49 protein-coding genes (1 of these 49 cut by a window edge) are annotated in these 56,800 nt (G+C 61.4%); 19 read left to right on the plus strand and 30 right to left on the minus strand.

The window, feature by feature from the left end:
• Together VFU66_RS01620 and VFU66_RS01625 are read left to right on the plus strand one after the other, a co-directional pair.
• Positions 1–1,345 (plus strand): lipo-invert putative C-terminal anchoring domain-containing protein (locus tag VFU66_RS01620; RefSeq protein ID WP_326444482.1); only part of this gene is annotated, 1,345 nt, incomplete at its 5' end.
• Between the two features lie 191 nt (positions 1,346–1,536).
• Positions 1,537–5,790 carry an Ig-like domain repeat protein gene (locus VFU66_RS01625; protein ID WP_326444483.1) on the plus strand — a complete coding sequence of 1,418 codons (4,254 nt, stop codon included), beginning with the start codon at positions 1,537–1,539 and terminating at the stop codon, positions 5,788–5,790.
• 21 nt (positions 5,791–5,811) lie between these two features.
• On the opposite strand, the gene ppk1 is transcribed toward VFU66_RS01625, so the two are convergent.
• Positions 5,812–7,962, minus strand: a complete 2,151-nt coding sequence (gene ppk1 / locus VFU66_RS01630) for a polyphosphate kinase 1 (RefSeq protein ID WP_326444484.1) — start codon at positions 7,960–7,962, stop codon at positions 5,812–5,814.
• A gap of 149 nt (positions 7,963–8,111) precedes the next feature.
• Between ppk1 and VFU66_RS01635 the strand changes: the two genes are divergently transcribed.
• From VFU66_RS01635 to VFU66_RS01645, 3 genes are read left to right on the plus strand one after another with little or no spacing between them, the layout of a single operon-like run.
• The gene (locus VFU66_RS01635) at positions 8,112–8,678 is read left to right on the plus strand and encodes an RNA polymerase sigma factor (RefSeq protein WP_326444485.1); all 567 of its coding nucleotides are present in this window, start codon (positions 8,112–8,114) and stop codon (positions 8,676–8,678) included.
• A gap of 10 nt (positions 8,679–8,688) precedes the next feature.
• Positions 8,689–9,024, plus strand: a complete 336-nt coding sequence (locus VFU66_RS01640; RefSeq protein WP_326444486.1) for a hypothetical protein — start codon at positions 8,689–8,691, stop codon at positions 9,022–9,024.
• The gene (locus VFU66_RS01645; RefSeq protein ID WP_326444487.1) at positions 9,021–9,209 is read left to right on the plus strand and encodes a hypothetical protein; all 189 of its coding nucleotides are present in this window, start codon (positions 9,021–9,023) and stop codon (positions 9,207–9,209) included. Before VFU66_RS01640 ends, VFU66_RS01645 begins: the two co-directional genes overlap by 4 nt.
• Positions 9,210–9,217: 8 nt before the next feature.
• Here the strand turns inward: VFU66_RS01645 and VFU66_RS01650 are convergent, their stop codons facing one another.
• From VFU66_RS01650 to VFU66_RS01660, 3 genes are all read right to left on the minus strand, one after another.
• A complete protein-coding gene (locus VFU66_RS01650; protein WP_326444488.1) occupies positions 9,218–10,636 on the minus strand; it encodes an L-fucose/L-arabinose isomerase family protein in 1,419 nt (472 codons plus the stop codon).
• Positions 10,637–10,720: 84 nt separating this feature from the next.
• Entirely contained in the window at positions 10,721–10,966 is a 246-nt protein-coding gene (locus tag VFU66_RS01655; RefSeq protein ID WP_326444489.1) for a hypothetical protein, read from the minus strand.
• A gap of 13 nt (positions 10,967–10,979) precedes the next feature.
• Entirely contained in the window at positions 10,980–12,707 is a 1,728-nt protein-coding gene (locus VFU66_RS01660; RefSeq protein WP_326444490.1) for a sodium:solute symporter family protein, read from the minus strand.
• A gap of 362 nt (positions 12,708–13,069) precedes the next feature.
• Between VFU66_RS01660 and VFU66_RS01665 the strand changes: the two genes are divergently transcribed.
• Positions 13,070–13,402 carry a hypothetical protein gene (locus VFU66_RS01665; RefSeq protein ID WP_326444491.1) on the plus strand — a complete coding sequence of 111 codons (333 nt, stop codon included), beginning with the start codon at positions 13,070–13,072 and terminating at the stop codon, positions 13,400–13,402.
• A 57-nt stretch (positions 13,403–13,459) separates the two neighbouring features.
• Here the strand turns inward: VFU66_RS01665 and VFU66_RS01670 are convergent, their stop codons facing one another.
• From VFU66_RS01670 to VFU66_RS01690, 5 genes are all read right to left on the minus strand, one after another.
• Positions 13,460–14,410, minus strand: coding sequence for a COX15/CtaA family protein (locus VFU66_RS01670; RefSeq protein WP_326444492.1), 951 nt, complete (start codon positions 14,408–14,410; stop codon positions 13,460–13,462).
• Positions 14,411–14,451: 41 nt separating this feature from the next.
• On the minus strand, positions 14,452–15,255 hold the full coding sequence (gene proC, locus VFU66_RS01675; protein WP_326444493.1) for a pyrroline-5-carboxylate reductase: 804 nt from the start codon (positions 15,253–15,255) through the stop codon (positions 14,452–14,454).
• Between the two features lie 190 nt (positions 15,256–15,445).
• The gene (locus VFU66_RS01680) at positions 15,446–17,251 is read right to left on the minus strand and encodes a DUF885 domain-containing protein (RefSeq protein WP_326444494.1); all 1,806 of its coding nucleotides are present in this window, start codon (positions 17,249–17,251) and stop codon (positions 15,446–15,448) included.
• A gap of 51 nt (positions 17,252–17,302) precedes the next feature.
• Entirely contained in the window at positions 17,303–18,310 is a 1,008-nt protein-coding gene (locus VFU66_RS01685) for a sigma 54-interacting transcriptional regulator (protein WP_326444495.1), read from the minus strand.
• A 47-nt stretch (positions 18,311–18,357) separates the two neighbouring features.
• Positions 18,358–18,783 carry a BrxA/BrxB family bacilliredoxin gene (locus VFU66_RS01690; RefSeq protein WP_326444496.1) on the minus strand — a complete coding sequence of 142 codons (426 nt, stop codon included), beginning with the start codon at positions 18,781–18,783 and terminating at the stop codon, positions 18,358–18,360.
• A 465-nt stretch (positions 18,784–19,248) separates the two neighbouring features.
• Between VFU66_RS01690 and VFU66_RS01695 the strand changes: the two genes are divergently transcribed.
• Positions 19,249–20,262, plus strand: coding sequence for a UDP-N-acetylmuramate dehydrogenase (locus VFU66_RS01695; RefSeq protein ID WP_326444497.1), 1,014 nt, complete (start codon positions 19,249–19,251; stop codon positions 20,260–20,262).
• Positions 20,263–20,613: 351 nt separating this feature from the next.
• Here the strand turns inward: VFU66_RS01695 and VFU66_RS01700 are convergent, their stop codons facing one another.
• The 3 genes from VFU66_RS01700 to modA are packed head-to-tail and all read right to left on the minus strand — an operon-like array spanning position 20,614 to position 22,847.
• On the minus strand, positions 20,614–21,378 hold the full coding sequence (locus VFU66_RS01700; RefSeq protein ID WP_326444498.1) for an ATP-binding cassette domain-containing protein: 765 nt from the start codon (positions 21,376–21,378) through the stop codon (positions 20,614–20,616).
• Positions 21,368–22,054 carry a molybdate ABC transporter permease subunit gene (modB, locus tag VFU66_RS01705; protein ID WP_326444499.1) on the minus strand — a complete coding sequence of 229 codons (687 nt, stop codon included), beginning with the start codon at positions 22,052–22,054 and terminating at the stop codon, positions 21,368–21,370. The genes VFU66_RS01700 and modB overlap by 11 nt, the downstream gene beginning before the upstream one ends.
• 28 nt (positions 22,055–22,082) lie before the next feature.
• Positions 22,083–22,847, minus strand: a complete 765-nt coding sequence (modA, locus tag VFU66_RS01710; RefSeq protein ID WP_326444500.1) for a molybdate ABC transporter substrate-binding protein — start codon at positions 22,845–22,847, stop codon at positions 22,083–22,085.
• Positions 22,848–22,889: 42 nt separating this feature from the next.
• Between modA and thrC the strand changes: the two genes are divergently transcribed.
• From thrC to trxA, 3 genes are all read left to right on the plus strand, one after another.
• Complete coding sequence (gene thrC / locus VFU66_RS01715) at positions 22,890–24,287, plus strand: threonine synthase (protein ID WP_326444501.1); 1,398 nt, start codon at positions 22,890–22,892, stop codon at positions 24,285–24,287.
• On the plus strand, positions 24,284–25,195 hold the full coding sequence (thrB, locus tag VFU66_RS01720) for a homoserine kinase (RefSeq protein ID WP_326444502.1): 912 nt from the start codon (positions 24,284–24,286) through the stop codon (positions 25,193–25,195). The genes thrC and thrB overlap by 4 nt, the downstream gene beginning before the upstream one ends.
• 298 nt (positions 25,196–25,493) lie before the next feature.
• Positions 25,494–25,826 (plus strand): thioredoxin, encoded by a 333-nt coding sequence (trxA, locus tag VFU66_RS01725; RefSeq protein ID WP_326444503.1) that lies wholly within the window; start codon positions 25,494–25,496, stop codon positions 25,824–25,826.
• A 218-nt stretch (positions 25,827–26,044) separates the two neighbouring features.
• Here trxA and VFU66_RS01730 read toward each other — a convergent pair whose 3' ends face one another.
• The gene (locus VFU66_RS01730; protein ID WP_326444504.1) at positions 26,045–26,581 is read right to left on the minus strand and encodes a hypothetical protein; all 537 of its coding nucleotides are present in this window, start codon (positions 26,579–26,581) and stop codon (positions 26,045–26,047) included.
• Between the two features lie 252 nt (positions 26,582–26,833).
• On the opposite strand from VFU66_RS01730, the gene VFU66_RS01735 reads away from it, so the two are divergent.
• The 3 genes from VFU66_RS01735 to VFU66_RS01745 all read left to right on the plus strand — a co-directional run bounded on the left by VFU66_RS01735 (position 26,834) and on the right by VFU66_RS01745 (position 30,739).
• Positions 26,834–27,169 (plus strand): YegP family protein, encoded by a 336-nt coding sequence (locus VFU66_RS01735; protein WP_326444505.1) that lies wholly within the window; start codon positions 26,834–26,836, stop codon positions 27,167–27,169.
• A 107-nt stretch (positions 27,170–27,276) separates the two neighbouring features.
• A complete protein-coding gene (locus VFU66_RS01740; protein ID WP_326444506.1) occupies positions 27,277–28,245 on the plus strand; it encodes a quinone oxidoreductase family protein in 969 nt (322 codons plus the stop codon).
• 40 nt (positions 28,246–28,285) lie between these two features.
• Positions 28,286–30,739, plus strand: coding sequence for a TonB-dependent receptor (locus VFU66_RS01745; RefSeq protein WP_326444507.1), 2,454 nt, complete (start codon positions 28,286–28,288; stop codon positions 30,737–30,739).
• A 3-nt stretch (positions 30,740–30,742) separates the two neighbouring features.
• On the opposite strand, the gene VFU66_RS01750 is transcribed toward VFU66_RS01745, so the two are convergent.
• The 6 genes from VFU66_RS01750 to VFU66_RS01775 form a co-directional block, all read right to left on the minus strand.
• Positions 30,743–31,540, minus strand: a complete 798-nt coding sequence (locus VFU66_RS01750; RefSeq protein ID WP_326444508.1) for an energy transducer TonB — start codon at positions 31,538–31,540, stop codon at positions 30,743–30,745.
• A gap of 64 nt (positions 31,541–31,604) precedes the next feature.
• Positions 31,605–32,714: a Gfo/Idh/MocA family protein gene (locus VFU66_RS01755; RefSeq protein ID WP_326444509.1), complete on the minus strand. Its 1,110-nt coding sequence runs from the start codon at positions 32,712–32,714 to the stop codon at positions 31,605–31,607.
• Positions 32,715–32,797: 83 nt separating this feature from the next.
• On the minus strand, positions 32,798–34,567 hold the full coding sequence (locus VFU66_RS01760; protein ID WP_326444510.1) for a chloride channel protein: 1,770 nt from the start codon (positions 34,565–34,567) through the stop codon (positions 32,798–32,800).
• A gap of 19 nt (positions 34,568–34,586) precedes the next feature.
• Entirely contained in the window at positions 34,587–35,804 is a 1,218-nt protein-coding gene (locus VFU66_RS01765; RefSeq protein ID WP_326444511.1) for a tetratricopeptide repeat protein, read from the minus strand.
• Positions 35,805–35,939: 135 nt separating this feature from the next.
• Positions 35,940–37,610 carry a chaperonin GroEL gene (gene groL / locus VFU66_RS01770; RefSeq protein WP_326444512.1) on the minus strand — a complete coding sequence of 557 codons (1,671 nt, stop codon included), beginning with the start codon at positions 37,608–37,610 and terminating at the stop codon, positions 35,940–35,942.
• A 100-nt stretch (positions 37,611–37,710) separates the two neighbouring features.
• Positions 37,711–38,010: a co-chaperone GroES gene (locus VFU66_RS01775; protein ID WP_188758352.1), complete on the minus strand. Its 300-nt coding sequence runs from the start codon at positions 38,008–38,010 to the stop codon at positions 37,711–37,713.
• Between the two features lie 421 nt (positions 38,011–38,431).
• On the opposite strand from VFU66_RS01775, the gene VFU66_RS01780 reads away from it, so the two are divergent.
• Positions 38,432–39,004 (plus strand): hypothetical protein, encoded by a 573-nt coding sequence (locus tag VFU66_RS01780; protein WP_326444513.1) that lies wholly within the window; start codon positions 38,432–38,434, stop codon positions 39,002–39,004.
• Positions 39,005–39,161: 157 nt separating this feature from the next.
• Positions 39,162–39,890, plus strand: coding sequence for an SDR family NAD(P)-dependent oxidoreductase (locus tag VFU66_RS01785; protein ID WP_326444514.1), 729 nt, complete (start codon positions 39,162–39,164; stop codon positions 39,888–39,890).
• Between the two features lie 33 nt (positions 39,891–39,923).
• On the opposite strand, the gene VFU66_RS01790 is transcribed toward VFU66_RS01785, so the two are convergent.
• From VFU66_RS01790 to VFU66_RS01800, 3 genes are read right to left on the minus strand one after another with little or no spacing between them, the layout of a single operon-like run.
• Positions 39,924–40,715 carry a tyrosine-protein phosphatase gene (locus tag VFU66_RS01790; protein WP_326444515.1) on the minus strand — a complete coding sequence of 264 codons (792 nt, stop codon included), beginning with the start codon at positions 40,713–40,715 and terminating at the stop codon, positions 39,924–39,926.
• A gap of 20 nt (positions 40,716–40,735) precedes the next feature.
• Positions 40,736–41,434 carry a phosphoribosylformylglycinamidine synthase subunit PurQ gene (gene purQ / locus VFU66_RS01795; protein WP_326444516.1) on the minus strand — a complete coding sequence of 233 codons (699 nt, stop codon included), beginning with the start codon at positions 41,432–41,434 and terminating at the stop codon, positions 40,736–40,738.
• A gap of 29 nt (positions 41,435–41,463) precedes the next feature.
• Entirely contained in the window at positions 41,464–42,804 is a 1,341-nt protein-coding gene (locus tag VFU66_RS01800; RefSeq protein WP_326444517.1) for an alpha-amylase domain-containing protein, read from the minus strand.
• 98 nt (positions 42,805–42,902) lie between these two features.
• On the opposite strand from VFU66_RS01800, the gene VFU66_RS01805 reads away from it, so the two are divergent.
• Positions 42,903–43,409 (plus strand): AI-2E family transporter, encoded by a 507-nt coding sequence (locus VFU66_RS01805; RefSeq protein WP_326444518.1) that lies wholly within the window; start codon positions 42,903–42,905, stop codon positions 43,407–43,409.
• On the opposite strand, the gene VFU66_RS01810 is transcribed toward VFU66_RS01805, so the two are convergent.
• Together VFU66_RS01810 and VFU66_RS01815 are read right to left on the minus strand one after the other, a co-directional pair.
• Positions 43,391–45,181 (minus strand): ABC transporter permease, encoded by a 1,791-nt coding sequence (locus VFU66_RS01810; protein WP_326444519.1) that lies wholly within the window; start codon positions 45,179–45,181, stop codon positions 43,391–43,393. The two genes, VFU66_RS01805 and VFU66_RS01810, sit on opposite strands and share 19 nt — an antisense overlap.
• Positions 45,178–46,527, minus strand: a complete 1,350-nt coding sequence (locus VFU66_RS01815) for an ABC transporter ATP-binding protein (protein ID WP_326444520.1) — start codon at positions 46,525–46,527, stop codon at positions 45,178–45,180. Before VFU66_RS01815 ends, VFU66_RS01810 begins: the two co-directional genes overlap by 4 nt.
• A 164-nt stretch (positions 46,528–46,691) precedes the next feature.
• Between VFU66_RS01815 and VFU66_RS01820 the strand changes: the two genes are divergently transcribed.
• Positions 46,692–47,075, plus strand: coding sequence for a response regulator (locus tag VFU66_RS01820; RefSeq protein WP_326444521.1), 384 nt, complete (start codon positions 46,692–46,694; stop codon positions 47,073–47,075).
• Here the strand turns inward: VFU66_RS01820 and VFU66_RS01825 are convergent.
• Genes VFU66_RS01825 through VFU66_RS01845 form a run of 5 tightly spaced genes read right to left on the minus strand, consistent with a single transcriptional unit; the run spans position 47,072 to position 53,504 of the window.
• Entirely contained in the window at positions 47,072–47,677 is a 606-nt protein-coding gene (locus tag VFU66_RS01825) for an LbetaH domain-containing protein (RefSeq protein ID WP_326444522.1), read from the minus strand. The two genes, VFU66_RS01820 and VFU66_RS01825, sit on opposite strands and share 4 nt — an antisense overlap.
• A gap of 15 nt (positions 47,678–47,692) precedes the next feature.
• A complete protein-coding gene (locus VFU66_RS01830) occupies positions 47,693–48,940 on the minus strand; it encodes a glycosyltransferase (protein WP_326444523.1) in 1,248 nt (415 codons plus the stop codon).
• Positions 48,937–50,208: a glycosyltransferase family 4 protein gene (locus tag VFU66_RS01835; RefSeq protein ID WP_326444524.1), complete on the minus strand. Its 1,272-nt coding sequence runs from the start codon at positions 50,206–50,208 to the stop codon at positions 48,937–48,939. Before VFU66_RS01835 ends, VFU66_RS01830 begins: the two co-directional genes overlap by 4 nt.
• A 23-nt stretch (positions 50,209–50,231) precedes the next feature.
• Complete coding sequence (locus VFU66_RS01840) at positions 50,232–51,248, minus strand: polysaccharide biosynthesis/export family protein (protein ID WP_326444525.1); 1,017 nt, start codon at positions 51,246–51,248, stop codon at positions 50,232–50,234.
• Positions 51,249–51,251: 3 nt separating this feature from the next.
• Positions 51,252–53,504 (minus strand): GumC family protein, encoded by a 2,253-nt coding sequence (locus VFU66_RS01845; RefSeq protein ID WP_326444526.1) that lies wholly within the window; start codon positions 53,502–53,504, stop codon positions 51,252–51,254.
• Positions 53,505–53,641: 137 nt separating this feature from the next.
• Between VFU66_RS01845 and VFU66_RS01850 the strand changes: the two genes are divergently transcribed.
• A complete protein-coding gene (locus VFU66_RS01850) occupies positions 53,642–55,054 on the plus strand; it encodes a UDP-glucose dehydrogenase family protein (protein WP_326444527.1) in 1,413 nt (470 codons plus the stop codon).
• Positions 55,055–55,168: 114 nt separating this feature from the next.
• Positions 55,169–56,113 (plus strand): UDP-glucuronic acid decarboxylase family protein, encoded by a 945-nt coding sequence (locus VFU66_RS01855; RefSeq protein ID WP_326444528.1) that lies wholly within the window; start codon positions 55,169–55,171, stop codon positions 56,111–56,113.
• 165 nt (positions 56,114–56,278) lie between these two features.
• On the opposite strand, the gene VFU66_RS01860 is transcribed toward VFU66_RS01855, so the two are convergent.
• A protein-coding gene (locus VFU66_RS01860; RefSeq protein ID WP_326444529.1) for a capsule assembly Wzi family protein crosses the window boundary here: on the minus strand, positions 56,279–56,800 show its final stretch. Its footprint extends 1,341 nt past the window's final position; only the last 522 of its 1,863 coding nucleotides appear in the window; its start codon lies off the right edge, out of view; it ends in the stop codon at positions 56,279–56,281.

Consider the following 56,800-nt stretch of genomic DNA (forward strand, 5'->3'; position numbering starts at 1 on the left):
GCGCGACGTTCCGGATTTTGCGCTCAACTCTGGCGCGCTGCATGACGGCTACATTGTTTGCAGCCAGTCCGACTGCACGAGTGGATTTACGGCTGGAGGCGTGATTGATGTGTTCGGAGGTACCTCTGCCGCTGCGCCTACATTTGCCGGAATGCTGGCGTTGACGGAACAGAAACAAGGTGGAGTACGGCTGGGAAATATCGGGCCAAAACTCTATGGTTTGGCGAATGTAGCGAATGTCTTCCACGACATTGCTTCAGGCAACAACAAGGTCTATTGCATTCAAGGCACGTCGAACTGTTCGAACGGCGGGCCGATCGGCTTCAGTGCGGGCGCTGGGTACGACCAGGCGACCGGGCTGGGCAGCGTAGATGCGGCCAATATGGTGAACAACTGGTCCTCTGCGGTGCCGACGGGAACGGGAAGCACGATTGGCACGACGCTCTCCTCGACGACCCTGACTGCATCGGGCGCGCTGTGCGGCATCGCGTCGGGCAGTCTGGCGCTAAGCGTCAAGGTGGCCAACTCTGGCAGCTCAAGCGCGACGCCCACGGGCACGGTACAGTTCTACGTGGACGGCAGCCCGGTTAGTGCGCCTGTGCTACTGTCGGGCGGTCAGACAAGCTATACGCTGAGCACGACGGGCCTCGCCTCGGGCCAGCATAACGTCACGGCGGTGTATTCGGGCGATTCGACCTTTGCGGGATCGAAGGGATCGCTGCTGGCGAATGCGAGCAACACCGGTATCGTTTCACCGATTGACGTGGTTTCGACGACCTCGCCGGACTTTTCGATTACGCCGTGCACCGCTTCAACAAACGTGACGAGCGGGGCTACGGCCTCGGCGGTTGTGCTGACCATTACGCCGGCCGCTGGCTTTACCGGTTCGGTGAACCTCTCGGCCAACTCCGACAGCGGAGACCTGTTCGGCTATGCGTTCTCGGTGAAGCCTGTGGTCATCAACTCATCGAGCGCGGGCACCAGTTCGTTTGTGCTGACCGCGAAGGTCACGACGACCAATGGCGCGTTGAAGAAGCCTGCGGCCCCGTTTGGCTCCGGCAGGACGCCGTGGTATGCGGCTGGCTCCGGCGCAACGCTGGCCTGCCTGATCTTCTTCCTGGTGCCGCGCAAACGACGCTGGGGCGCGCTTCTCGCTTTGATGCTTTCAGTCGCGGCGATTGGCGCGAGCGGCTGCGGGAACAACACGGTGACGGCGCCGGGTGGCGGGGGCGGCGGCGGCGGTACGACGACGTCTAATGCACAGCCGGGGACGTATAACATCACCGTGACGGCTACCTCGGGCAATCTTGTTCACAGCGTTGTCTTGACGTACAACGTTCAATAAATGCAGCAGTAGTCGATGGGCCGCGCTCTCAGGTGAGGACGCGGCCTTTCCCTTTTCAGAACACCCGATACGGTAATTTCGAGGGCGCTGGCATCTTTCGTTGACGCCCCGGAGCGATTGCGTGCAGAATCATGGTGCATAGAACAAACTCTTTGTAGTGTTGTCTTCTTCTGCTTGTTGGAATTGCCCTGATGCCCTGGTTCCGGACTCTTTTCCGTCTTTGCTGGATTGCCGCCTTTCTGCTTTTTGCGGAAGCCGGGCCCATGATGGCGCAGTTGCCTGTACCACGCTCCCGGGTTGTCCATGCGGTGGATGAAGCGCGGCTCAAGGTGCTTGCCGGGAATACTCACCCGTTGGCGCGGCCTGAGTTTGATCGCGGTGCACTGGACGAGGCGACGCCGATGCATCGCATTGTCCTGGTACTTCAGCGTGGACCTGAGCAGGAGAAGGCGCTCGAGCGTTTGCTTGACCAGCAGCAGGACAAGACCTCGCCCAGTTATCATCAGTGGCTCACGCCGGAGGCATTCGGCGCGGCCTTCGGGCCAACTGACAGCGACCTTTCCGCTGTGACTGGATGGCTCTCCGATCACGGATTCGCGGGCATTCACGTCAACGCTGCACGCACCTTGATTGAATTTAATGGGACAGCGGGGGCTGTGCGCCGGGCCTTTCACACGACGATGCACCGGTACGAGGTCGAGGGCGAGCAGCACATTGCCAATGCGTCGGATCCTGAGGTGCCCGAGGCGCTCGCGCCGGTGATTGCGGGGATTGCCTCGCTCAATAACTTTCCGCGCAAAGCGGAGAGCCGCAAGGTGGGCAACTTCAGGCGCGACGCGGAGAGCCACGCTATCACGCGACTGCCGGAAGTGTCCGGCCATGCGCAACCGGGCACGCAGAGCCAACCCGACTTCACCATCACGAACGGAGGGCATACGTTTTATGGCGTAACGCCGTATGACTTTGCCTCGCTCTATAACGTGCTCCCGCTCTGGAATGCGGGCATCGATGGCACGGGACAGACGATTGCCATTCCCGGTCAGACGGAGATCAACGCCGCCGACTTCGTGAATTTTCGCAAGCTGTTCAATCTTCCTCTGGGCAATACGGCAACGCCCACCGGGACGCAGTATCTCAACATCATTTACAACGGCCCCAGCCCCGGCATCGCTCCCGATGAGGGAGAGGCCGACATCGACACGCAGTGGTCCGGCGCGGTGGCCAAAGGCGCGACGATTGACTATGTGATCTCCGAGGGGACGGAGGTCACGCAGGGCACCGATCTCTCGGCCATCTACATTGTGGACAATGATCTCGCGCCTATCCTGAGTTACAGCTATGGCCAGTGCGAACTGTTTCTTGGCACGTCGGGCAATGCGTTTTACAGCACACTGTGGCAGCAGGCCGCGGCCGAGGGCATTACGGTCGTGGTGGCCAGTGGAGACTCCGGCGCGGCGGGCTGCGACGCCTCGGGACCGGAGTATGCAACCAACGGCCTCGGGGTAAATGGCCTAAGCAGCACGCCCAACAACATCGCGGTCGGCGGCACGGACTTTTATATGCCCAATGGGGGCGCTGCTTACTGGAGCACGGCCAATGATCCCACGACGGAAGCCTCTGTCCTCGGTCACATTCCCGAGACGCCATGGAATGAAACCTGCACCAACAGCGCATTCGCTACACTCAGCGTCTTTTTAGGCGAGTCGCCGGAACAGGTCTGCAACAGCACCCTCGCTAAAAGCGACGGGTTTGTCTCCGTCGTGGGCGGCGGCGGCGGCGTCAGCGACTGCACGCGCTCGGACGGCAGGACCGCGAGCAGTTGTAGCGGCGGATACCCCAAGCCCGCGTGGCAGGCGGGTAAAAGCGTTCCCCAGGACGGACTGCGTGATGTACCGGACGTTTCGCTGTTTGCAAGCTCAGGCTTCTTCGGGGCCTTCTATGTGGTGTGTCAGCAGAGCGGCAACGTCGATGGCAAGCCATGCAGCCTCAACGCGCCGTCGTACGACTTTGCAGGTTACGGCGGCACCTCGGTGGCTACGCCGGCCTTTGCGGGAATCATCGCGCTGATCAATCAGAAGACCGGCAACCGGCAGGGCAATGCCAACTACGCGCTCTACAACCTTGCCAATCAGCAGACACAGGCCGCGACGCAGTGTGGTGGTTCGTCTGGGGTGCCCGCGAGCGACTGCATGTTCAACGATGTCACGATCAGCACGATCGCCATGCCGTGCCTGAAGGGAAGCCCCAACTGCACAACGTCGAACTCGGTGGATGGCATTGGCGTTCTCTCGGGCTGGAAGGGCGCGAACAACTACGATCTTGCGACCGGACTGGGCAGTGTCAATGCCGCGAATCTGGTGAACAACTGGAGCAGCGTCAGCTTCACTGCAACTGCGACGAGCCTCACGCTTTCGCCCGCGATCGTTGCGCATGGAAGCCCCATCTCGGCTTCGGTCGCTGTGACTTCTACCGGCGGAACGCCCGCGGGCGGTGTCTCGATCAACGGCCTTGCGGCGAATGGCTCCGTCTCCAGCGGTGTTTTGAGCGGCGGCGCGTATACGACGACGATTGCGAATTTCCCGGGCGGCACCTACTCGGTGAGCGCGCACTACGCGGGCAATGGGACGTATGCGGCAAGCGACTCGAATGCCGTCTCGCTGACTGTGACGCCGGAGGCCAGCACGACGCGGCTGCGGGCGCTGCTCTACAACTTTGCAACGGGAGGCACGACCAGCGTTTCGACGCAGCCGTATGGCAGCCTGTTGCTGCTCAGGACCGACATCAGCGGCATCTCCGGGCAGGGCATTGCGACAGGCATTGTGAGTCTGACGGACAACGGTGCACCGCTCGATGGCGGCACATTCCGCCTGAACTCGAACGGCTATACCGAAGACCAGACCACGCTGCTTGCACCGGGCACACATGTTCTCGCGGCGGCTTATTCGGGCGACAGCAGCTTCAACGCCAGCCAGTCGTCGGCCGTGACGCTGACGATTACGAAGGCCCAGACGGCAACTTCTGTCCCGGCCGTGCCTTCCTCGGTTTTTGCGGGCGGGACGTTCCAGTTGAACGTGAAGGTGACGGCACTGGGCGGCAAGCTGGGCGCGGCGCCCACTGGAAGCATTACGGTCAATGCGGGGAATACGGTGTTGAGCACGGCACCGCTGAGCGGACAAAGCACAGGCACTATCATCCTGGTTCCTGCCAGCCAACTGGCTGCGGGCGCGAACCTGATGACTGTGACGTACTCGGGCGATGCCAACTATGCTGGCTCCGTTACCGCTCCGTTCAACATCAACGTAACCGGGACGGGAGGCGCGCTGTCCTCGACGGTGTTAACCCTGAGTCAGACGACAGTGCTTCCGGGAGCAATGATCCAGCTTACGGGTCAGGTGACATCCGGTACTGCTCCAACGCCTACAGGGGTGCTCACTTTTATGGTTGACGGGCGCGGGTTTGGTGCGCCCGAGATCATGGCCGGGGGCAAAACAACAGAGGGCGTTCCTGTCAGCACTCTTGCGCTTGGTACGCACAGCCTTACGGCAGTCTATTCCGGAGACTCAGTTCACGCGGCGTCCGTCTCTGCGCCGGTGATTCTGACGATCTCGAACGGGGCTATCGCCAGTGCGACGACAATCTCTCTTTCGACGTCAACAGTGGAGCAGGGGACTGCTCTCACCGTGACCTCCTCGACGACTTCATCCACGTCGTTGACCGGCTCTGTGCAACTGCTTCTGGATGGAGATCCCTACGGCCAACCGGTCGCGCTTGTGAGCGGCACGGCGAGCTTCTCGCTTGCTACAGGCACGATTCAGCCCGGACCGCATGCTGTACAGGCGAGGTATCTGGGCGATGCGACTCATCTTGCCAGTACATCTGGGATGGCCGCGCTCACGGTGCTCGCTCCGTCGGGCAGCTTCACGCTCTCGGCGTCCAGTTCGTCTGCAACGGCAATCAGTGGCGGCGCCTCCGGAGGGATCACGCTCACGGTCACTCCATCGGGCGGCTTCCACTCCACCGTTGTTTTTGCTTGTTCGGGTGGATTGCCAGCAGGCGATGTGTGCCAATTTTCTCCGTCTACGCTCACTCCGTCGAGCCCCAATCCGGTGACGGACACAATGGTCATCGCGCCGGCCTCTTCGCCGAAGCAGCAGCAGGCTAGCGGGCATCGCGGCTCGGGTCTGTTCCCGGTCGGCGCAGGTCTCTCGCTTGCCGGAGTGTTTCTCTTCTTCCTGCCGAACCGCCGCCGTCTCTCCGGACTGATGCTTGTGCTTGTGTTTGCTGCCTTGGGGACGATGGCTGGATGCGGTTCGGGAGGCAGTGCTCCTGCTTCCGTGCCCGGCGTGCCTACCGGTACTTCCTCAGGCGGAACTTACAATGTGATGATCACTGCGACGGGCGGAACGACCATCCAGACGGCGAGCATCACGCTGACTGTTCACTGAGGACGCTGCGCGAATCTGCGCTCACGCAGTTTTGACCGGCGATGGAATGGTCTCCACCTTCCCCTCCGCCAGACGCATCAGATAATCCTGCGCGCTGAACGGCTTGCCTGTGCGCGCGGCCCTGACATACTCGCCGTCCGGGCGAAGTATGCGCGCCTTCATGTTGTCGGCCAGATAGGCGGCCAGGATCTCGTCGCGCAGGCGCGTCATCAGGTCAGGCTGCGTGACGGGAAAGACGACTTCGCATCGCTCGATGAGATTGCGCGGCATCCAGTCGGCGCTGCCGCAGAATATCTCCTCTTTACCGGCATTGGCGAACCGGAAGATGCGGCTATGCTCCAAAAAACGCCCGACGATACTGCGCACGCGGATGCGCTCGCTCATTCCTTTAACACCGGGCCTGAGCGAGCAGATGCCGCGCACGATGAGGTCGATCTCCACGCCTGCCTGTGACGCGGCGTAGAGTGCCTCGACGGTCCTGGAGTCGAGCAGTGCATTGATCTTGGCAATAATCCCGGACGGCCGTCCCGCCCTGGCATGCGCCGCTTCGCGCTCGATCAACGCGACCAGACGGTCAGCGAGATTCAGCGGCGCGACCAGCAGCGGGGCGTAGGACTCGCCCACGGTCTCTGCCGTCAGGTAGTTGAAGACCTTCTGCACGGCCTCGGTCATCTTCGACTGTGCGGTCAGCAGGCTGATGTCGGTGTAAAAGCGCGCGGTGACGGGGTTGTAGTTGCCTGTGCCGAGGTGTGCGTAGCGCCGCACAACGCCGTCGGGGTCGCGGCGCACCAGCAGCGCCAGTTTGCAGTGCGTCTTGAAGCCATAGATGCCGTGATAGACGCCGACGCCTGCGTCTTCCAGTTCGCGCGCCCAGCGGATGTTCGAGTCCTCGTCGAAGCGCGCCATCAGCTCGACCACGACCGTCACGTCTTTGCTCTGCGCCGCTTCAATCAATGCCTTGAAGATGGGCGAGTCCTTGCTGGTGCGGTAGAGCGTCTGCTTGATCGAAATGACGTTCGGGTCTGTCGCGCCTGCTTCAATGAAGTCTTCGACCGTCTTGTACGAGTCGAAGGGATGATGCAGCATCACGTCCCGGCTGCGCAGCTCGGCAAAGATGTCCGTGGTGGTTGCGCTCAGATGGAATTCCCGTCCGGTAAACACCGGATACTTCAGTGTGGGGCGCTTCACCTCGGAGTAGAGGTTCATCAGGCGCGAGAGGTTCACCGGGCCATGGGTACGGAAGACCTGCCATGGCTCCAACTCGAAGTTCGTGCGCAGACGTTCGACGATCTCCTTGGCTGCAGATGCGTCAATCTCCATGCGGACGGCGTCGCCTTTGCGCCGATTGTGCAGCTCCTCGCGCACGCTTTCCAGCACCGTGCGCGACTCCTCTTCCTGCATGTACAGGTTGCTGTTGCGCGTCACGCGGAATGCGGCGCACGCCAGAACCTCGTAGCCGCGATACATCCGCTCCACCTGCGACTCGATCAGTTGGTGCAACAGGATGAAGTCGCTGTATCCCTGCTCGCCCGGCAATGCGATCAGGCGAGGCAGCGAGCGCGGCACCGTGACCACGCCCAGCACAGGCGCGGCGCGCCGGCCCTTGCGCTTGAGTCGCAACAGTAAAGCCAGGCACAGAGCCTTATTCAGAACGCGCGGAAATGGATGCGAAGGATCAATCGTAACCGGAGTCAGCAGAGGGTCAACTTCGTTCTCATAAAATTCAAGCGCGCGCTTTTGTGATTTGGCGGAGAGTTCGCGCCAACGTAGCACGCGAATCTTCTCCTCCAGCATGGCGGGCAAGAGCTGTTCGTTCCAGCAGCGATATTGCGCCTCAACGAAGCTGGTAAGCCACAGGCGAACCTGATCCAGCCGGTCCTGCGGGCGCATTCCGCCTTCATCAAGCGGCTGCGCGACTTTGTAGCTATCCTCGATGCGCTGCAGGATGCCTGCCACGCGGATCTCGACAAACTCGTCGAGGTTGCTGGCGGTGATCGCCAGGAATTTCACCCGTTCCAGCAACGGATTGCCTGGGTCCTGTGCCTCTTCAAGGACACGCTGGTTGAAGCGGAGCCACGACTCATCACGGCTGAAAAAACGTGCCTCAGCCGATGCGTTTGCGGCCTTCTTTGCGGGGACGGTCTTTCGGGGGGTGCGCCGGGTAGCAGCCATAGAGAACTATGAGATTACCGCACTTCGTTGTACAGATTAGAAACAGACGGTAAAACAGGTATCCATAGCGTGACCTGCCGGACGAAAAATAAACTTCGGATTCATACAATATCCGGCGGCCTTGCCCGTCTTGTGAAATAGAGAGAGAGATGCCAGGCAGCGATTGGACGATCACCGAGCAGGACCAGCTCATCTCCGAAGCAGTCAGGAGAGACGAGCCGAGGCTGCGCAGCTTCATCCGCAGGCACGTTACCGATAGCGGTGAGGCGGAAGACATCCTCCAGGACGTCTTCTACGAGTTGATCGAAACCTACCGCATGATGAAGCCGGTAGAGCACGTAACGGCGTGGCTGTTTCGCGTCGCCAGAAACCGAATGACCGATATGTTTCGTCGCAGGAAGCCCGAGTCTCTGAGCGCACCGGTTGCGGAGGAAGAAGGCGACACGCTCGAAGATCTGCTGCCCTCAGCCGACGCGGGGCCCGAGGCAAACTACGCAAGGACGTTGCTGCTGGACGCGCTCGATGAGGCGATCGAAGATCTGCCCGAGGAGCAGCGCGAGGTCTTTGTGGCCCATGAACTGATGGGTAGAAGTTTTAAGGAGATCGCCGCCGAGACCGGAGTCGGTATCAACACGCTCCTCTCGCGCAAACGTTACGCCGTGCTGTATCTGCGCCAGCGGCTCAAATCGATCTATGAAGATTTTTCCGGACAGTAAGGAGTCCACCATGAAACAACACCGTCTTTTGAAAGTCATCAAAATTATTCTCTTCGTCATCGTGGCCGCAGTCGTGCTGGGTTTTGTGGTGAGGGGTTTGTGGAACGTCCTGATTCCGCCCATCTTCGGATGGCACACCATCACGTTCTGGCAGGCGCTTGGGCTGCTGATTTTGAGCAAGATCCTCTTCGGCGGATTCCACCGGCATGGAGGCGGGCGCGACCACTGGCGTCGCCGCATGAAGGAGCGGTGGGAGCAGATGACGCCCGAGCAGCGCGAGCAGTTTCGCAAGGGAATGCGCTGCGGCCGTGGCCCCTTTACTGCATCTGTGGAGCCTCAACCATGACAGAAGATGCGCAAAAGTATGTCGAGGATCAGGGACGACGTGAGACCGTTCACGCGGCGCATCGCAGGCCGCCGCGAAGCATGGACCCTGCGCACGTAGAGGAGTTGGAGCGGGAGAATGTGCGTCTGCAACTGCTGGTAGCGGAGCTGCTGATCAAGAACCAGCAGCTCCGCAAGACCGATTAGCGAAGCCGCTACTGGCGATTGTGCCAGTGCATACCCCAGCCGAGGTACTTGGACGCTGCCTCGAAGATGGGTGCGGCAGTGGTCGAGAAGTTTGCCGCGACGTGGTGCTCGAAGCCGTTCTCGCAGATGTAGCGCAGCAGCTCCTGCATCTTCGGGATCTCGACCACGCCCGCGCCGCCGAAAGTCTGTAGCGGGTCGTTGGTGAAGGAGCCCTCGCCGACATAGCCTGTGATCTTGCCGGTGAAGTCGTCGGTCGAGAAGCGCGCGAAGCTCATCTTGCCCGCCTTCACCGTGCCGTCGAGCGTGCCGAAGGTGTTCTCCTTGCCCACGGTCCCGGCGATGATCTGCTGGAAGTCCATCTTCACGCCTTGATTGAAGAAGTGCTTGGGCAGGTTCGAGCAGTGGAAGCAGACGGCCTTGTCGGGGTTGTCGCCGTAGTTGTTGTTCCAGTCGAGCAGCGCGCTGGGTGTCTCGCTGGCCAGCGTGAGCGCATACATGCTGAGCGTGCCCAGCACATCGACCTCGCAGGCCGAAGGGATCAGGTTCTCACTCATCATGCTCATGACTGTGCAGGGAACGATGCCGAGGAACTCCTCGATGGAGGTCCAGCACTGCACGGCGCTGATGGTCAGCTCGCTTGCCGTCATCCACTGGTCGATGACCGCGCCCAGTTTGGCCATCTTGACCAGCGCGGCGTCGGGGGTCTGGCCGACGGGGATGTACTTCTTGATCGCCGCCAGCTTCGCCTGTGCTGCGTCGTCCGAGTCCTTCATGCGGCCGATACGCCCCATAACTTCACTGAGGTCGAGCGTCTCGACCGTGATACCGGATTTTTCCAGCAGCTTTTCCGAGTAGCGGACAGTGTTGAACGCCGTCGGCCGTGCGCCAATCGCGCCGATGCGCAGGTTCTTGAGTCCGCGCACAACGCGGCATACGGCGGAGAACCACTCGAGGTCTGCCTTGAACTCGGCTGAGTCAGGCGTCTCCGTGTGAAGGCGCGTGAGCGAGTATGGGATGCCGTACTGTTTCAGGTTGTTCGAGATCGACATCTTGCCGCAGAAGCTGTCGCGCCGGAAGGCGATCGACATCTTGCCCGCGTGGTCGGGTGTAGCCTGAATCAGCACGGGAACGCGCAGGTCCGCCAGACGCAGAGTATCGGCCAGGCCGCGCTCTTCGCCGAAGTTCGGCAGCGTGATGATGATGCCGTCAATCTCCGCCGCATGCTTTTTGAACAGCGCAGCACACTTCTTCGCGTCCTCGTATGTCTCGACCGCGCCATGCGCCGTCTCCTCGGGCGTCAGCACAATCGGCTTGATCCCCGCGCTCTCCAGAGCGGCAATCATCTCCAGCCGTCCACTTGTTGCCAGGTGGCTAGGAAAGAACCCGCGGTTGCCTACGATTACGCCCAGTGTCATTTGCTTTGCCATATCACTCCACATCTATGTTCAGCCCGTAAAGGGAATTGAGTTACAACGAATCCAACCGTGCCGCGTGCTGCCGCGCCACGTCCGTCATCTTGCCCTGTGCGGCCAGTAGCGGATGGTATAGAACCCGCCGAAGACCGTCATCACCGCACCCCACCACAGCGTCGGGTGCAGCGGCTGTAGCCATGGCAACAGCACCTCGTTTGGCGGAGGCGCGTGAAACTCGGCGATGCCGGTGACGACCAGGACTAGTCCATAGGCCAACGCGAGAATCCCGCAGAAGAACCAGATCGACAGTTCAGACGGATCAGCTTTATGCTCTCGATGTTCCATGGTGCTCCACCTCCTACCAGAAGATCAGGTTCAAAACGAAGAAGACGACGATCACGACGCACGCCCAGAAGATCGGTTTTTGCCAAAGCGTCTTCGATCCGTCATGCGGAATCGGCGTCACGCCGTAGACCAGGCCCGAGAGTTGCTCCGCAGGTACCGGCTTGGTCATCATGCTGACGACGACTGTCACGCCGACGCAGATGAGCCAGCTCCACAACGCACGGTAGAGGTTCTCTGCCATAGGCTTGGCGTCGGCACTCATGGCAATGTACTTCAGCGCGGCGGAGTTGGTGTGGACCCACAGGAACATGCCGATTGAAGCCGTCGTGCCTGCCAGCAACCCCAGGAACCCGCCCCAGTGCGTGGCGCGTTTCCAGAGCATTCCGAGAATGACGGTGCCGAAGAGCGGCGCGACGAAGAAGCTGAACAGCGCCTGCACGTAGTCCATGATGCTGGCCGCGTTCATCACCAGATAGGCCGTGGCAATCGAGACCAGCATTCCGACGACCGTGGACCATCGTCCCATCGAAACATAGTGCTTGTCGCTGGCCTTCTTGTTCAGAAATGCGCCGTAGATGTCATACGTCCACACGGTGGAGAACGCGCTGACGTTGCCGGCCATGCCGCTCATAAATCCTGCCACCAGCGCAGTGATGCCGAGTCCCAGCAGGCCGGGGCCGCAGTAGCGAATCAGCATCAGGGGCAGCACGTCGTCATAACTGTGCTGTCCGGTGACTTTTGCAATATCCGCGGGAACAAGGTGCATCAGAGTGCCGTCGGGGTTCTTCAGGACCGCCAGTGCCAGCAGACCCGGCAGGATGACGATCAGCGGCACGGCCATCTTGAACGCAGCGCCGATGATGGGAGCCATCTTGGCCGCGCGCAGGTTGTTCGCGCTCAGGACGCGCTGGACGACCAGAAAGTCCGTGGTCCAGTAGCCGAAGCTGATGACAAACCCCAGCCCGAAGACGATGCCCGTCCAATGCACGCCCATGGGGTTGTCTTTGAAGTGGCCCAGCGTCTTCCACATGTGCATGTAGTCGCTGGATCCCATGTTGACGGCAATCTGCGCCTTCAGCTTGGTCCATCCGCCGGCCTCGATCAGGCCGAGGATGGGAATCATCGCCGCGCCCGCCCAGATGAGCACAAACTGGAGCACCTCATTGATGATGGCCGATCGCAGTCCGCCCAGCATGACGTACAGAGCCACCGTGCCCGCGCCCACCCAGATGCTGAACGTGATGTTCCAGCCAAGCACCGTCTGCATGACGACCGCCATGGCGTACATATTCACGCCGCTCATCAGGATGGTCATCACCGCAAACGAGATGGCCGCCAGTCCGCGAGCGCCTTCGCCGAACCGCAGTTGCAAATACCCGGGCACCGAGTGTGTCTTCGAGATGTAGTAGAAGGGCATCATCACAATGCCCAAAAACAGCATTGCGGGAATCGCGCCGATCCAGTACCAGTGCGCGGCCAGGATGCCGTATTGATAGGAAGCGCCCGCCCAGCCCATCAGCTCCAGCGAGCCGAGGTTGGCGGAGACGAAGCTGAGCCCGGCGATCCACGCCGTCATCTCACGGCCAGCCAGGAAGAAGTCTTCGCTGGTGTTGGCCTTGCCTTTGGCGTAGAAACCGATGAAGACGACCAGCGCGAAGTAGAGCACCAGAATAAGAATGTCGGCCGGTGCCAGTCTGGTGAGCTGGTGGGTTGTCACAAATAGCGCGAAAAAAGCCTGCATCAGGAGCACTCCAGGAAAACGTTATCTCAACCCGACGGTTCGAATCGCCTCTACGGTCTCACTATCCAGTTCCTTTGCAGGGCGGAAACACGTTGTTTGCAGGCAGGGCCTCCGGACAGGCCATTGCCAAGGGGTATGCCTGCACAATTCCTCAGACCTTGCCAATATACAACACGAGATTTGTGGGATGCCGGGAAATTCATGCCGAGAGTTGAAATTTGCTAACTGAACCGTTTTAGCTCATGGAACACGCGTTCGTCTACAGAATTGATTCAGATCCGGCGCGAAATAAATCGCCGGATGCCGTCAGGATTCGTTACCCTGTTGCGCGGGCACGGTCTAAATCTTTAAAGGAGAGATTCATGCACAGTCGAACATTGAATGCAATCGTTCTGGCCTCATCACTTACCTTCCTGATGCCGGCTACGTCCATGCTTGCGCTGCAGAGCGCCAAACAGGACATGAAGCAGGCAGGCACGGAGACCAAAGACGCGGCTCAGGATGCCGGCCACGGCGTCGCCAAGGGCAGCAAGAAGGTCTACCACAAGACCAAACACGGGACGAAGGTCGCGACCCATAAGACGGTCGAAGGCACCAAGTCAGCCAGCAAGACTGTCAGCCACGACACCAAAACCGCTGCGCACAAGACGGCGCACGGAACCAAAGATGTGCTCCATAAGGTAGAAGACAAGTAGCGGGCAGAGGGCGGGCAGACCCGGCGTGTCTGAGGGCAGGAAGATGGACGCGCCGGGTCAGGCTGCGGATGAAGATGCACTCTCCGCAAGAGCGGTGCGAGGCCAAAGCGTCTCGGCCGCAAGACATATGAGTGCCACCCAGTACAGGTCTGCGCCCAGAAGATGAACGACCTGCATCCAGGTGGGCGTCAGCAGCAGAATGTCGCCGATACCGAGAACGAATTGCAACGCAAGCAACGCGGCGACGATCCGGCTGAGCCGCGAGCGCACGCGCGCAACCAGCCACAGCACGCAGCACGCGCCCACTACGGCGGCGGCCGGATGTATCCACCGCATCCGTATCAGCAGCGGTGAACTGGCGGCGAAGTCCGCCGCAAACGCCGCGCGCAGCGAAGCAGAAGGGAAGAGCGTGTCGGCCAGCGCGGCCAGCGAGCCGGTTGCTCCCATGACGATGGTGGCCGCAATCGCGAGCCACGCCGGGCCTGCTGTCTTCGTCGTTGCCACAGAAGCGGCGCGTCGGCCTTCGCCCAGCCACCATGCCGTCAGCGCGAGCGACGCCAGCAGCATCAGCGTGTTGGTGAAGTGGACCGACTGCATCACCACGCGCGCAGTCGAGATGTTGTTCTGGACATAGCCGCCCAGCACCAGCACCGCGCCCAGCAGCGCCTCCGTGACCAGAAAGATCATCGATGCGACAGCGGCCCGCCGAGCGCGAACTCCGCGCTTCGTTGCATAGAACGTCCACACGACCAGACCGATTACGAGCGCCGTGGCTACGCTGGTGCTTTGCCTGTGGGCGAACTCGATCATCGTCGCCAGTCGCGGATGGTGCGGGATCACGTCGCCGTTGCAGAGCGGCCACTTGTCGCCGCAGCCCGCACCCGAGCCGGTGGCCCTGACGACCGCTCCCCACAGAATGACGAGGATGTTATACCCCACCACGCACCACGCATAGGGAACAAGCGCGCGCGACGCCTGTTTTGCGGGGACTGCCGAAGCTGTTGCCATGTCTTTATTCTACGCGGCGCAAAACCGATGGCCGATATTCGTCAGCCATTGGCCAGTTCTTTGGCACGCTGTGTGGCGCGCTTTACGGCTTTGATCAGCGTGACGCGCAAACCGCCTTCTTCGAGTTCGAGGATGCCATCGACCGTGCAGCCGGCAGGCGTTGTTACCGCGTCCTTGAGTAGCGCCGGATGGTAGCCGGTTTCGAGCACCATGCGCGCGGAGCCGAGCGTGGTCTGTGCGGCCAGCAGTGTCGCCACGTCGCGCGGCAGGCCAACATTCACGCCTGCCTCGGCCAGCGCCTCGATGACGATATAGAGAAACGCAGGCCCGGAGCCGGAAAGTCCCGTCACCGCGTCCATGTGCTTCTCATCCACTACCACGGTGCGTCCGACGGTATGGAAGATGCGTTGCGCTATGGCCATCTGTTCCTCGGTCACGAACTGTCCCGCGCAGAGCGCCGTGACACCGGCGGCCAGCATCGCGGGAGTGTTCGGCATGGCGCGGATGACGCCGAGCTTGCAGCCTGCGCCGTCCTCGATAGACCGCGTCTTCACAGACGCCGCGAAAGAGAGCACCAGTTTGTCCTCAGTCAGTGCGGGCTTGATCTGCTCGATCACGCCAGGAACCTGAATCGGCTTCACACCCAGCAGAATCACATCTGCCTGTTGCGCAGCGGCAAGGTTATCGGTTGTGACCTCGACACCGAACTGCGCGGACAGAGCCTGCGCGCGCTCGGGATGATGCACGGTGGCGAAGATCTGCTCCGAAGACACCAGATTGTTTTTGAGAAAGGCCTGCAGCAGAATGCCGCCCATCTTCCCCGTGCCCAGAATTGCTACCCGCATGCCCGGCATTGCCGGGGCCGGCGTTTGCACTTCATACGTTTCGTCGCTCATATAGAAAGGCTAACAGAATAGGGCTTAGGGATCAGGGCTTAGGGATTAGCCAACAAGGGCTAATTGCAGACGAATAATTTAAGTGCCTCGTCGTCTGTACACATCTGCTTTCTAGTCCCTAGTCCCTAAGCCCTAAGCCCTATTTCTTGCTTGCTATCCATGCATCCACGCGCTGGTCGAGCACGTCGAGCGGCAGCGCGCCTGAGTCGATGACCTCATCGTGGAAGGCGCGGATGTCAAACTTCGGTCCCAGCGCCGTCTTGGCCTGCTCGCGCAGTTTCAGGATTTCGAGCTGGCCCATCTTGTAACCCAGCGCCTGCGCAGGCCATGCGATGTAGCGGTCGACTTCAGACTGGACATCCGCCTCGTCGATGTTCGAGTGCGCGTGGAAGTAGTCCACCATCTGCTGGCGGGTCCAGTGCTGCGAGTGGACGCCGGTGTCGACCACCAGCCGGATGGCGCGCCAGATGTCGGCTTCGAGCCTGCCATAGTCGCTGTACGGGTCCTGATAGAAGCCGACGTCTTTACCTAGCCGCTCGCTGTACAGGCCCCAGCCTTCGGTGTAGGCGGTGTAGTAAGAGTGCTTGCGGAACTCAGGCAGGCCGGTCAGCTCCTGCGCGATGGAGATTTGCAGATGGTGGCCGGGGAGACCTTCGTGATACGCAACGGCCTCGACATCGGCCAGTGAGCGGTTGGCGTAGTCGTAGGTGTTGACGTAGACGCGGCCAGGCCGCTTGCCGTCCGGACTGCCGCTCTCGTAGTAGGCCGCAGCCTGATCTTTCTCGATGTAGGCAGGCACAGGCACGACTTCAAGCTTCGCCTTGGGCAGCGTGCCGAAAAGCTCGGGCAGCTTGGGGCGCATCTGGTCGATGTAGCCGCGATAGGCGTCGAGCAGTGCCTCCTTCGAGGCTGGGTGTTCCTTTGGGTTTGCTTTCAGTGCGGCGTTGAAGCTCTTCAGGTCCGCGTAGCCGAGCTTGTTGGCGATGGTGAGCATCTCCGTCTCGTCGCGCTTCACTTCGTCGAGTCCGATCTGGTGAATCTCGGCCGGTGTCTTGTTCAGCGTGGTGCTCTGGCGGACACGGAAGGCATAGTAGGCGTCGCCCTCCGGCAGCGCCCAGACGCCGGGGTCTTTGCGGCAGTTCGGGACGTAGGCTGCTTTCACGAACCGTGCGAACCGCTGGTAGGAGGGCAGCACGTCCGTGCCAATCGCAGCGATCAGGTCGTCCGTGATGCGCTTGCGGTCGGCGGCGCTGATCCCGGCGGGGAATTTCTTGAGCGGCCCGGCGAAGGGGCTGTCCTCCGGCTTCTGGCTGGCCAGCGTCTCGGCCTGGGTGACAACCTTCTCCATCAGGTAGGCGGGCGGCGTGCGCTTCTCGTCCGCGCCGAGCTGCATGTTGGTCATGATCTGCGAGAAGGCTGCCGGGACTTTGTGCAGGCGCGCGATGTAGTCGTCGTAGTCCTTGACGGAGTCGAACTGCAAGAGCGAGGGAAGCTGCGCAAGCGAGATATGAAAGCCGTAGAACTGGTTCTCGGGCATCTCCCACTCTTTGAACTTCGCTCCTTCCTGCTGGTCAATCAGTTTGCGCAGCATCAGCTCGGAGGAGAGCTTCTCCTGGTCGGAGAGTTCAGTCGTATCGATGGCCGAGAGCCGCTCGATGTACTCGCGTCCGCGCTCCAGCTCGGCGTTGACCTCTTTGACCGAGTAGTCAGTCAGTTGGTCGTCGTAACGTTTGTCGCCGAGAGAGGAGGCGAACTCCGGCGAGTGCTTGAGCCGGTCCTGCCAGATGTCGTCGAAGAGTTGCGACAGGGCCTTGCTGCGGTCGGCAGCCGACGCGGGCGCGGCGCTTGCGGCAGCGGAGGGAATCAGCGGCGGCTGAGCCTTCAGCGGAACGGCAGCCGTGCAGCAGGCCAGTGCACACACCAGAACAGCGGAAATCTTCTTCATGGCAACTCCTCGGAACACACGTCAGTGTACCGTGAGGAGGATTATCTTTGGCTACGGGAAACTTCCGCCTTGCGCGCAGCTCTCGAGCATCCGGTAGAGCGTGGAGCGGCTGATGCCGAGCAGCTCGGCGGCGCGGAGTTTGTTTCCGGCGCAGCTTTTGAGCACGTGCAGGACGTGCTGCTCGACGACATCCTGCAGGCGCTCTGCCGCGCTCGATGGCGCGCCGGAGGGCAGATTGAAATTTCCGTCGGCGAAGGCGGGGAGCGCCTGTTCGTCGAGCACAGCGCCTTCGCTCAGCAGGACACCGTTGCGCAGAACGCTCTCCAGCTCGCGGACGTTGCCGGGCCAGCAGTAGCTTTCGAGCCGCTCCATCGCGGCGGGTGCGATGCGCTCGACGGTCTTTGAGTACATGCGGGCGAAGCGGCGGAGGAAAAATTCGGCCAGTTCGGGAATGTCTTCCACGCGGTCGCGCAGCGGCGCGAGTTCGATGGTCAGGGTGGCCATGCGGTGGTAAAGCTCCTGGCGGAAGCGGCCTGCGGAGACGAGCACGCGGAGGTCCTGGCTGGCGGAGGCGACCATGCGAAGGTCCATCTTCGGCGGGGCGGCGAGGCCGTCCTGGGCCCACTCGTTGCGGCGAAGGACGCGGAGCAGGCGGCCCTGGGCTTCGAGAGGCATCTCGTCGATGCCGTCGAAGAAGAGTGTGCCGCGGGTGGCCATCTTCATCAGCTCGGCGAGGCGATAGCCTGCCTCGGCGCCTTCAATGGCTGCGTCGCCCAGCGTGGCGGAGTGGCAGACGATGAACTGGCCACCTGCTCCGGGGCTTTTGGCGTGCAGGGCGCGGGCGGCAAGCTCCTTGCCGCTGCCCGGCTCGCCTGAGATGAGCACGGTGCGGAAGTGCGGGCCGATGCGGCGGACCTGAAGACGCAGCCGCTCGATGGCCGTGCCGCTGCCGACCATCGTCGATTCGTCGGCGTTACCGACGCCGGCGAACTCGCCGAGGCCGCAGGGGACCTCGCGGAATGGAACTGGGAGAGGAGCAGGACAGGTCGATGTAGACATAGGTACTTGCTACATCGGCAGAAGCGGCTGTCAGTTGAGGATGTGGGTTATGCGGGTGCCTGGGCGCAGTAGGTGTCGAAGGCCCGGGCGAGTTCCTGGGCAATGGCCGGGGCTGTCGAGGTTTCGATGGCCGACCGCTGCATCAGGTAGACGAGCTGGCCGTCGCGGAGGATGGCGATGGCGGGCGAGGTGGGTGGGTGCCCGCCGAAGTAGCTGCGGGCACGCTCGGTGGCTTCGCGGTCCTGTCCGGCGAAGACGGTGACGGAGTGGTCGGGCTTCGCGGAGTGCTGCATGGCCATCCGAACTCCGGGGCGCATCTTGCCGGCGGCGCAGCCGCAGATGGAGTTGACGACGACCATCGTGGTGCCGGGCTGGGCCAGGGCAGCGTCTACCTCTGCGGCGCTGCGGGCTTCGGCGATGCCTGCGCGGGTCAACTCTTCGCGCATCGGAATGACCATGATCTCTGGATACATACTCTCTCCCTCGGGCTGCGGGCGGGGTGGTACCCCCTCCCCTACTTAAGTACTCAAAGTCCTTTGAACAAAGGACTTAGGTTCGGACCAGGTCTGGATCGGAGGCCTGAGCCACGCCAGACGCGAAAGCCCGGCCTGGGCCGGACTTTGATCCCTGCTCTCATGTTTAGTATATCAGGGGCGTCAAGGATTCCCGCCACGTGGGGGCGGAAAGGCTTAACACCGATTTGCACCGATGACACCGACTAAAGACGACCACGGATCTGCGCGGATGAACACGGATAAAAACAATCCGTGTTACTCCGCGCAGATCCGTGGTCGTTCCAAGTAGTTGCTTTTAAAGCGGCGCCCTCGGCGCAAATCGGTGTTGGGTTTTACTCGGGCGCGAGGGAAAATACGGGATGGTAGTCTCAAGCCGTGGCTGATTCCAGACTTCAGATTCAAGAACATGTTTCGCTTGCTCCCTTGACCACGTTTCGGATTGGGGGTCCGGCGCGTTTTTTTGCTGAGGCACGGTCGGAGGACGAGCTGGTGGAGGCCGTCCGGTTTGCCTCGGAGCGCGGGTTGCGGATGTTTGTGCTGGGTGGGGGGAGCAACCTGCTGGTGGGCGACGCGGGGTTCGATGGGCTGGTGGTGCGCATGGCTCTGGATGGCCCGGCGCAGGTGGCTTCGAGCGGCGAGGCGGTCGAGTACTCAGTCGCCGCCGGGGTGGACTGGAACAGCTTTGTGCACGAGGTGTGCGAGCAGGGCATCAGCGGGGTGGAATGTCTTGCGGGGATTCCGGGTCTGGTGGGTGGGACGCCGATCCAGAATGTTGGGGCGTATGGGCAGGAGGTCGCGAGCACGATCGTCTCGGTGCGGGCGCTGGATTTATCGACTGGCGAGTTCGTGGTGCTCGGGCGCGAGCAGTGCGGGTTCAGCTATCGGCGCAGCATCTTCAATACGACGCATCGCGGGCGGTACGTGGTGACGGGGGTGACGTTCCGGTTTGATCGCGCCGCGCGGCCGAACCTGAGTTATGCGGACCTGAAGCGGCACTTTGCCGGGTGCGACGGTGCGCCTTCGCCGATGGACGTGTATCACGCGGTGCGCGAGATACGGCACGGCAAGGGCATGTTGATCGTGGAGGGCGAGGAGGATTGCCGGAGCGCGGGTTCGTTCTTCAAAAACCCGGTGGTGACGGATTCGGTCCTGGCCGGAATTGCAGATGGGTTTTCTGTTTCAGTTGAGAAGATTCCGCACTGGCCTGCGGGGGCAGGGCAGGTGAAGCTGGCGGCAGCGTGGCTGTTGGAGAGGGCCGGTTTCCCGAAGGGGTTTGTGATGCACCGGGCGGGGATCTCTTCACGGCATACGCTGGCGCTGATTAATCGCGGCGGCGCGACCGCGGCGGAGGTGGAGGCGCTGCGAGACCTGATTGTGAGGACGGTTCGGGAGCGGTTTGGTGTGGAGTTGGAGCAGGAGCCGGTTGTGGTGGGGTGAGGGTGGAAGGCGTAAGACCGATTTGCACTGATGACATCGATTAAGAACGACCACGGATTTGCGCGGAGAACGCGGATAAGAGCGGGTTGTTGGGTTTGAGCAAAGACAAAATACGGGGGTCTCTCCGCTATGGCGGCAAAGAACGCCGCCTCCGGTCGAGATGACGTGCACTGGGTGCGCGGCCCAGCGTTAACGCGGCCTACCTTAGCGCGACCCCACCTTAGCGCGGCCCCGCCTTAACGACGATAGAGCCGTCGCGAAGATGGGGCACCCGGCATTGGTGGAAAATGCGGGGGTTCTTCGCTGTGCTCAGAATGACAGTGTTGAAACAGGAGTGACGGCGATTGCGGTTCAGTCGCGGAGTTGGGTCATCAGGCGGAGGCGTTCTTCGGCGAGTACCGACTCGACCGGGCCTTGCTGCGTGATGCGGCCTTCGGCCAGCTTGATGACCTCCGCGCCGAGCTGAAATGCTTCGCCAACGTCGTGCGTGACCGAGAGTACCGGAACGTGCCATTGGACGAGCCACGCGCGAAGTTCGGCGAGCAGATCGTCGCGCAGCGCGGCGTCGAGGCCGGAGAAGGGCTCGTCGAGCAGAAGCAAGGGTCTCTGGTCCGGGCTGCCGCTGGTGATGGCCGCGACGACGGCACGGGCGACGGAGGCGCGCTGGCGTTCGCCTCCGCTGAGGTCGGCGGGCATTCGGTCGGCCAGGTGCTGGATGCGGAACAGAGCCATGATCTGCTCGGCGGTAGCCATGCCATCTTGAGGTTTTGTTGTCCAGCCGCTGCCGTAGACGGCGTTCGAGCGAACGGTCATGTGCGGAAAGAGCCGGGCCGTCTGGGCTGCGCTGCGAATGGGACGGAGGTGCGGGGGGACGATGAGCCGGGATGACGAATCGAAGAGCACGGTGTTGCCACGTGCGATGCGACCGGTGCCGGGTTGGACGAATCCTTGAATGGTCCTGAGCAGCGTCGTTTTTCCGCTGCCCGATGGGCCGAAGAGCACGGTCCAGGGCTTGATGAGTTCAAATGCCACGTCGAGTGCGAGGCTGCCGACGTGGTGACGGATGTTGACGCTGAGCAGGCTGGCGGGCGAGTGAGCGGACTGACTAGCGGACAATGTCGGCCTGCCTTCCGTCCGTTTTGCGCAGGCTGGGCAACAGGTAGATCAGCAGCAGGGCGACGAGTGAGATGACGAGCAACAGCAGCGCGGTGCGGTTGGCGGCGGCGTAGTTGAAGTCCTGCACCTGGTCGTAGAGCGAGATGGAGAGTGTGCGCGTGGCTCCGGGAATGTTGCCGCCGATCATGAGCACGACGCCGAACTCGCCCACGGTGTGGGTGAACGCGAGCACGGCGCTGGTGAGCAGAGATGCCCGGGTGAGCGGCATGACGACGCGCCAGAAGGTGGTTGCGGGCGCTGCTCCGAGGCCGGCGGAGGCCTCGACGTAGCCTGCGTCTACCGAGGAAAATCCCGCCACCAGCGGCTGCACGGCAAACGGCAGGCTGTAGAGTACGGAGCCGATGAGCAGGCCGGTGAAGCTGAAGGCAAGTGGGTGTCCGAAGAGGCGGATGAGCAGGCGGCCCGGCGCAGTGAGCGGGCCCATCGCAATGAGCAGGTAGTAGCCGAGCACGGTGGGCGGCAGCACGAGCGGCAGCGCGACGATGGCTTGCGCGAGCGCGCGCGGGGCGCTGTGTCCACGCGTGATCCACCAGGCGAGTGGGAGCGCGGCCACAAGCAGGATGGCCGTGGTCGCTATAGCGAGTTGGAGGGTCAGCCAGAGAGCCTGGAAGTCCATACTGGGCCAGTCTATTTCAGGCTGTCTTTTATCGCACGGGTGTGAGGCCGAAGGTGTGGAGCTGGTTTTGCACGGCGGGTGTCAGGAGCCAGTTGAGGAAGGCGTGCGCTTCGGCTTTGTGCGGGGATTTTGTCATGACGACGGCGCACTGACGGATCTGGGGATAGGCATAGGTTGGCACCAGCACGTAGGTGCCGAGGTTGCGAAAGTGCTGCGTGCTGGCGACCGTGAGCGAGATGAGGCCGAGCTGCGCGTTGCCGGATTCGACGAACTGCGCGGTCTGGGCGATGTTTTCAGCGACGACGAGATGCGGGGCGACTTTGTCGTAGAGGCGGAGCCAGTGGAGCGCGCTGATGGCGGCACGGCCGTAGGGAGCGTGCTCGGCGTTGGCGACGGCGATGCGCGTGACGCGCGGGTCGGTGAGGCGGTCCATGCTGAGCGGTTGGAGCGGCGAGTCTTTGCGGGCCCAGAGGACGAGCGCGCCTTTCGCATAGGCTGTGGGGTCGCGCGTGTCGGCCAGGTTGGCGGCGACGACCTTTTCGGGGAAGGTGAAGTCGGCGGCGAGGAAGAGGTCCATGGGCGCGCCGTTGAGGATCTGCGTGGCGAGCGTGGCGGAGGAGCCGTAGCTGACCTCGATCTTCACGCCGGTCTTCTTTTCGTATTCGGCGGCGAGCGCCGGCATGACGGGTTGGAGATCGGCGGCGGCGGCGACGTGCAGCGTGGTTTGCGCCTGCGCGGGGGCTGCACCGAAAAGTGCGGTCACGATTGCGAGACAGAGGACGAGCACGGTCATCTTTGGTCTACCTCACTCTTTACGTTACCCTAGAGGGACACAATGAAAGTTGCGAGCCATCATCTGAGATGCACCGAGTGCGGCGCCGTGATTACGGGCGATGCCGTGAACAGCATATTCCGCTGCCCGCAGTGCAATGGACTTTACGACGTAATCTATCCGTGGTCGGAGAGCGTGGCGCGGCCCGCTGCCGGGCCGGAGCACAACCTGCCCAATCCGAGCGCGCTGCGATGGCTGTGGCAGGAGCGCAGGACTTCGATGCTGCCGGTGGACCAGTCGGGCGTGTGGCGCTTCCGCGACCTGCTGCCGATTGTGAGCGCGCCGGAGAAGGTGGTGACGCTGCGCGAGGGCAATACGCCGCTCTACGACCTGCCGCGCTGCGCGAAGGCCGCCGGGGTGGACTGGCTGCTGGCCAAGCATCAGGGGATGAATCCTACCGGCTCGTTCAAGGACACGGGCATGACGGCGGCGCTTTCTGTTGCTGCGGACCGCGGGTTTGAGTGGGTGGCATGCGCCTCGACGGGGAACACTTCGGCAGCGATGGCTGCGTATGCGGCGCGCGCGGGGCTGCGGTCGATTGTGTTTATCCCTGAGGGGAAGATTGCGTGGGGCAAGCTGTCGCAGTCAATGGACTACGGCGCGTTGACGATTCAGTTGAAGACGGACTTTGACGGCTGCGTCAGGATTCTGACGGAGCTGGTGACGCGCTTCCCGATCTATCTGTTGAACTCGGTGAATCCGTACAGGCTTGAAGGGCAGAAGACGCCTGCGTTCGAGATGATGGAGCAACTGGACTGGCAGGTGCCGGACCACATCATCGTACCGGGTGGGAACCTGGCGAACTCGTCGGCGCTGGGCAAGGGTTTTATGGAGATGCGGCATCTGGGGATGATTCCGCGTGCGCCGAAGGTGAGCGTGATTCAGGCTGAGGGCGCGAACCCGCTTTATCGGTGGTATACCGACTCGAACCGGCTGATGCGTCCGGTGACGGCGGAGACGCGGGCGACGGCGATCCGCATCGGCAATCCGGCGTCCTGGCGCAAGGCGGCGAATGTGATCGATGCGTTGGGCGGCTGGTGCGAGCAGGTCTCGGAGCAGGAGATCGCTCTGGCCAAGGCGCAGATTGGCGCCGAGGGCGTGGGTTGCGAGCCTGCCTCGGCCGTGACGTATGCTGGCCTGAAGAAGCTGGTCGCGCTGGGCAAGGTGCAGCGCGAGGAGCGCACGGTGCTGATCCTGACCGGTCACACGCTGAAGGACTCGAATTACACGATTGACTATCATCGCGGCGAGTTGTTGACGGAGGCCGAAAACGCGCAGATCTCCGCGGCTGACCAGGCGCTGCATGCGAGCCTGCGCAAGCCTCCCGTGGTGCTTGATCCGGACACGGACACCGTGATGCGCAGGCTGGAATCGCACATGAAGCAGGCGCAGCCCGCATGAGCGCGCAGGCCACACCGCTGCATCTGCGTTTGCCTGCGACCTCCGCCAATCTGGGGCCGGGGTTCGATGCGCTTGGGCTGGCGATGGGGTTTTACCTGACCATCGATGCGACTCAATCGAGCGAGTTTCACATCAAGGCGAGCGGCCGCAATGCCGACCAGTGCGCGCATCTGAAGAACAACCTGATTCTTCGTACCTATGACGAGGTGTTGACGGCGGCAGGACGCGAGTCGATTCCATACATCAGTCTCGACATCCACAACGAGATTCCGCTGGGGATGGGATGCGGTTCGAGCGCGGCGGCGCTGGTGGCCGGGGTGACGCTGGCGAGCCACTTTGGCCATCTGAACTGGACGCGGCAGCAGATTCTGGAAGAGGCATGCAGGCGCGAAGGGCATCCGGACAATGTGGCGGCGTGTGTGATGGGCGGCATGACGGCTTCCGCGATGCATGGACGTCATGTGGTTACAGCAACATGCGGAGAAAACCTGAAGTGGAACCTTCTATTGGCGATGCCCTCGGCCAGCCTGGCTACGGAGAAGGCGCGGGCGCTGCTCCCTTCGGTTTACAGCCGTGCAGACGCTGTGGCGAATATCCAGAACACGGCGCTGTTGGTGGCTGCCTTTGCTCAGGACCGGCCTGACCTGCTGAAGGCGGCCATGCACGACCGCATCCACCAGCCCTATCGGATGGATGCCTGCCCGCTACTGAAGCTGTTGCTGCCACTTGCGGAACACCAGCCCGGCGTGCTGGGCGTGGCGCTGAGCGGGGCGGGGCCTTCGGTGCTGGTAGTTGCCAAGGACGAAGAGACAGCGGCTAAGCTGCCTGAAATCATGCGTCAGGTGGCTAACGATCCCATGTTGGAAGTGGTTCGCACGACGATTGCTCAAGCGTCACTTCAGGTCTAAGTTGACATTGGCTGTGGGCAAGACGAGCAGGTACAGGAGATGACAACAAAGTAACTTCCCGTATTTGTTACCTAAGATTCCTTTACGAATGAATGAAACACCCGTACCTTATGCGTGTGGGCAGTTCTGGGGAGGGCTGCTACGCCGCCCGTTGACCTCTTTCAATAGAGGTCCGGGCGTTTGCCTTTTAAGTAAGCTTCTTCTGTTTTGAAACCGGAAGTGTGGTTTTGCATCTATTATGGTGAAGGTTGCCGGGCCCCGGTCGGGTGCTACGGGGCGAAAGCAAGTGGGAGGAATAATGGCAGGACAGTTTGTTACCGATGTAAACGATGCAAGTTTTGAGAAGGATGTGCTCCAGTCTGCGGAGCCTGTGTTGGTGGACTTCTGGGCCGCGTGGTGCGGTCCGTGTCGGGCGCTCGCGCCGGTTGTGGACGAGGTTGCTTCGCAGTACCAGGGCAAACTCAAGGTGATGAAGATGGATGTGGACGCGAATACGGCCACGCCGATGCGCTACGGCATTCGCGGCATCCCTGCGCTGCTGCTCTTCAAGGGCGGCAAAGTGGCCGAGCAGATTGTCGGCTATGTGCCCAAGGACACAATCGACAAATCGGTGATCAAGGTCCTCGCTTAGTTTCGTAAAGCGAGCAGCGGCCCGGCGCATTTGCCGGGCCGTTTTGCGTGTTGGAGGATTTCCGTAGAGGTGTAGTCCGGCGCGGGCCGATGCGAAACGCAGAGCACCTTCGGGAATGACAACGAGAAAGTAGGGACTGTCCTGGAGATGAGGAGGTCTCCGGCACGAAACCTCCAGAAAAACAGCTACAGGGAAATGGGAGGCGAGATGGATTGTCTCTACTGCCGGCCGGAGCTTGCGGGCGCGATGGCCTTCTGTTCCTGGGTGGTCTGCTGCTCGGTTTCCTGCTCTGCTTCTTTCGATGCTTTGTCGAATGCTGAAATGTCAAGTTGCTTCTGTTCGGTGTCGGCTTCGACCAGCGGGTCGGTGAGCGACTTGAACTGCGCGACGAACTGCTGGATGCAGGCGATCTGCGGGGCTGAATAGCTTGTGTGACCCGGAGCGGCGATCTCCTTCAGCAAGAGGTCCTGTAGGCGCAGTGCCTCGTTCAGGGCAAAAGGGACAGCGCGGTAGGTGTTCCGATCGCGCAGGTCGAAGACATCTTCGTTGAGACCAGTCTGTGCGACGATCAAGCCTTTGCTGGCGTTGGCAAACGGCTCTGTGGCGCAGGCTGTGACAATCGACACACCTGCTTCGGCTAGCTTGTTGGCCGAGGCCGCCGGGGTGTTCACAGCGCCTGCGGAGGCTGCTACCGTGGGCTTGCTCTTTGTATTGCGCGCGCGACAGCCGGCTGTGCCGAGCGTCAGCGTCAACATCGATGTGGCAATCCATGCACTGCGAGCAATTCGCCCTGTTTGTTTCACGCGCATCCTCCATACCCCAAAGCCAGTGTTGCCAGGTGAATCGAGAACTGGTCCGGCTTGTCTCAAAATCGTTGGGCCCATTCTATTTCCCATTTGACAGACGCGGACAGGAATTCTTCAGGTAAAGTGTTGAGCATCCCGGCAAGGCGCTACCGCCCATACCGGTGATGCACGTCAATCCGTTCGACCAACCCTGGAGGGAAGATGGCAGCACACTACGAATTGAAGGCGGCGGCACATGAGCAGTTCATGTTTAATCTGAAGGCGGCAAATGGCGAGGTCATTCTGACCAGCGAACTTTATAAGACGAAGGAAGCCGCGCTGAACGGCATTGAGTCGGTGAAGACAAATTCTCCGCATGACGAACAGTTTGAGCGCAAGGAATCAACTTCAGGCAAGCCGTACTTCGTGCTGAAGGCAAGGAACCACGAGACGATTGGCAAGAGCGAGATGTATAACTCGACAGGCGCGCGCGACAACGGCATCGAGTCGGTGAAGAAGAACGGGCCGGTCGCCACGCTGCACGACATCACCGGCTGACGCATCAGGCAGGCCGCGGCGGGACGATGGCCTGCCCGGCCTGCATGTTGTGCGCAGGCAACCATCGGTCAGTCGGAGGATTTCAGGCAGGGAAGGCCAATTTATTTATGCAAGCCATTCAAATGTTCACGACAGGCTCGCCCGACGTGCTTACGTTGCAGGATATTCCGATGCCGTCGCTTGGGCCGGGCGAGGCGCTGGTGCGCATCGAGGCCTCGGGCGTCAACTTTATCGACACGTATTTCCGCGAAGGGCGGTATCCGGCGCACCTGCCGTACACGCTTGGCCAGGAAGCGGCCGGCACGGTAACGGCGCTTGGACCCGGGGCGGGCGGCGTGAAGGTGGACGACCGCGTTGCGTGGTGCGGCATTCCGGGCACTTATGCGCAGTTCGCTGTTGCGCCTGCCAGCCGGCTCGTGCGCATTCCCGAAGGCGTTACGGCCACCGAGGCTGCTGCTGCCATTCTGCAAGGCATGACGGCGCACTATCTGTCGCATTCGGCGTATCCCATCGAGAGCGGCGACGAGGTGCTGATCCACGCAGGTGCGGGCGGTACCGGGCTGCTGCTGATCCAGATGGCCAAGGCGCGCGGCGCGCGCGTCTTCACCACGGTTTCGACGGCGCAGAAGGAGGCGCTGGTGCGCGCCGCAGGGGCCGATGAGGTCATTCTCTACACGCATGAGGACTTTGCCGCGAAGGTGAAGAAGCTGGTCAATGGCCCCGGCCTGCACGCGGTTTACGATTCGGTGGGCAAGACGACCTTCGACAAATCGCTGGAGGTGCTGCGCCCGCGCGGCACGCTGGTGCTGTTTGGCGGATCGAGCGGAGCGGTTCCTCCGTTTGATCTGATTAGGCTCTCGCTGCTGGGCTCGCTTTACATTACGCGGCCTACGCTCAAGGACTACATCGCTACGCGCCACGATCTGGAGGAGCGAGCGCGCGATGTCTTCGGGAGCGTGGCCGACGGTTCGCTGAAGCTGCGCATCGAGCATACGTATCCACTTGCCGAGGCTGCCCAGGCTCACCGCGATCTTGAATCGCGCAAGACGACGGGCAAGCTGATCCTCCTCCCCTGATCCCTGCCGGACGCCGGCGGTCGTTATGATGGAAGTACGCATGTCATTCGACCTCCGCATCCGGCCGCTGCTCGTTCTGTTTGCCATGCTGCTGGTCTTCGTCCTGGCAGCTCCTGCGCGCGCGGTGATTGTGCGCGGCGTCGTCACCGACCCTCTCGGCGCAGCCGTTACTGGAGCACAGGTCAGGCTCATTCAGGGGACGCAGGCTATCGCCATCGGTGTCTCGGGGGTGGATGGCAGCTACGAGATTCGTAGCACTGCGCAGGGTCGTTTTATTTTGCTGACGGCTGCGACGACATTCGCTCCGAACATCAGCCGCGACTTCTACGGCGGTCGCATCGATGTGGTGACGCGCAACGTTGTTCTCGAAGCCGCCTCCGTCACCGAGCAGGTGACAGTGACGGCGACCGGCATCTCGACACCGATCCAGCAGGCGAGTGCGGCGGTCACGTTGATTCCGATGTCCGACCTGGCCACTCAGGTGGGCATCGTCAACGATCTGCGCCAGTCGCCGGGAAACGTGGTGGTGCAGACTGGTCAGTACGGCGGCGTTGCCTCGTTGTTCGTGCGAGGCGGTGGCTCCGATGCGAACAAGGTGCTCATCGATGGCATTGCCGTGGAAGACCCCGGAGGGCAGTTCGACTACGGCACGGTCTCAACGACGGGGCTGAGCGGGCTGGAACTCTATCGCGGGCCGAACTCGGCGCTGTATGGCTCCGATGCGGCGGCTTCGGTGGTCAGCCTCACAACGCCGCGCGGCAGTTCGCTTCGCCCCGTGCTGAACTATTCGGGCGACGCCGGGAACTTTCGCACGTATCGCAACGAGGCCGCACTTTCCGGTGCGCACGCGAAGCTGGATTACTACACAGCGTTCAGCCGCTTCGATACCTCGAACTCGCTGGCGCGAGATCAGTTTCATGTCGCCACCAGCGTGGCCAACATCGGCTACAACCTCACGACGAACACGCAGGCACGCTTCACGCTGCGATATGGCAACTCCGCCACCGGGCTGCCGAATGCTTACGGTTTCTACGGCATTGCGGCCTCGGGCAAGCAGAGCGACCAGGACCTCTACTCCGGGTTGACGATTGAAAATCTAGCGGCAGGGAAGTGGCACAACCTCGCCCGCTACGGCATTGTGCGCAAGCGTGAGCAGGTGCGACAGTTTACGCCTGTCGGGGAGCCTGTCACGAGCGAGTTTGACGGTGTGAGCTACACCACGTACTACGGCAACACCGTTACGATTCGCGGGGCCAATGGCTACAGCGCCACTGGACGCGCGGCGTTCTTCTCCCCGCAGGAAGACGCTGTTTCCAACCGCGACGAGTTCTACTATCAGTCGGACTACGCCTTTCCGCATCGCATTACCGCGCTCTTCGGATTTCGCTATGAGGATGAACGCGGTCGCTTCGTCGATCCGGCTGTGTTTGAAGACGAAAAGATCGATCGGCCAAACTTTCAGTACACGCTCCAGCTTCAGGGCGACATCAAAAATCGCGTCTTCTACTCGCTGGGGGGCGCGGTTGAAAAGAACCATCTCTACGGCATTGCGGGCACGCCGCGCATCGGACTCGCTTACGTGCCGGTGCGTCCGGGCCTGCGCAGGTTTCGCGGCACGCGCCTGCGGGCCAGCTTTGCTACCGGGGTGCAGGAGCCTTCGCTCGCGTCGGAGTTTTCCAGCCTCTACACCGAGCTTCAACAGAGCGGCAATCAAGCTGCCATCGACGCCTACCGCGTCACGCCCATCAGCGAAGAGCGGTCGCGCACATGGGACCTTGGCGTAGACCAGAACATCCTCGGCCAGAAGCTCATCCTGAAGGCGGGCTACTTTCACAATGAGTTCAGCCATCAGATCGAGGTCGTCGATTCAACCAGCCTGACGAAGTACTTCGGCATTCCGCCCAGCATCGCCAATCAGCTCTTCGGCGCTGCGTTGAACTCGCTCGCCTTCCGCGCGCAGGGGATGGAACTCGAAGTACAGTATCGGCCATTCACGCATCTCTTCGTGCGCGGAGGCTACACGTACCTCGCTCCTATTGTGTTGCAATCTTTTGCCAGCGACGCGGTCGCGGCCAACAACGGCACGCCTACGACGAACCCGAACATCCCCGGCATCGCCATCGGAGCACTCTCGCCGCTGGTCGGCAGCCGCCCGTTCCGCCGCCCGCCGGAGGCTGGCTTTTTCGCTGTGCAGTATACCCGCGCAAGGTTTTCAGCGGCGTTCAAAGGCGCGCTTGCCAGTCGCAGCGACGACTCCACCTTCCAGCTCTATAACGACTTCAACGGCGGCAACACGCTGCTGTTGCCCAACCGCAACCTCGACTCCGGCTACGCCAAGCTCGACATCAACGCGCTCTACACGCTCACGGGCCACATCACGGCGTATACGCAGCTCGACAATCTGCTGAGCCTGCAACACATCGGCCCCATCGGCTACCCAAGCCTGCCGTTTACAATTCGCACGGGCTTGAAGATTCGCTTCGGCGGCGACTGAACTTCAAAATGTCTGGAAGTTAATTTGCACGTCGACCACAGTCTTTACTGGCTTCCCATCGTACGTTGCTGGTTTGAAGACGTATTGCCGTGCGGCCTTTTCAGCCGCTTCGTCCAAACCATATCCGAAGCCCCTGGCAAGCCAGATGTCATTCACGTGCCCTGTCGCGGAAACATCGATAAAGAGCTTGACGTTGCCGGAGACTTTATTTTGTCTTGCTTCTGCACTGAAGTCAGGCTCTACACTGTACAGAAGCTTCGGAACAACGAGCCGTGGAGACGGGAAATCCACACGCAACCAGTCGCCTTTGTTCGATGCGTCGATCCATTGGCACTTGCAGGGAGTCTGTGAGTCGGAGCTGGTGTTCAGCGTCCCTGCTATCTGCGCAGGCAGTCCAGCGAGCGCGGTCTGCACATCAGGAAAAAACATCATGTTCTGTAATTCCGGAACCACAGTCGATTGATCGGTGCCATGCAAATCCACCTTAAGTTTCATCGGAGTCTGGTGATCAAGCTCCCACGCACCGGTTTTGCGATCGCGAACGATGGTGGCCCGCGTGCCTTCAATGATGAGAGTGTCTCTCTTGAGCTTCACCGACTTCGTCGTAAACACTCCAAACGTGTAGAAGGCCACCGGCTCAGCGACGAGCGTGCCGTTGTTCCACACATAGGAAGCACTGGGGTCCGCGGCATAGTTTCTCAGGGCCAGTTGCTTCCCCTTGAGTTCCTTTTGCAAAGCATGTACATCTGTTTGAGCCAGACCCACAGGGACGAGCATCGCTGCCGCAACCAGAACCGCCATCCATTTCATTGTCATGCACAGCAGGATAGCGGATTGTGCGTCTGGCAGCTTCCGGGAGTATTCTTCACGCAACCTCAACCCCGGCCGTTTTGTAGATGGCCTGGATGTAGCGCATGTCACGCAGACCCTCTTCACCTGGGCTCGTCGGTGTTTTGTTGTTCAGGATGCACTCTGCCAAGTGGTCGGCCTCGCGCGCAAACTGCTTCGGGTCGCGCTCCGGGTTTGCCTCGTCCAACTCAATACGCGGAGCACCCTTCGCGCCCGCATAGCTCGCGCGCAGCCGCAGGCCGTCGTAGTTGTATGCCGGGTCCATTCCCAGCCAGCCCTTCGTGCCGTAAACCTTGAAGTACCCAGGCATGGTCGCACCGTAGGTGCTGCTGCCTGTCGCCAGGATGCCTGAAGGGAACTTCAGCGTCCACGAGACATTTTCATCGACCTCGTTGAAGCGGCCATCGTGGGTGATGGTCGAGGTGACGCCGGTAAACTTCACCGGCTCCTCGCCGGTCAGGTAGCGACACGCATTCAACACGTAGATGCCGACATCGAAGAGCGAACCGCCTCCGCCATACTGCTTCGTCAACCGCCACTCGCCCGCGCCGCAGTTGAAGCCGAATGCGCCGTTGATCGATTGCACCTGGCCCAGCGCACCGTCTCGAATAAGTTGAATCGCCTTCAGATTCAGCGGTTCGTAGTGCAGCCGGTAGGCGATCATCAGCTTCACATTCGCAGCTTTGCATGCGGCGATCATCGCCTCCGCATCGCTGACGGTGGTGGACATCGGCTTTTCGCACAGCACGTGTTTGCCCGCCTTGGCCGAGCGAATCGTGTATTCGGCGTGCATGTTGTTGGGCAACGCGACGTAGACGGCGTCGATCTCCTTGTTGTCGCGCATCCGGTCCATGTCTTCGTAGCTGTAGATGGAGCTTGCGGGCACGCCGTACTGCGCGGCGAACCGCTCGGCCTTGTCTCTGTGTCCGCTCACGAATCCGGTGATCTTCGCGTAGGAGCTCTGCTCGACACCGCGCAGAAAGTGGTCGGCGATTCTCCCGATCCCGATGACGCAGTAGCCAATCTTTCTGCCGCTCTCCTGCGCCTTCATCGCGCTTGCAGGGAGCATCTGCGCCGCCAAACCATACGCGCCCATCTTTGAAAACTCTCTCCGCGACAGTCTCATCCTCATCCTCTCGTTGGCAAATATCAGCGGGGTTTGAAACGATTCAGGAGAATACTATTCCTGTTCGCGGTCGATGAACAACACTACCTGCGCCGGTAGCGATTCAGCACATCGTCGAGAGAGATCACGCCCTCCACCGCTCCGCGCACGGCGCGATTGGAGACAGGCAGCAGCGGCCATCGTTCAAAATACGGCAGCACGCTGTCCAGAGGAAGGTCGGGAAACAGCAGCGGTGTCCGCTCCCCGCCGAGCCGGTCGCCAAGCGAAAGGCCCGCGCTCTGCTGTTCGCCGGCAGGATTCGCAAGGATCGCGGCCAGCTCGTCGCGCTTCGCCGCGTACCACAGCCCGCTCGGATACCGCACCAACGCGACAGAAACGTCCTTCAGGCCGCCGTGCGCAGCCAGCTCGCGCGCGGCATCGTCTATGGTGCCCGCAGCCTGCAACACGGGCACGTCCAGCGGGCGCATCGCGTCTTCCAGGTGTAGATTGCTCTCCTCGCGCTGCTCCTCCATCGACGGCAGGTAGAGTCCGTCCTGGTGCGTCATCATCTCGAAGATGGGAACGGGTTGCAGCGTGCGGCCGATGAGGTAGGCAATCGTGTTCGCAAGAATGACGGGAATGACGATGGAGTAGTTGCCGCTGACCTCCAGCACCATGAAGACGGAGGTCAACGGCGCGCGTAGAAATCCCGCGAACAAAACGCCCATGCCCACCAGCGCATACGAGCCCAGCGAGCCTGTGACGTGCGGGAAATAAATCTTCTCGAAGGCGCCCACTCCCGCACCGAGCATCGCGCCGACGAACAGCGTGGGCGCAAACATGCCGCCCGGTGTGCCGCTGGAAAATGAGAGCGTGGTGGCAAGAATTTTGAAGAGCGCGAGCACGAGCAGCATCTTCCACGCAAACTGCGAGTGCATGGCCTGGTCGATGGCCTCGTATCCGGCGCCCATGACCTGAGGGAAGCCGAAGTAGCCAATCGCGCCGACCATTAGCCCTGCGAGCGCAGGTTGTCCCAGTTGCGACCATGTGGGCTGCCTGCGCAGCAAGGGCCGCAGATAACCAAGAGAGCGTGCGAAGAGCAGGGAAGCGAAGCCTCCGACGACGCCCAGCACGGCATACGCGATCAGCTCGCGCGGGTCGCGCAGGTTCACTGCGGGAATGCGGAACATCGGCTCTGTGCCCCAGAACCAGCGCGCCACCACGACGCTCGATACAGCCGAGAGGACGATGGAGCCGAGCACAGCCGCGCTCCACTGTCCGATCACCTCTTCAATGACAAACAGGATCGCAGAGATGGGCGCATTGAACGCCGCAGCCAGGCCGGCGGCCGCGCCCACCGGCGCAAAGATGCGCAGCTTTGCCTTCGACATTCCCATCTTGCGGCTGATGAACGAAGCTACGCCCGCGCCGATCTGTAGCGAAGGGTCTTCCGGCCCCAGCGAGTGGCCGCTGCCAATCGCCAGCGCCGACAGCAGAAACTTGCCGATGACGGTGCGCGTCGAGATGTATCCGTTGTGTATGTAGAACGCGGCTTTGGTCTGGTTGATGCCGCTGCCCCGCACATTGGGGAAGAGATACCGCGTCAACAGTGCGATCAGCACTCCAGCAAGCGCGGGCATGATGAGCAGGCGGTGCTGTCCCGGCGCGGGCGACGACCCCAGCAGCAGCACATGTAACCACTCAATCGCCATGCGAAACGCGACGACCAGCAAGCCGGAGATGACGCCGATGAAGATGGAGAGCAGCAGAAACAGCCGCTCCTCGCGCCCCGGAGCGATCCGCGCTGCTTCAGCCGGGCCGGGCCATCTGGCGCCCGGCTTCACCTCCTTTGTGATCACTGGCTCTGTGTCCATGCTCTCTCTTCGTGCCCTCTCATTGATCCAGCGCGTTCGGTGATTGTGCCAGCAGCAGCAGTAGCGCATCGTCGCCGCTCGGAGGGCCGCACGCCTGCATGGTCTGTAACTCGGTGTCGAAGATCAGCTTGATAGTCGCGTCCTCGGCGTCGGGGTTGCGCAGGAGCATTCGCTCGTCTGCATTCGCTGCCTTGGCCGCCCACGCGGTGCTGAGGACCTGAAGCGATGAAGGCGAGCCGCCGGACTGCGCCACTTGAAGGCTGCAATCCGCGAACCGCTTCCGCGCCGTCTCGCGTGCGGCAACCGTGCGGGCCGCTCGCTCTCGCACAGGCAGTGTTTTAAATGGAGCAATCGCAAGCGCGCGATCCACATTCTTCAGGAGTTCGGTCAGGTCTTCCGGCTCCTTTGTATTGGCGTCATCGAACTCGCGGTCAGCGCGACCAAGCAGGCGGCGTGCCTCCTTGAACCGCGCGGCGGCGAATGCCAGCCTTCCGGCGGCTGCCAATGCGGGTGCATTTTTCGGCTGCGCGGCAATCACTTTTCTGTAATAGACAAACGCATCGGCAGGATCGTTCGCCTGCTCCAGCAGCGCGCCCAGTGTCATCTCCAATGCAGGATCGCCGGGGTTGTTTCCTCCCGCGATCAGCAATTCCGTGCGAGCTGCATCGTCGTCCTTGTGGTCCAGCAGATAGCGCGCCAGCTCCAGTCGCACATCGCGCCTGCGTGCAGCGCCGTCGCCGTTCCACGTGCCGTAGATCGAGGCCCGGTAGTATTTGGCCGCTGCGGCGCTGTCGCCTCTCTTTGCCTCCAGCCGCGCCAACCATAGATTGATCGCACCGTCACCCGGCTGTGCGGTCCACAGGCCCAGGAAGTAGTTGTACGACTCGTCCGTGTGTCCCGCCTTATCCAAAGCCTCAGCCAGCAGCAGTTCGTACTCGCGGTTGGCCGGCGCGTAGGTGAGCGCAGTGCGCAACGCGCCAATCGCCTGCTCGGGATGGCCAGCCGCCAGCGCCACACGTCCGCGACTGGACCAGCGAATGGCCAGCTCGCTGCGATGCGATTCGAACGAGCGAAACAGGAACAGCGTCGCCATGAAGAGCAGCACCGTCGCCAAAGACAGCCCCGCAATCATCGCTGCATCGTGGATCACCAGTTTGCGTCTGGCGATGGAAACGTCGTCGGTCTCAATGTTCATGGCGAAGACATCAATCAATCGCGCAATGCCGCCGTGCCGCATCAGCGCGACCTTCAGTTTAAGTCTTTGCTCCCCCTATAGCCACGAAAGACTCAGGGCAATCGTTCGCCGCATCAAAAAGAGAAACCCCGAAGCGCACGCTCCGGGGTTCCATCAGTGTTGATTGAAAGCAGCGGTTTAGTACATGCCGTCCATGCCGCCGCCGTGGTTGTGGCCGCCGCCCGGAGCTTCCTTCTTCTCCGGGATCTCGGAGATCATCGCCTCGGTGGTCAGCATCAGTCCGGCGATGGAGGCGGCGTTCTGTAGCGCAGTCCGCGTGACCTTCGTCGGGTCGATGACGCCAGCCTTCACCAGGTCCTCGTAGACGCCCGTTCCGGCGTTGTAGCCGAAGTTGTGCTCCTTCGATTCGTGGATCTTGCCGATGACGACCGCGCCCTCTTCGCCCGCGTTCGAGACGATCATGCGCAGCGGCTCTTCAATCGCGCGACGGATGATGGACGCGCCGATCTTCTCGTCGCCTTCGAGGCCCTTGATGACCTCATCGACAGCCTTGGCGCAACGTACCAGCGCCACGCCGCCGCCGGGGACGATGCCTTCCTCAACCGCCGCGCGGGTTGCGTGCATGGCGTCCTCGACACGAGCCTTCTTCTCCTTCATCTCGGTCTCGGTTGCAGCGCCCACCTTGATGACGGCAACGCCGCCGACCAGCTTGGCCAGACGCTCCTGGAGCTTCTCGCGGTCGTAGTCGGAGGTGGTCTTCTCGACCTGAGCGCGAATCTCCTTCACGCGACCAGCGATGTCGTTGTCGTTCCCGCCGCCATCGACGATGGTGGTGTTGTCCTTGTCGATGGTGACGCGCTTCGCCGTGCCCAGATCCTCGATCTTCACGCCTTCGAGCTTGATGCCGAGATCTTCCGTGATGGCCTTGCCGCCGGTCAGCACTGCGATGTCCTGTAGCATGGCCTTGCGACGGTCGCCGAAGCCAGGGGCCTTGACGGCGGCCACGTTCAGCGTGCCGCGCAGCTTGTTGACCACGAGCGTTGCGAGCGCCTCGCCGTCCACGTCCTCAGCAATGATGACGAGCGGCTTGGCGGTGCGGGCAATCTGCTCCAGCAGCGGCAGCAGGTCCTTCATCGACGAAATCTTCTTCTCGTAGATCAGGATGTAGGGGTTCTCGAGCGCCGCTTCCATGCGCTCCGCGTCGGTCACGAAGTAGGGCGACAGGTAGCCGCGGTCGAACTGCATTCCCTCGACCACATCCAACTGCGTCTCCATGGTGCGCGACTCTTCGACGGTGATGACGCCGTCTTTGCCGACCTTCTTCATGGCCTCGGCGATGATGGTGCCGATCTGCGCATCGCTATTGGCCGAGATCGTGCCGACCTGCGCAATCATCTCGCCCGAAACCGGCTTCGACAGCTTGTTGAGTGCGCCGCCCTGGGCCGCGCCGTTCTCGTCGCGCTTGCCGATGATCGCCTCAACAGCCTTGTCGATGCCGCGCTTCAGCGCCATCGGGTTTGCGCCGGCGGCAACGGTCTTCACGCCCTCGCGGTAGATGGCCTGTGCCAGCACGGTCGCGGTGGTGGTGCCGTCACCGGCTACGTCCGAGGTCTTCGACGCAACCTCGCGCACCATCTGCGCGCCCATGTTTTCGAGCGAGTTGCCCAGCTCGATCTCCTTGGCCACGGTGACGCCGTCCTTGGTGATCGTTGGTGAGCCGAACTTCTTCTCAATGACGACATTGCGACCCTTAGGTCCAAGTGTCACTTTCACTGCGTCGGCCAGCGTGTTGACACCACGCAGGATTGCCTGACGCGAATCTTCTCCATGCAGAATCTGTTTTGCCATTGTGTTGCTCCTGTTTTGGTCAGCGACCAATCAAAGTGTTTTGAGTGAGGCGCCCGAAGCGCCGATTAGGCGGCGTAGCCGCGGTATACGGCACGAAGTGCTACTTCTTGAGGATGCCGAGGACCTCTTCCTCGCGCATGATCAGAAACTCTTCGCCGTCCAGCTTGATCTCCGTGCCGGAGTACTTGCCGAACAGGATGCTGTCGCCCGCCTTCACGTCGAGGGGGAATACCTTGCCTTCGTCGTTCGACTTGCCCTTGCCCACCGAGATCACTTCGCCCTGCTGCGGCTTCTCTTTGGCTGAATCGGGGATGATGATTCCGCCGCGAACGGTCTCGCTCTCTTCCACGCGGCGAACCAGGATACGGTCGTGCAGCGGTGTAAACGATGTTTTCGACATTGCTGTACATCTCCTTGGAGCATTTTGGGTTTTGGGCGAACACGCGGTTCGCCGTTGCATGGCGCGGGGCCGGGCACGTTCCTCCGGGCAACCCGCAAAATCATAGGGAATCAGTCCTCGCCGAGTCGGCGCGGAGGCCGCTGGAGCGCATTAGCACTCGCTGCTTCCGATTGCTAACGATAAGACATTGCACCGAGCACTGTCAACTTATGCGCTAAAAATCTTAGTCTATCTCACGCAACCCTGCCTCCTGCCCGTCCGACGCCGCGCCAAAGCCATTCCGCAGCCCCTTGGCGTTTCCATTCCGTGGCGTAGCGAAGGAATCTGCTTCCTTTCCCATTGCCGCAAATACGGGTCGAAAAACTACAAACTCCAGCGGCCCGGCTTCTTCGCATGCCATCATCCGTCGTAAAATATCCCCATGCCGCTCCGCCGTTCAGTCTGGATCTCGTTTGCACTCGTCTTCTGCTTTGCGCTCGCCTCTTCATGGCAGGCCAAGGCGGGGGAACAGCACTATCGCAGCCGCAAGTACAAGGCTCCGCCGCCGACTGCGCGCATCGACGTCGAGGTGCTGAAGAAGGAAAATGGCCAGCCCCTGATGAACGCCGCTGTCGTCTTCAACCCGTTCGACCGGAACGGCAAGGACCTGGGCAACCTCGAAGTCAAGACCGGCCCCGACGGCAAGGCGACCATCGACGTCATCCCGGTCGGCAGCCGTGTCGATGTGCAGATTATCGCTGCCGGCTTTGCCACCTATGCCGGGTCGTACCAGATTGACGGACCGACCAAGGACATCTCGATCTCCATGCTGCGCCCCCGCGCACAGGTCTCCGCCTACGAGAACAACGAAGGCAAGGCTTCGGACCGCAAGTGGGGCGTGCAGGAGCCCGTCCGCCCCAAGCCTCAGACCAGCACGCAGCCTGCCGCACCGCCCGCGTCCACCGCACCGGCTGCTGCTCCGAAGTCTGCCGGCGCCTCCGCACCAAAGCAGTAGCCTTGATTGTCCAACAATCTTTAGGTGCCCCATCCATCGCGCTCTTTGCGATGGGTGGGAAGTATCAAGCTCGACAGCCAGTTTTTGCATTGTCATTCCGTAGCAAAGCGGAGGAATCTGCTTTTGTGCTACCGTCAACTGCCGGTTGAATCACAACATGGACAAACCACTTCAGGGAAAGACCGCGCTCGTCACCGGAGCCGCCAGACGCATTGGCCGAGCCATCGCGCTGACGCTTGCTGAAGCGGGCGCGGATGTGGCCATCACGTACCTCGCCTCGCAGCCTGAGGCGGAGCAGACCGTCCGCGACCTGGCCGCGTACAACGCCGAGGCGCTTGCCGTCCGCTGCGATCTTCGAGACCCGGAAAGCATCCGCGAGACCGTCGCCGAAGTCATCAGCGACTTCGGCCGCCTCGACATTCTGGTCAACAACGCGGGCGTCTTCGAGTCAGCCGCGCTCGACGAGATCACCGTCGTCCAGTGGGACGCGATGTTCAGCACCAACACCCGCGCACCGTTCCTCGTAGCGCAGGCCGCGCATCAGCACCTGCGCGCATCGCGCGGACGCATCATCAACATCGGATCGCTGGGCGGCCTGCACCCCTGGGCCACGCATGGACACTACTGCACCTCGAAGGCCGCACTGCACATGCTGTCGCAGACGATGGCTAAGGCGTGGGCACCGGAGATCAGCGTCAACTGCATCGCGCCGGGGATGATCGTTCAGGGCGAAGTGGACGAAGCCTACGCCCACTTCGCGCGCAAGACGCCGATGCAACGCAACGGCACCGCCGAAGACGTAGCCGCCGCCGTGCGTTTCTTTGCTACGGCCCCTCACTTCATCACCGGACAGCTTCTGGCCGTGGACGGCGGCCTCGGTCTCTGACGGCGCAATCTTTTCACTCAGCGTAAGTACGGGCTAGCGGCTGAACAGCCGTTGCCACCACCGCTTCGGCTCCATATCGTCGTAGAGTCCGAAGGGCTCCGGCTGCGGCTCTAGCGGCTTGCCCATGAAGGCGGCCAGCGGGTTCGAGACACAGATCAGCCGAGCGTAGTCCGGCCCATATTTTCCGGCCACGGCCTCCTGAGCCGCCCGCATTTTTGGAGCGCGCGACGTGGTGTTATGTGCGTCGGTGGCCAGAAAGTGGACCCAGCGTTTGGCCAGAAGCTCATGCGCCATCCGCTCAGCCTGCCTGCCCATCTGTCCGGCGACGGAGCCGGCCGTGACCTGCACCAGCACGCCGCCTTTCAGCCACTCCACCATCCGTCCCTGATCAACTTGAAGGGTCGGGTTCCGCTCCGGATGCGTCAGAATCGGCGTGAGCCCGGCAAGCTGCAATTCGTAGAAGACCTCGGTCAGCCCGGGCGGCAGGCCGAAGTCGGGAATCTCCACCAGCAGATAGCCCAGCCCGTTGATGCTGAACCGCGACGGATCAGCCTTGGCCTGCTCGATGTTGTCGTAGGAGAGATGAAAGTCGCACCCGCGCCCCAGCTTCAGGTTGATGCGTTCTCGCGCCAGTTCCTGCTCCAGCTCCGCAATCTTTGCCGCAACGGTCGCTGGATCGTAACTGTACTTGCCGTTCGCATGCGGCGAGCAGACGACGTGCGTGATACCGTCTTCGGCTGCGAGTCGAGCCATTGCCAGCGTCGTATCGAGGCTCGTGGCGCCATCGTCCAGCCCCCACAGCAGATGATGGTGAATGTCAATCATGCGGCTAGAGTATCACCGGCTCAGCGCGCCCCGGCCAGCGACTGCGCCATCGACTGAAACAGCAGCAGCCCGTCGGCGGAGCCGAGCAGCGCCTCGCTCGACCGGTCAGGGTGCGGCATCATGCCCAGCACGTTGCGGCCTTCGCTCAGCACACCGGCGATGTTTTCGAGCGAGCCGTTCGGGTTCGCTGCCTTTGTAATCTCGCCCTCGGGCGTAGCGTAGCGGAATGCGATGCGGTCTTCGCGCTTCAGTGCGGCCAGCGTTTCGGAATCGCAGAAGTAGTTGCCCTCCATGTGGCCGATCGGCATCTGGAGCACCTGCCCGCGCTTGAGGCCATGCGTGAAGGGCGAGTCGTTGGTCTCGGTACGCAGGAAAGTCTGTTTGCAGATGTAGTTTTGCCCGGCGTTGCGCATCAGCGCGCCCGGCAGCAGTCCTGCTTCGCACAGAATCTGGAAGCCGTTGCAGATGCCCATCACCAGCCCGCCTTTTTGGGCGAACTTTGTCACCGACTGCATGACGGGAGCAAACTTTGCAATCGCGCCGGTGCGCAGGTAGTCGCCGTAGGCAAACCCACCGGGAACGAGGATGGCGTCGCACCCTTCGAGGTCTTCGGAGGCGTGCCAGAGGAACGTCACCGGCTGCCGCGCCACCGCGTCAATCACGTTGTAGGTGTCGTGGTCGCAGTTCGATCCGGGGAAGACGAGAACGCCGAATTTCATAGCTTAAGGATAGCATTCGCGCTGCGTTTTTAAACCGGCGCGTAGATGGCAAAGCCGCGCGGCGGGGCAGGGAACTCGGAACTCCCGTCGCCATCAGTTGTGCGCTCATCCGGATGGGCCGTATCGTGTCCATCCCAGGCAACCGGAGCGAACTTCTGGTTTTTCCACTGTGTCTTCACCCTGGTTCCGGACCACTGGTTCCCGAGGTTGTTGAGCACATAGATCAGCCCAAGCTGGTTCGTGTTCTTGTCCTTCCATCCAACCCGCTGCATGATGTACAGGTCGGGATCTGCGTGGAGTATCTGCGAGTCGCCGCCGGCGTATTTGTAATGCGCCGCGATGAGAGCGTTGATCCCATTCGGCGTCCCCGGGCGCGCCAGGCCGTTGTTGTAGTAGTCGTACCAGAAGATGCTCGGATACCCCTCATGCACCATGATGAACGAGTAAGCCATCATCTTGTCGTTCACGATCATGTTGTCGCCCATGTCGTGGTTATCGACGAAGGTAGCTGCATGGAGAGGGCGTTTCATCACAACGGTTCCGTTATCGGTCAGATTGCGCAGGTCGTAATGGGGCGTATCGCACACGTCCTTCAGTTTGTACCGCAACGGAAAATCGAACGCGGAAATCTGGTTGTCGGTGAGTTTGTTCACGCGGTCTAGCCAGTGATCGATATCCTCCGTCCCCGACCAGTACTCGCCGACGATGAACGGGGTAAATTCCTTCCCGTCCTTGACGTAACGGTATTTGGCAAGCAGGCCGATCATCCACGCGCCGAAACCCTTAACGAAATCGAAGCGGAAGCCATCGAACCCAAGCTCCTCGATCAACATGCGCGCATACTCGAACATCGCGGTATACACGCGAGGATTGCGATGGCACAGGTGCGGATAGCCCGCGTAGTTTTCCTCGTTCGGCATCATCACCTGCTCATACCGGCTGGGATGAAAGCAGTTCCAGTCGCGTGGAAACCGGCCGCTCTTCGGGTTGAACTTCGTCCATCGCTTCTCTCCGTCGAGCGGGTTGACCTCTTCTTCATCCGCGCCGGAGTTATGGTTGATCACCATGTCGGCGTAAAGTCCCATTCCATGATCGTGGGCCTTGGCGATGAGCGCCTTCAATTCCGCGCTGTTGCCATACCAGGTCTTCGTGCCGCCCTTCTGGTCGAAATCTCCAAGGTCGAAGTAGTCGTAAGGATCGTAACCCATCGAGGTATTGCTGGAGGCCTTCGAGACAGGTGGCAGCCAGAGCGCATTGATCCCCGCCTTGCTGAGCTCTTCCACTTTCTCCGCCACAAAGTTCCACCAGGTATGTTCCTGCTTTTCCGCCCTGGGAGCATCCCAGTAAAAGGCCTGCATCATGACAGCCATCGTAGTTGCTCTCCATTGAGACGCGTATGCAATGCGTGAGCTTGCGTTATAGTTCTGTCTTCAACTGCTTCAGATGCGTTTGGGAACTTTCAGGTGGCATGGCGACACGAAGGGACAAGGCGAGCGGCTCACTGAAGACGGCAAGCGGCGCGCTGGTTGCGTGGTGGCGCGCCGCTACGCTTGACGCGCTGATCGTGGGCATCCTCTGGTTCATTGGACTGGAGTTGATCCATGTTCCGTTCGCGCCGCTCTGGGCCGTGCTGGGCGGCATCCTCCAAATCATCCCTACGTTCGGCAGCATGATCGCCCTGGTCGGGCCGGTCTTCTCGGTCGCCGTCACCGGGCACGACGAGTGGCGGCTCGGGCTGGTGCTCGGACTCTACGGCCTCATCGTGGTTCTGGAGGGTCTCGTCATCGGCCCCTATGTGCTGCACCGCACGACGAAGGTGCCATGGTGGGCTGCGTTCTTCGGCCCTATCGTGCTGGGCATTGTCTTTTCGTTCTGGGGAGTGCTGCTCGCCCCGCCGCTGCTTGCCGTGGTCTTCGCCTTTCGCAAGCCGCAGTTGCCGCCTGCTCAACCACCAGGTCAGCCACCGAGTTTATAGCGCGACTCCGACAACCGGTATAGAGGCCGCCACACCAGCCGGTTGATCGTCACCACCATCAGCGCCATGACGATGGTGGCGAGCAGCAGAATCTGAAACTGGCCGCTGTCGGTGGCCGCGCTGATGACCGCGCCGAGGCCCACCGTCTGCATGGTCTGGCCCTTCAGGTGGAAGTATTCGGCAATAATGCTGGCGTTCCACGCGCCGCCCGACGCTGTCACCAGTCCGGTTATCAGGAAGGGAAAGATGCCGGGAAGGATGACGGTCTTCCATCGCTGCACCCTCGTGAATTTGAAGAGCGTGGCGACTTCGCGCATGTCGTAGGGGATCGCCATCGCGCCAGCGATGACGTTGAACAGAATGTACCACTGCGTGCCCAGCAGCATCAGCGCGATGGAGCCGATACCCAGCCCGCCGCCCATCTGCACAAGCGCAATCAGGATGACAGGGAACAGCGCCGTTGCGGGGACAGACGCGGCAATTTGTGCCAGCGGCTGAGCGATGCGCGCAAGGCGCGGGTGAAAGCCAATCGCGACGCCGACCGGGATGGTCCACGCGGCGGCGAGCACCAGCGAAATGTTGACGCGCAGAAAGGTCGCCAGCGCGCCCTTCATAATCTCGCCGAACTGCGATCCGCTGACCTGGTGCAGCAGCCCGATTGCGTGCCATGCAGCATACAGCACGGCCGCTGCCGCAACGACCACGAAGGCAACACGCAAAATCGTCTTCAGGCCAGCGACGTGGTTCTCCGCATCGGTCGGCGCGGAAGCGGCGTGTTCGCTGCGCGCCTTCCGGTCTTCGGCGAGCCGCTTGTAGACGGCTTCACTCAATGGGCGAATCGTATGGTGCCTGAGCGTGCGCAGCCCACGCGAGTGTTGCAACAGGTGCAGCAACGGCGAGCGCACATGCTTGGTGCTCTCCACCTGCTCAAACTTGAACTTGTCGCTCCACGCAATGATGGGCCGCCAGATGAGCTGGTCGGTGGCGACGATAATCGTAATCATCGTGACCAGGCCCCAGACAATCGCCGCCGTGTTGCCCGTGCCCGCCGCCGTTTGCAGGAACGAACCCAGTCCCGGCAGGCGAAAGTCGCGTGAGCCCAGCACGAACATCTCGCAGGCCATCAGAAAAAACCAGCCGCCCGCGACCGAGACCATCGAGTTCCACACCAGGCCAATCGCCGAGTAGGGAAGCTCCAGTTGCACCAGCCGCTGCCAGCGCGAAAACTGGTAGATGCTCGCCGCCTCGCTCAGCTCGCGCGGGATGCTCTTGATCGACGAGTAAAAGCTGAACGCCATGTTCCAGACCTGGCCGGTGAAGATGAGCACAATCGCGCCCATCTCGACGCCGATCTGCCGCGTGGGAAACAGCGCCACCATGGCGAGCATCACGCCGGGCAGAAAGCTCAGCACCGGGATCGATTGCAGGATGTCGAGCGCCGCGATCATCAGGGCCTCAAGCCGCTTGTTGTACGCGGCCACGTAGCCGTAGCCCACGGCGAACACCAGACTCAGCAGATAGGCGAGGAAGATGCGCACCAGGGAGTAAAACGCATAGAGCGGCAGCGCGCGCGGGCTCTGCGAGATGACAATCGCAGGCTCAGCGTGGCCGAACCAGTACTGCGCAATGACGACGACGCCGTAGAAGCAGGCCAGCCCGATGCCGGCGACGCACAGGTCCATCACCACAGGCCAACTGCGCTGCAGCACCTGCGAACGCGCCAGCGTCTCGCGCCCGCGGAGGCTGCTGAAGCTCTCGGGAAGCCTGATCACGCATCGATCTCCTCGGTGGCCTGGTTGTCGTTTTCAGCCGTCAGTTTTTCCGGCTGGATGAAGCGCCGCCGCGATGCGTCGAAGTCGAACAGCTCGGCGTAGCGCCCCCAGTTGATTGCGGTTTCGAGCTGGCGCAGAGTCTCGTCTTCGCTGAACTGCTCGTCGAGCATGTCGTGGAAGAACTCCTCGGGCACGCTGCGGTCGCTCTTGGCTTCGATGGCGCGGATGATCTGGCGGAGCAGCAGCACGTTCTCCACGGCCGCCGAGCGGAAGAGTTCCTTCTGGCGCAGAATTTCGGAGTTGGCATACTCCGTGCCTGTGGGTGTGATGGCGGCATCGCCTTCGGTGACGGTCAAAAAGCCGAGCAGTTGCGCGGCGTCCACAATCGGCAGCAGGTCGTCGATCTCGAAGGCGAGATCGTCGGCCAGGCGATAGATGTCGTCCTTGCCGTTGTGGTCGAGCAGCAGCTCCAGCAATCCGGCAATTCCGCCGGGGCGCGCATGGGGAAGCATCTGATAGTGCTGTTTCGGCGCGCCGCCCGGTTTGCCGGTCCTGGCCTCCGGCAGAGCAGGAGGTTGCGTATCCGGCTGCGTCAGCACTTTGTAGATGTAGTCCACCAACTGCGTAAACGCGGCGGTCTTCTTGTCGCGCGGATGCGGAATAGTGACTTTGAAATCCGTCCGTACACGACCCGGATTGCGCCCCAGCACGATGATGCGGTCGGCCAGCAGAACGGCCTCTTCGATATTGTGGGTGACGATGAAGATGGCCTGCGTCGGGATGGTCTTCTTCTGCCAGAGCTCGAGCAGTTCGCTGCGCAGGTTCTCTGCTGTCAGCACGTCGAGTGCGGAGAAGGGCTCGTCCATGAACAGCACTTCAGGCTCGACGACCAGCGCGCGCGCAAAGCCTACGCGCTGCCGCATTCCACCGGAGAGTTCCTTGGGATACGCTGCCTGAAAACCGTCGAGGCCCACGGCGTCGAGAATCTTGAGGCTGCGCCTGCGCCGTTCGGCAGCTTCCATGCCGCGCGCCTTCAGCGGCGCCTCGACGTTTTCAAGCACGGTGAGCCAGGGAAAGAGCGCGAAGCTCTGAAAGACGATCGAGACGTTCACGTCCGCCGTGGCAATCGGCTTCTCGTGCCAGTAGACCTCGCCCGCCGAAGGCTGAGACAACCCGGTCAGCATCCGCAGCAGCGTCGATTTCCCGGACCCGGATGGGCCGAGCACCGCGACGATCTCGCCTGCCGCAATGGACAGGTCGGTCGGCGCGATGACCTGGATGCGGTTCTCGCTCGGCTGCGCGTAATATTTTTCGACACGCTCGGCGCGTATGATGACAGACTGCATAAAGGCTCTTCTGAATAGCTGACGTGATGCCGGATTCCCGGCAGCGAGGCTGCCCAAGGGGCATGTGGTCAGCGTATCATTAGTATGTAGCTAAAATGGCGAAGGCGAACGTCGTGCAGTTCCATTTGGCATGATGGTTGAATTTTTTCTTTGGAGCACTCAGCATGGCTGATCCGGCAACTCCCGCGGCACCAAAACTCAAGGTCCTTGTTGCCGATGACGAACAGGTCATTGCCAATACGCTTGCAATCATTTTGAACCAGGCCGGGTTTGAGGCGCGCGCCGTCTTCAGCGGTGAAAAGGCCGTCGAGGCCATCGACAGCTTCCGTCCCGACATGCTGATCAGCGACGTGATTATGACAGGCATGACCGGCATCGAGGCGGCCATCATTGCGCGGAACAAGCTGCCGAAGTGTAAGATCCTGCTCTTCTCGGGCCAGGCCGCGACGGCTGACCTGCTGGAGAAGGCCCGTCTGCAGGGGCATGAGTTTGAGATTCTCGCCAAGCCTGTCCACCCGACGGATCTGCTTGCCAAGCTGCGCGGCTAGGTGGTCTCGGTTGGCTGTGCGCGGTCCCGGTCTCTCACCTTGACAGCGGGCACGCCGGCGTAGACGCTCCACGGGTCCAGGTTGCGCGTCGCCACCGAACCCAGCCCGAGCACCGCGCCTTCGCCCATATTCACGCCCGGCGCAACAGAGGCCCGCGCACACACCCACGCATACTCCCCGAAGCTCATGGCATAGGCAATCAGCGGAAATGCGGGATCGTTGTAATCGTGCGTCGCTCCGCAGATGTACGCGTCCTGAGACAGGATGACGTGCGAGCCAAGCGTGACCGGGGATGGGTTGTAGATCTCCGCCCCGTCGGCCGCCGTCACCTGGTCGGCGCAGACAAGGTTCCACGGCGCCCACACCTTTGAGCTCGGATAGAAGTGGCAGCCTCGGCCCATTCGCGCACCGAATAGCCGCAGCAGAAACGACCGCCATGCGTGGAGCGGTTTCGGCGAGAGGCGGTACAGCAGGGCCCGGCAGATGTTCCACACCAGCCGCCGTAGCCGGTTGCTGAGGGAAAACGCAGGCCGCAGATAGGGGTCTGCCGCCGTCTCGGCTGAGATGTGTTCCGCCGCGTTGTAGTGGATTTGCCTCGGCATGGGTCTGGCCTGCGTTCAGCTTCTCAGTCGCGGTGTGGGCACCGTTGCGTTCTCAAACAGCTTGATAATCGCCTTTGCATTTTCGCGCATATCGTAGCGGCTGTGGAAGCAGCGGTAGGCGCGCTCGGCCATGGCCTGCTTTTCCTCGGGCGTCATGGCGATCCAGCGTTCCAGCAGCCGCAGAGTGCCATCGGGGGTGTCCAGCTCCATCAATCCAGCGTTGTCCTCGGCAATGTCTTCGGCGATATTTACTTTGTCGGCGAGCAGCACGGGCTTGCCGCAACCCAGCGCCTCGGCTACGGCGATGCCGAAGTTCTCCTGGTGCGACGGCAGAATGAAGGCCTCTGACCCGAAGAACGCGCCCCACTTTGCGTCGCCCGTCACCATGCCCGGCCAGTGTACGCGATGTGCAATGCCCGCCCTGACGGTAGTCTGTTGCAACTTGGCCGCCCACTGCTGCGAGTCGGGCCCCGCCATCACCAGATCCAGTTCTGGATCGCTTGCGGCGACTTTTGCGAAGGCGTCGATCAGCATGTCGCATCCTTTTTTCCGGTGAATCCTGCCCAGAAACACAAGGTATCGTTTGTCTCTGACCTGCGGGCAATGCTTGAAGAATGCCTCTTTCTGTGCCTCGGGGTCGCCGGTCGGTCCGCTGGCGCCGTAGGGGACAACGTATGGGTTCCACGGATGCAGCCGAAAACTCTGCTCAGCCAGGCGCTTTTCGGCCTTCGATGTGAAGAGCACGCGGTAGGCGTCGCGCAGCACACGGTGTTCAAACGGCATCCAGTAGAGCCACTTTTTGATGTGCTTGAGCGGGAAGGCGCGCTTGAAGTACGGGTCCAGCATGCCGTGCGTAAACACGACATACGGCGTGTTGCCCGAAAGGGCGCGCCACGCGGCAATGCCGCAGTACTGCCACAGCCCGTTGACCACCACACCGTCGAACCGTTCGCGGTTCTGGATCAGCCAGGGCAGCAGCTTGGTATTGAACCCATAGGTGGTGCGAAACGGGCCAAGCGCGTGGACAGGAAAGGGAATCTCCTTCAGATACGGGGCCTTGGGATCGTCCAGCGTGACCACTTCGCCGGTATAACCAATCGGCCCATAACTCAGCAGCACGCGCACGGACTCGGTGGGGCCGCCTGCCGCCGGATTCAGTGTGGAAATGACATGCAGAATACGCATCAGTGGTTGTCCGTCGCTTTCGAGGATAGCAGCAGGGCGCTTCTTTTCTTTCCGTGCGTTGGCGAGCGCAAGTATCATGCACCGATCTTTCCCGTGGCTTTGGCCAGCGCCTGCCGCAGGCCGCGAACGTCCTCTTCAAAGCCCCACCGTTGAATTTTTTCGAGGGCTCGCTGCCCCATGGCCGCCGCCGTTTCGGGCGAGGCAAGGACGCGACGCAGCGCGCCTGTAAGCGCGTCGATGTCGCCTACTGGAAAGACGCATCCTTCGACGCCGTCCGTAATCAGGTCGGGCGCGCAGCCTACATCGTCTGAAACAATCACAGCACGCCCCGCATTCATTACTTCATTGACGACCAATCCCCACGGCTCATGCTGCGAGGGCAACACGAAGATCGAGGCAATGTCGAAGAAGCTGGGAAGCTCGGACTGATTCTTGAACCCGCAGAACCGGATGCTGTCGAACCCGCTCTCGGCGGCGCGCCGCTCCAGTGCGGCCCGCTCTTCTCCGTCGCCGACGATCAGCAGGTACGGATGCGGAGCGATGCCCGGCGCAGGCGAGAGTCGCAGATAGGCCTCCAGCAGGTCGGCGCAGCGTTTCCGGCGTTGCAGCTTCGAGGCAAACAGAATGACCGGACGCGCCGGCTCCAGCTTCAACTCCGCCAGCAGCGTGCTGCGCCCGGATTGCGCCTGTCGGCTGCGGCGCTGGAAGTAATCATTGTCCACGGCATAGGGCATCAACGACTGCGGGACCGCATCTCCCAGATAGTGGCTCCAGTACTCTGCGTTCAGTGTTCCAACGGGAAGTACCCCATCGATCAGTCCTTTCAGCATCGTGAAGAAGATGGACTTTGTTGCCAGCTTCAGGCCGTTGCGCGACCTGTCCCTGAGCCACGACTCCGCGCGGACCAGCACAGGTATCCCCAGCGACTTCGCTGCAAGAATGCCGTGCAATGCGTTGACCGTAATGTAGCCATGCACCCAGAGGGCGTCGAATCCGCGCATTGTGCTGGCAGGAGTATCGGCGTTGCCGTCTCTGAGGCGTGTCCATATCCCATAGTTCAGCGGATTTGCGAAGCGAACCGTATGCCCATCCCGAAGCACCGGCAAAAACTCATGTCGGTATCCGTCCAGCAGGGGGACGTCCCACTTCACGTCCACGCCGAAGCCGTCATCCTGATAGCCCTTGACTGAGAAGTTCGAGCCGAACAGGACAGTCATCTCGATGTCCTGCTCCTGCGCGATACGACGAAGCAGAGGGGCCTGGTATTGGATGGGGTGGCTCACCAGATAGGCAAGCCGAACCTTCTTGCGGGTTGAGCCTTCAGCTTCTTCGGGGAGGAAGGGCATAGTGCGCGAGTACCGTGAACGTGTTATTGTTTCGCTGCGAATATCAGAACGGAGGCGAGGCCCAGCAGCGTGGAGACGCCGCCCGACTTGATGGCGGCCTTCATGGCGCTCGTCGGCAGCAGAACAATGTCGTCCGGTTGCAGGACAGGGTCGGGAGCCTTGCCGTCCATGACTTTTTTGAAGTCGATCTGCACGACCTTTCGCTCGACTCCTTCCGTACGGATCAGCTTCAGGTCGCCGAGCTTGGCCTCATAGCCCATGCCTCCGCCAAGAGCGGCAGCCTGCATCAGAGTGAGCGGGGTGTACTCGCGGAGAGGAATGGCCACAGAGTTCTTGAATGCGCCCAGAAGATAGACCACGCCAACTCTGGAGATGATGATGGTGTCTCCCGGGAAGATTGGTACGTCGGCGCGCGCGCTCTCCGAGGGATTATTGCCCAGATCGACGACGATGGGTTGAGCGATGCCGGGCCGGTTGATCGTGACGACATGGCTTGCCAACGGCGGCAGGCCGCCGGCGGCAGAGATGACGTCGTACAGCCGTTTCGTCCCGACTACCGGCACCACTCCGTGCATCTCGCCCGAGAGCGTGACCACCTGGTTCGGCGACTCGGTCAGTGCAATCGTCACCTGCGGATCGCGGTACATGCCTGCATCCCTCAGGCGTTTCGCAATCAATCGCTCAGTCTCGATGATCGTCAGGCCTTCGACATGGACGACGCCGATGAGCGGAAGTTGAATCGAGCCATCCAGCTCCACCCGGACGACTGGAGCATAGTCCGTGGTTCCGTACACATGGATGGTCAGCAGGTCTCCGTGCATCAGTCGCACGTCCCTGCCTGGCGGGTAGAGAATAGCCGGATCTGTGGTCAGCGTCGCCGGCACGTTCACCGGGGCGGCGTTATTGAAGGCCGGTCCGCTGAACTGCGCTCGCGCCGTTGCTCCCGGGAGGCAGAGCAGAATCAGTGCGGTCAGAGTGATCCACACATGGACGCGGTGCAGGCGAGAGGCCGTTGGACGGCTGCTTTGTCGGTGTCTCATCACTCAGTCCCTTCCGCCTTTGCGGCTGCCTGTTCCAGCGGTGGCCTGCGACTCCCAGCTCTCCGAGTCCACGCTCGAGTACGAGTAACCGGAGTAGCCATAGTAGCCGTAATACTCAGGCGAATTCAGATCCACCGCATTCAGTACGATGCCTGTAATCGGCGACCCGGCCCGCATCAGTAGATCGCGGCTTCGGCGCACTGCATGTTTGCTGGACTTTCCATGCCGGACGACCAGCACAACGGCGTCCATCAGTCGCGCCAGAATCACGCCGTCCGTGACGGAAAGGATCGGTGGTGAATCGACCACCACGTGCGTATACATCTCGCCGCATCGCTTCAGCAACTCTTCCATCTCCACCGAACTGAGCATCTCAGTCGGGAACGGCGGCACGGGACCGCTGGGAAGGATGTCCAGGTTAGGTATCTCATGCACGTGCTGAACGGCATCTTCCAGCTTGGTCACTCCGGTCAGCACGGTCGTCAGCCCGGTCTTTCCGTTCAGGCCGAAACGGTGATGGATGTTGGGGCGGCGCAGGTCGCCATCAATCAGCAGGACGCGCGTGTCGCGTTGGGCGAGGATGGTGGCCAGATTGGTGGCGGTCGTCGTCTTGCCTTCGGACGGCGTGGCGCTGGTCAGAAGGATGTACTTAGGCGGTCGTCCGGCGGTCGAGAGCAACAGAGAAGTCCTCAACGAGCGGAATGCCTCGGCAAACTGCGACTTCGGCTGCGTCAGCACACCGATGTTGCGCTGCGCGGTCGTCAGGTTGCCGGCCTGCTCGGCAGAAGACCGCCGTCCGCGTGGGATGATCGCGAGCGATGGCAGTTCGGTGACGTTCTCGATCTCCGCGATGCTCCGTAGCCCGGTATCCAGGCTCTCCATGATGAACGCTACGATAATTCCTCCCACCAGCGCGAAGACAAGCGCCGTCAGGATGATCGTTGATTGCGGCTTCAGCACGGGCTCTGCCGGAGGCAACGCCTGATCGACCACATCAATCTCGAGCGACTCCAGCCCCGCCTGTACGCTGGCCGTCCGTAACCGTTGCAGCAGTCCGTCGTAGAGCGTCCGCTCCGACTCGAACTCTCTCTGGCGCAGCGTGTACTCCACCAGGTCATCACGCAGCTTATAGGCATCTGCCTTCTGAGCATCGAGCGCGGCGGTGGTCTGTTTTTCGTTGGCCGAGGCAACGACGAAATTCTCTTTTGCCTGGAGCAGCAGGCGGTTCTGCTCCGCATTGATCTCTTTGCTGAGTTCGTCAATCTGCGCCTTGACGGCCTTCGACTGAGGATGATTCGGCCCAAGCGTCGCCTCTAACTGCGCATAATTTGCCTTGGCCGTCGCTTCCTGTCCGCGCAGTGTATTCAGCTCGGCGGGGGCCGTTCCCGGCGTCGTTTCGATCGAGCCTTCAATCGAATTGGGATCCATGCCGCTCAGCACCCGGTAGCGGGCCTCCGCAATGATGCGTGCCAGTTTGGCATTACCTGCGGCCTTCGAGAGGTCCTCGAGCGACGTGCTGATCTGGTTGTGGTTCGGATCAAACCCCAGGATTCCCAACTGGCGTTGCAGGTCCATCATTCGTTCCTGCGAGTTTTCGACCTTCTGCTTCAGGTCGTCCAACTGGCCTTCCATCCATTCGGAGACGCGCTGCGTCGAAGCAAACCGAGTCTCATAGCTTCTCTGAATATAGGAGGAGATGACTTTGTTAACGATGTCGGCGGAGAGCTTCGCGTCCGGACTCTTGTAGCTGATGCTGATAATGTCCGTCTTGGGAACCAGCGAAATCTGAAGGTAGCTCTGTAGCCGGTGGACCGTGGACTGCCTGACGGAAGGATCATCGAGCGAGACGTGAGGGACAGGGCCCTTTTTCTCCAGAAACGTCGCGTTGTTAGCTAGATCCATATCGCGCGCGACGGTCAGCATCAAGGAGTCGCTCTTGAGGATCTCGATCTCGGTCAGCATCTTCGTCGTCGTGTCGGTGGCAAACCCCTGCACCGCACTCAGGCGATATTCGTTGGACGAACCCGACCGTACCTGTATCCGGCCAAAGGCCTGAAATATCCGCGGCTGCGTTTCGGCACGAAAGACACCGTAGATCAGGCCCAGCACCAAGGCCCAGATCAACACCCATTTGCGCTTGCGCAAGGTCAGCAGCGCCTCGGAGAGACTTGTGTCCGTCACGACCGTATTGAACGAAGGCGGGTTAATCTCCGGGGCGCCCATGCCGGGCGGCGTTTGCGTGTCTTGAAAGGCCATTCCCGCTAGTCTACTCGACGGTGCCTTCCAGAAGGAAGTTACCTGTTCTGTTCCCCCACGTCCTGCTTCCGGTGCCCTCGCCCCCATCGCATGTACACTTCAAATAGCCTCGTTTCGAGGCCCAGGTCTTCAAGGTTATGAGCAAAAGCATTCAAATTGCAGTCGTTGGTTCCGGGTATGTCGGCCTGGTCGCAGCCGCCTGTTTTGCCGAGATGGGGCACCGTGTCATCTGTGTCGATAACGACGAGCGCAAGGTCGCGGCCCTGGAGAACGGCGACACCCTGATCCACGAGGACCACCTTCCCGAGCTGCTGGCCCGCTACCGTGGCGACGGGGTCAGCTTTACCACCGACCTCGCCGAAGCCACGCGCGAGTCGGAGGCCATCTTCATCGCCGTCGGCACCCCGCAGAGCGAGTCCGGAGACGCCGACCTCTCCTACGTCGAAGCCGTGGCCTGCGAGGTCGCCCGTTCCATCACCGGTTACAAAGTCATCGTCGAGAAGAGCACTGTCCCGGTCTATACCAACGAGTGGATCTGCCGTGCCATCGAGCGTCACGGCATCGACCGCAGCCAGTTCGATGTCGTCTCCAATCCCGAGTTTCTGCGCGAGGGGACGGCTGTCGCCGACTTCCTCCACCCCGACCGCATTGTCGTAGGCGCCGACAGCGAGCGAGCGGCGGACATTCTCGAAGCCATCTACTCTCCGCTGACGACAGGCGAGTACTACCAGCGCCCGGATGCTATCCCTGGCGTCTGCTCGACCGCCGCGCCGCCACCGCTGCTGCTCACCTCCACCAAGAGCGCCGAGATCATCAAGCACGCCTCCAACGCCTTTCTCGCTCTCAAGATATCTTTCATCAACGCCGTCTCCAATCTCTGCGAGACGGCCGGGGCCGACGTCGAACAGGTTGCGCGCGGCATGGGGCTCGACAGCCGCATCGGCCCGCGGTTCCTGCGTCCGGGAATTGGCTATGGAGGCTCCTGCTTTCCGAAGGATGTCGCCGCGTTTCGCTCGGTCGCGGAACAGTTGGGCGTCGATTTCGGGCTCCTCACCGAAGTGGAAAGGATCAACGCTCAGCAGAAGAAGCGATTCCTGAGCAAGATCCGTTCCGCGCTATGGACATTGCGCGGCAAACGCCTCGGCGTTCTCGGTCTTGCATTCAAGGGCGGAACAGACGATATCCGTGAATCTCCCGCTATCGACCTCATACGGATGCTCCTCGCCGAAGGCTGCCATATCTCCGCTTTTGACCCGGCAGCCGTGCGCCGTGCGATCGAGGTCATGCCGGAGGGCCCCGCCCTCGAATACGCCGACGACGCCTACTCTGCCGCGCGCAACGCCGACGCGCTCGTAATCTTTACCGACTGGAACGAGTTTGCGAATCTCGACCTGGAGCGGCTCGGCAAAACCCTTCGCTACCCCATCATCATCGACGGCCGCAATCTCTACGAGCCGCAAGCGATGGCGGAGCAGGGATTCACCTATCTCAGTGTTGGACGGGCCACGTCGTATCCGGTGCGGCAGCCCGCCGCTGCCGTCTCGACCTAGTGGCCTACGATAGCGGCAGCATGATACACCTTAGAGTCTGCACCGATCAGCAGCATCCAATAGACAGCATTAATTTAGATACCTCGCACGTAGAAAGGTAATCGGTAACGTTTCATGGCGTCTCAAACAGTTCTTGTCACGGGAGCAGCAGGGTTTCTCGGCTCTCATCTCTGTGACGCTTTACTCGCAGAGGGCCGCTCGGTGATCGGCGTAGACAACTTCTCGACCGGCAGCCAGGCCAATATTGACCACCTTACGTCCGAGTCGCGCTTCAGGTTCATCGAGCACGACATCACAAAGCCCTTCGATGCGGGCAAAGTCGATTTCATCTTCAATATGGCGTCGCCTGCCAGCCCGGTTGACTATAGCCGACTCGGCGTCGAAACCTTGATGGTGGGCTCGGCGGGCACCATCAATACGCTCGACCTCGCCCGCAAGTACAACGCCGGCCACCTCCATGCCTCTACCTCCGAGTGCTACGGCGACCCCGAGGTGCATCCGCAGGTGGAATCCTACTGGGGACACGTCAACCCCATCGGTCCGCGCTCCGTCTACGACGAGGCCAAACGTTTCTCCGAGGCCGCCGTTATGGCCTACCACCGCTATTACGGCGTCAATACGCATCTGGTTCGCATCTTCAATACCTACGGTCCGCGCCTCCAGCCCAACGACGGCCGCGTGATCTCCAACTTCATGATTCAGGCCCTGCGCGGCGAACCCCTCACCATCTATGGCGACGGCTCCCAGACGCGCAGCTTCTGCTACGTCTCTGACCTGATCGAGGGCATCCTCCGCCTGTCGCGCTCGGACGAACACCTGCCCGTCAATCTCGGCAACCCGAATGAGTGGACCATCATCGAGTGCGCCAACGAGGTCAAAACCGTGACCGGCTCGCGCAGCGAGATACGTTTCATGCCCTTGCCGCAGGACGACCCCACGCGACGTCGTCCGGACATCTCGAAAGCCAAGGCCCTGCTGAAGTGGGAGCCGAAGATCGTCCTGCGTCAGGGACTCGAAAAATCTCTCGACTACTTCAAGGCATCAATGGTTGAGGTCTAAGAAAACTCTGAACAAGTTCCGGTGCCGCGCTTTTTGCACGCCACCAAAGTACGCCATCTCGACCGGAGGCGGCGCTCTATGCCGCCGCCGTCGAGAGCCCCGTATTTTTTCTCCGGCGCACACCCAAAACGGTATGCCAAACAAGATCTACACGCGCAATCCGCGTCACTTCACTGCTGAATACGTGCGCAGCTTGGGAAACCACGTCAACTGCACGGCAATCGTGCTGTTCTTCTGTAGCCCGGGTTTGTAGATGGGGGCCTTCCAGCCTTCGTACTGATACCAGCCATTCAACTCTACATCGTGATTGCGGCCCAGACGCTTCACCACGCTAGCCTTGAACTGGTTCTGCGTCGTGCCGCCTGCAATGAAGTCCTTCGGGGTCTTTTTGTTCAGGTACTCCAACTGGACCCACTCATTGCCCGAGAGCTGATACGTCAGCCATGCCTGGCCACCTTTCGCCTCTCGCCCAATCCAGTCGCCCATGATGATGCCCTTGTTCGTATATCCCTGCTTCTGGATAATCTCGTAGTAGTTGAACGAGCCGTTGTTGCTCCTGGAGACGCCGGGGTCGGTCGTCACCGCCTCCACGCGCAGCGAGAGCCGGTTCAGCCCTGGAAACTGCGAGAGGTATAGCCCCGTCCGGTAAGCTGCACGACGAGGCGCGCTGATCGGCGTCACGTCGTC

The organism is Edaphobacter sp. (assembly GCF_035763405.1).
GTDB lineage: Bacteria > Acidobacteriota > Terriglobia > Terriglobales > Acidobacteriaceae > Edaphobacter.

Bases quoted from the DNA above. Each gene is read 5' to 3' on its own strand.
- VFU66_RS01820 (WP_326444521.1), top strand. From the start codon at position 46,692: ATGGCTGATCCGGCAACTCCCGCGGCACCAAAACTCAAGGTCCTTGTT.
- VFU66_RS01740 (WP_326444506.1), top strand. From the start codon at position 27,277: ATGCAAGCCATTCAAATGTTCACGACAGGCTCGCCCGACGTGCTTACG.
- VFU66_RS01800 (WP_326444517.1), bottom strand. From the start codon at position 42,804: ATGGCTGTCATGATGCAGGCCTTTTACTGGGATGCTCCCAGGGCGGAA.
- VFU66_RS01685 (WP_326444495.1), bottom strand. From the start codon at position 18,310: ATGTCTACATCGACCTGTCCTGCTCCTCTCCCAGTTCCATTCCGCGAG.
- VFU66_RS01815 (WP_326444520.1), bottom strand. From the start codon at position 46,527: ATGCAGTCTGTCATCATACGCGCCGAGCGTGTCGAAAAATATTACGCG.
- modA (WP_326444500.1), bottom strand. From the start codon at position 22,847: ATGACCGTGCTCGTCCTCTGTCTCGCAATCGTGACCGCACTTTTCGGT.
- VFU66_RS01855 (WP_326444528.1), top strand. From the start codon at position 55,169: ATGGCGTCTCAAACAGTTCTTGTCACGGGAGCAGCAGGGTTTCTCGGC.
- VFU66_RS01765 (WP_326444511.1), bottom strand. From the start codon at position 35,804: ATGCGGCACGGCGGCATTGCGCGATTGATTGATGTCTTCGCCATGAAC.
- VFU66_RS01760 (WP_326444510.1), bottom strand. From the start codon at position 34,567: ATGGACACAGAGCCAGTGATCACAAAGGAGGTGAAGCCGGGCGCCAGA.
- VFU66_RS01665 (WP_326444491.1), top strand. From the start codon at position 13,070: ATGCACAGTCGAACATTGAATGCAATCGTTCTGGCCTCATCACTTACC.
- VFU66_RS01840 (WP_326444525.1), bottom strand. From the start codon at position 51,248: ATGAGACACCGACAAAGCAGCCGTCCAACGGCCTCTCGCCTGCACCGC.
- modB (WP_326444499.1), bottom strand. From the start codon at position 22,054: ATGGACTTCCAGGCTCTCTGGCTGACCCTCCAACTCGCTATAGCGACC.
- thrB (WP_326444502.1), top strand. From the start codon at position 24,284: ATGAGCGCGCAGGCCACACCGCTGCATCTGCGTTTGCCTGCGACCTCC.
- VFU66_RS01640 (WP_326444486.1), top strand. From the start codon at position 8,689: ATGAAACAACACCGTCTTTTGAAAGTCATCAAAATTATTCTCTTCGTC.
- VFU66_RS01845 (WP_326444526.1), bottom strand. From the start codon at position 53,504: ATGGCCTTTCAAGACACGCAAACGCCGCCCGGCATGGGCGCCCCGGAG.
- ppk1 (WP_326444484.1), bottom strand. From the start codon at position 7,962: ATGGCTGCTACCCGGCGCACCCCCCGAAAGACCGTCCCCGCAAAGAAG.
- VFU66_RS01755 (WP_326444509.1), bottom strand. From the start codon at position 32,714: ATGAGACTGTCGCGGAGAGAGTTTTCAAAGATGGGCGCGTATGGTTTG.
- trxA (WP_326444503.1), top strand. From the start codon at position 25,494: ATGGCAGGACAGTTTGTTACCGATGTAAACGATGCAAGTTTTGAGAAG.
- VFU66_RS01645 (WP_326444487.1), top strand. From the start codon at position 9,021: ATGACAGAAGATGCGCAAAAGTATGTCGAGGATCAGGGACGACGTGAG.
- thrC (WP_326444501.1), top strand. From the start codon at position 22,890: ATGAAAGTTGCGAGCCATCATCTGAGATGCACCGAGTGCGGCGCCGTG.
- purQ (WP_326444516.1), bottom strand. From the start codon at position 41,434: ATGAAATTCGGCGTTCTCGTCTTCCCCGGATCGAACTGCGACCACGAC.
- VFU66_RS01775 (WP_188758352.1), bottom strand. From the start codon at position 38,010: ATGTCGAAAACATCGTTTACACCGCTGCACGACCGTATCCTGGTTCGC.
- VFU66_RS01670 (WP_326444492.1), bottom strand. From the start codon at position 14,410: ATGGCAACAGCTTCGGCAGTCCCCGCAAAACAGGCGTCGCGCGCGCTT.
- VFU66_RS01825 (WP_326444522.1), bottom strand. From the start codon at position 47,677: ATGCCGAGGCAAATCCACTACAACGCGGCGGAACACATCTCAGCCGAG.
- VFU66_RS01660 (WP_326444490.1), bottom strand. From the start codon at position 12,707: ATGCAGGCTTTTTTCGCGCTATTTGTGACAACCCACCAGCTCACCAGA.
- groL (WP_326444512.1), bottom strand. From the start codon at position 37,610: ATGGCAAAACAGATTCTGCATGGAGAAGATTCGCGTCAGGCAATCCTG.
- VFU66_RS01805 (WP_326444518.1), top strand. From the start codon at position 42,903: ATGGCGACACGAAGGGACAAGGCGAGCGGCTCACTGAAGACGGCAAGC.
- VFU66_RS01680 (WP_326444494.1), bottom strand. From the start codon at position 17,251: ATGAAGAAGATTTCCGCTGTTCTGGTGTGTGCACTGGCCTGCTGCACG.
- VFU66_RS01785 (WP_326444514.1), top strand. From the start codon at position 39,162: ATGGACAAACCACTTCAGGGAAAGACCGCGCTCGTCACCGGAGCCGCC.
- VFU66_RS01835 (WP_326444524.1), bottom strand. From the start codon at position 50,208: ATGCCCTTCCTCCCCGAAGAAGCTGAAGGCTCAACCCGCAAGAAGGTT.
- VFU66_RS01730 (WP_326444504.1), bottom strand. From the start codon at position 26,581: ATGTTGACGCTGACGCTCGGCACAGCCGGCTGTCGCGCGCGCAATACA.
- VFU66_RS01735 (WP_326444505.1), top strand. From the start codon at position 26,834: ATGGCAGCACACTACGAATTGAAGGCGGCGGCACATGAGCAGTTCATG.
- VFU66_RS01830 (WP_326444523.1), bottom strand. From the start codon at position 48,940: ATGATACTTGCGCTCGCCAACGCACGGAAAGAAAAGAAGCGCCCTGCT.
- VFU66_RS01690 (WP_326444496.1), bottom strand. From the start codon at position 18,783: ATGTATCCAGAGATCATGGTCATTCCGATGCGCGAAGAGTTGACCCGC.
- VFU66_RS01750 (WP_326444508.1), bottom strand. From the start codon at position 31,540: ATGGCGGTTCTGGTTGCGGCAGCGATGCTCGTCCCTGTGGGTCTGGCT.
- VFU66_RS01635 (WP_326444485.1), top strand. From the start codon at position 8,112: ATGCCAGGCAGCGATTGGACGATCACCGAGCAGGACCAGCTCATCTCC.
- proC (WP_326444493.1), bottom strand. From the start codon at position 15,255: ATGCGGGTAGCAATTCTGGGCACGGGGAAGATGGGCGGCATTCTGCTG.
- VFU66_RS01850 (WP_326444527.1), top strand. From the start codon at position 53,642: ATGAGCAAAAGCATTCAAATTGCAGTCGTTGGTTCCGGGTATGTCGGC.
- VFU66_RS01650 (WP_326444488.1), bottom strand. From the start codon at position 10,636: ATGGCAAAGCAAATGACACTGGGCGTAATCGTAGGCAACCGCGGGTTC.
- VFU66_RS01790 (WP_326444515.1), bottom strand. From the start codon at position 40,715: ATGATTGACATTCACCATCATCTGCTGTGGGGGCTGGACGATGGCGCC.
- VFU66_RS01625 (WP_326444483.1), top strand. From the start codon at position 1,537: ATGCCCTGGTTCCGGACTCTTTTCCGTCTTTGCTGGATTGCCGCCTTT.
- VFU66_RS01745 (WP_326444507.1), top strand. From the start codon at position 28,286: ATGTCATTCGACCTCCGCATCCGGCCGCTGCTCGTTCTGTTTGCCATG.
- VFU66_RS01655 (WP_326444489.1), bottom strand. From the start codon at position 10,966: ATGGAACATCGAGAGCATAAAGCTGATCCGTCTGAACTGTCGATCTGG.
- VFU66_RS01780 (WP_326444513.1), top strand. From the start codon at position 38,432: ATGCCGCTCCGCCGTTCAGTCTGGATCTCGTTTGCACTCGTCTTCTGC.